At 69.3% G+C, this 56728-nt stretch carries 55 protein-coding genes, 3 tRNA genes and 2 pseudogenes (2 of these 60 cut by a window edge); 27 read left to right on the top strand and 33 right to left on the bottom strand.

Annotated features, from left to right (window positions below):
- From ABCR83_RS03950 to ABCR83_RS03940, 3 genes are all read right to left on the bottom strand, one after another.
- Positions 1-319 carry the 5' end (the start) of a TetR/AcrR family transcriptional regulator gene (locus ABCR83_RS03950; RefSeq protein ID WP_462693345.1) on the bottom strand. Its footprint begins 323 nt before the window's first position, so the window shows 319 of its 642 coding nt (coding positions 1-319); its start codon is at positions 317-319; its stop codon lies off the left edge, out of view.
- Positions 320-407: 88 nt separating this feature from the next.
- On the bottom strand, positions 408-1604 hold the full coding sequence (locus ABCR83_RS03945; protein WP_462693344.1) for an HTTM domain-containing protein: 1197 nt from the start codon (positions 1602-1604) through the stop codon (positions 408-410).
- Positions 1601-2281 (bottom strand): DUF5819 family protein, encoded by a 681-nt coding sequence (locus tag ABCR83_RS03940; RefSeq protein ID WP_462693343.1) that lies wholly within the window; start codon positions 2279-2281, stop codon positions 1601-1603. The genes ABCR83_RS03945 and ABCR83_RS03940 overlap by 4 nt, the downstream gene beginning before the upstream one ends.
- Positions 2282-2440: 159 nt before the next feature.
- On the opposite strand from ABCR83_RS03940, the gene paaA reads away from it, so the two are divergent.
- The 6 genes from paaA to ABCR83_RS03910 are packed head-to-tail and all read left to right on the top strand — an operon-like array spanning position 2441 to position 7185.
- Positions 2441-3421: a 1,2-phenylacetyl-CoA epoxidase subunit PaaA gene (gene paaA / locus ABCR83_RS03935; protein ID WP_462693342.1), complete on the top strand. Its 981-nt coding sequence runs from the start codon at positions 2441-2443 to the stop codon at positions 3419-3421.
- A complete protein-coding gene (gene paaB / locus ABCR83_RS03930) occupies positions 3418-3705 on the top strand; it encodes a 1,2-phenylacetyl-CoA epoxidase subunit PaaB (protein WP_336410259.1) in 288 nt (95 codons plus the stop codon). The genes paaA and paaB overlap by 4 nt, the downstream gene beginning before the upstream one ends.
- Positions 3702-4427 (top strand): 1,2-phenylacetyl-CoA epoxidase subunit PaaC, encoded by a 726-nt coding sequence (gene paaC, locus ABCR83_RS03925; RefSeq protein ID WP_462693341.1) that lies wholly within the window; start codon positions 3702-3704, stop codon positions 4425-4427. The genes paaB and paaC overlap by 4 nt, the downstream gene beginning before the upstream one ends.
- Positions 4421-4918 (top strand): 1,2-phenylacetyl-CoA epoxidase subunit PaaD, encoded by a 498-nt coding sequence (paaD, locus tag ABCR83_RS03920; protein WP_462693340.1) that lies wholly within the window; start codon positions 4421-4423, stop codon positions 4916-4918. Before paaC ends, paaD begins: the two co-directional genes overlap by 7 nt.
- Entirely contained in the window at positions 4918-6012 is a 1095-nt protein-coding gene (locus ABCR83_RS03915; RefSeq protein WP_462693339.1) for a 2Fe-2S iron-sulfur cluster-binding protein, read from the top strand. The genes paaD and ABCR83_RS03915 overlap by 1 nt, the downstream gene beginning before the upstream one ends.
- A gap of 45 nt (positions 6013-6057) precedes the next feature.
- Positions 6058-7185, top strand: a complete 1128-nt coding sequence (locus ABCR83_RS03910) for an acyl-CoA dehydrogenase family protein (RefSeq protein WP_462693338.1) — start codon at positions 6058-6060, stop codon at positions 7183-7185.
- Between the two features lie 52 nt (positions 7186-7237).
- On the opposite strand, the gene ABCR83_RS03905 is transcribed toward ABCR83_RS03910, so the two are convergent.
- Complete coding sequence (locus tag ABCR83_RS03905; protein WP_462693337.1) at positions 7238-7585, bottom strand: rhodanese-like domain-containing protein; 348 nt, start codon at positions 7583-7585, stop codon at positions 7238-7240.
- Between the two features lie 10 nt (positions 7586-7595).
- Positions 7596-8384: a hypothetical protein gene (locus tag ABCR83_RS03900; RefSeq protein ID WP_462693371.1), complete on the bottom strand. Its 789-nt coding sequence runs from the start codon at positions 8382-8384 to the stop codon at positions 7596-7598.
- A 94-nt stretch (positions 8385-8478) separates the two neighbouring features.
- On the opposite strand from ABCR83_RS03900, the gene ABCR83_RS03895 reads away from it, so the two are divergent.
- A complete protein-coding gene (locus ABCR83_RS03895; protein WP_462693336.1) occupies positions 8479-8922 on the top strand; it encodes a MarR family winged helix-turn-helix transcriptional regulator in 444 nt (147 codons plus the stop codon).
- 238 nt (positions 8923-9160) lie between these two features.
- Here ABCR83_RS03895 and ABCR83_RS03890 read toward each other — a convergent pair whose 3' ends face one another.
- Positions 9161-10009 carry a helix-turn-helix transcriptional regulator gene (locus ABCR83_RS03890; protein ID WP_462693335.1) on the bottom strand — a complete coding sequence of 283 codons (849 nt, stop codon included), beginning with the start codon at positions 10007-10009 and terminating at the stop codon, positions 9161-9163.
- A 139-nt stretch (positions 10010-10148) separates the two neighbouring features.
- Here ABCR83_RS03890 and ABCR83_RS03885 point away from each other — a divergent pair, with 139 nt between their 5' ends.
- Positions 10149-10928 carry an NAD(P)H-dependent oxidoreductase gene (locus ABCR83_RS03885; protein ID WP_462693334.1) on the top strand — a complete coding sequence of 260 codons (780 nt, stop codon included), beginning with the start codon at positions 10149-10151 and terminating at the stop codon, positions 10926-10928.
- Positions 10929-11090: 162 nt separating this feature from the next.
- On the opposite strand, the gene ABCR83_RS03880 is transcribed toward ABCR83_RS03885, so the two are convergent.
- Positions 11091-11177: transfer RNA gene (locus ABCR83_RS03880), tRNA-Leu, on the bottom strand.
- A 343-nt stretch (positions 11178-11520) separates the two neighbouring features.
- Here ABCR83_RS03880 and ABCR83_RS03875 point away from each other — a divergent pair.
- The 6 genes from ABCR83_RS03875 to pknB all read left to right on the top strand — a co-directional run bounded on the left by ABCR83_RS03875 (position 11521) and on the right by pknB (position 19554).
- Entirely contained in the window at positions 11521-12369 is an 849-nt protein-coding gene (locus ABCR83_RS03875; protein ID WP_462693333.1) for an FhaA domain-containing protein, read from the top strand.
- Positions 12370-12379: 10 nt separating this feature from the next.
- Positions 12380-12922, top strand: a complete 543-nt coding sequence (locus tag ABCR83_RS03870; protein ID WP_462693332.1) for an FHA domain-containing protein FhaB/FipA — start codon at positions 12380-12382, stop codon at positions 12920-12922.
- A 75-nt stretch (positions 12923-12997) separates the two neighbouring features.
- Positions 12998-14485, top strand: coding sequence for a PP2C family protein-serine/threonine phosphatase (locus ABCR83_RS03865; protein WP_462693331.1), 1488 nt, complete (start codon positions 12998-13000; stop codon positions 14483-14485).
- A gap of 21 nt (positions 14486-14506) precedes the next feature.
- Positions 14507-15922, top strand: coding sequence for an FtsW/RodA/SpoVE family cell cycle protein (locus tag ABCR83_RS03860; RefSeq protein ID WP_462693330.1), 1416 nt, complete (start codon positions 14507-14509; stop codon positions 15920-15922).
- Positions 15919-17379, top strand: coding sequence for a peptidoglycan D,D-transpeptidase FtsI family protein (locus ABCR83_RS03855; protein WP_462693329.1), 1461 nt, complete (start codon positions 15919-15921; stop codon positions 17377-17379). The genes ABCR83_RS03860 and ABCR83_RS03855 overlap by 4 nt, the downstream gene beginning before the upstream one ends.
- Positions 17380-17523: 144 nt before the next feature.
- Positions 17524-19554 carry a Stk1 family PASTA domain-containing Ser/Thr kinase gene (gene pknB / locus ABCR83_RS03850; protein WP_462693328.1) on the top strand — a complete coding sequence of 677 codons (2031 nt, stop codon included), beginning with the start codon at positions 17524-17526 and terminating at the stop codon, positions 19552-19554.
- A gap of 58 nt (positions 19555-19612) precedes the next feature.
- Here pknB and ABCR83_RS03845 read toward each other — a convergent pair whose 3' ends face one another.
- The 6 genes and pseudogenes from ABCR83_RS03845 to ABCR83_RS03820 form a co-directional block, all read right to left on the bottom strand.
- Positions 19613-20320 (bottom strand): class E sortase, encoded by a 708-nt coding sequence (locus tag ABCR83_RS03845; protein ID WP_462693327.1) that lies wholly within the window; start codon positions 20318-20320, stop codon positions 19613-19615.
- A gap of 31 nt (positions 20321-20351) precedes the next feature.
- Positions 20352-21218: pseudogene (locus ABCR83_RS03840) on the bottom strand (class E sortase); the annotation flags it as partial.
- Entirely contained in the window at positions 21200-21856 is a 657-nt protein-coding gene (locus ABCR83_RS03835) for an aminodeoxychorismate/anthranilate synthase component II (RefSeq protein ID WP_462693326.1), read from the bottom strand. The pseudogene ABCR83_RS03840 and the gene ABCR83_RS03835, both read right to left, overlap by 19 nt.
- Entirely contained in the window at positions 21853-22044 is a 192-nt protein-coding gene (locus tag ABCR83_RS03830; RefSeq protein WP_462693325.1) for a hypothetical protein, read from the bottom strand. The genes ABCR83_RS03835 and ABCR83_RS03830 overlap by 4 nt, the downstream gene beginning before the upstream one ends.
- 69 nt (positions 22045-22113) lie before the next feature.
- Positions 22114-22830 carry a class E sortase gene (locus tag ABCR83_RS03825; protein ID WP_462693370.1) on the bottom strand — a complete coding sequence of 239 codons (717 nt, stop codon included), beginning with the start codon at positions 22828-22830 and terminating at the stop codon, positions 22114-22116.
- Between the two features lie 75 nt (positions 22831-22905).
- Complete coding sequence (locus ABCR83_RS03820; protein ID WP_462693324.1) at positions 22906-23670, bottom strand: DUF881 domain-containing protein; 765 nt, start codon at positions 23668-23670, stop codon at positions 22906-22908.
- 106 nt (positions 23671-23776) lie between these two features.
- Between ABCR83_RS03820 and crgA the strand changes: the two genes are divergently transcribed.
- Positions 23777-24031: a cell division protein CrgA gene (gene crgA / locus ABCR83_RS03815; RefSeq protein WP_462693323.1), complete on the top strand. Its 255-nt coding sequence runs from the start codon at positions 23777-23779 to the stop codon at positions 24029-24031.
- 240 nt (positions 24032-24271) lie between these two features.
- On the opposite strand, the gene ABCR83_RS03810 is transcribed toward crgA, so the two are convergent.
- Both ABCR83_RS03810 and ABCR83_RS03805 read right to left on the bottom strand, forming a co-directional pair.
- Positions 24272-25132, bottom strand: coding sequence for a rhomboid family intramembrane serine protease (locus tag ABCR83_RS03810; RefSeq protein ID WP_462693322.1), 861 nt, complete (start codon positions 25130-25132; stop codon positions 24272-24274).
- 121 nt (positions 25133-25253) lie between these two features.
- Positions 25254-25778: a peptidylprolyl isomerase gene (locus tag ABCR83_RS03805; protein ID WP_462693320.1), complete on the bottom strand. Its 525-nt coding sequence runs from the start codon at positions 25776-25778 to the stop codon at positions 25254-25256.
- 226 nt (positions 25779-26004) lie between these two features.
- On the opposite strand from ABCR83_RS03805, the gene ABCR83_RS03800 reads away from it, so the two are divergent.
- Entirely contained in the window at positions 26005-26634 is a 630-nt protein-coding gene (locus ABCR83_RS03800) for a DUF5324 family protein (protein WP_462693318.1), read from the top strand.
- Between the two features lie 135 nt (positions 26635-26769).
- Here the strand turns inward: ABCR83_RS03800 and ABCR83_RS03795 are convergent.
- A tRNA-Ala gene (locus ABCR83_RS03795) sits at positions 26770-26842 on the bottom strand.
- 117 nt (positions 26843-26959) lie between these two features.
- Here ABCR83_RS03795 and ABCR83_RS03790 point away from each other — a divergent pair.
- Positions 26960-27505 (top strand): helix-turn-helix domain-containing protein, encoded by a 546-nt coding sequence (locus ABCR83_RS03790; RefSeq protein ID WP_462693316.1) that lies wholly within the window; start codon positions 26960-26962, stop codon positions 27503-27505.
- A gap of 28 nt (positions 27506-27533) precedes the next feature.
- Positions 27534-28649, top strand: a complete 1116-nt coding sequence (locus ABCR83_RS03785; RefSeq protein ID WP_462693314.1) for a serine/threonine-protein kinase — start codon at positions 27534-27536, stop codon at positions 28647-28649.
- 115 nt (positions 28650-28764) lie between these two features.
- On the opposite strand, the gene ABCR83_RS03780 is transcribed toward ABCR83_RS03785, so the two are convergent.
- The 10 genes from ABCR83_RS03780 to dnaA form a co-directional block, all read right to left on the bottom strand.
- Positions 28765-28899, bottom strand: a complete 135-nt coding sequence (locus tag ABCR83_RS03780) for a DLW-39 family protein (protein ID WP_003958712.1) — start codon at positions 28897-28899, stop codon at positions 28765-28767.
- Between the two features lie 190 nt (positions 28900-29089).
- Positions 29090-29163: transfer RNA gene (locus tag ABCR83_RS03775), tRNA-Ile, on the bottom strand.
- Between the two features lie 57 nt (positions 29164-29220).
- Complete coding sequence (locus ABCR83_RS03770; protein ID WP_462693312.1) at positions 29221-29916, bottom strand: DUF3566 domain-containing protein; 696 nt, start codon at positions 29914-29916, stop codon at positions 29221-29223.
- A 3-nt stretch (positions 29917-29919) separates the two neighbouring features.
- Positions 29920-32532: a DNA gyrase subunit A gene (gene gyrA, locus ABCR83_RS03765; protein WP_462693310.1), complete on the bottom strand. Its 2613-nt coding sequence runs from the start codon at positions 32530-32532 to the stop codon at positions 29920-29922.
- A 46-nt stretch (positions 32533-32578) separates the two neighbouring features.
- The gene (gyrB, locus tag ABCR83_RS03760; RefSeq protein ID WP_462693308.1) at positions 32579-34624 is read right to left on the bottom strand and encodes a DNA topoisomerase (ATP-hydrolyzing) subunit B; all 2046 of its coding nucleotides are present in this window, start codon (positions 34622-34624) and stop codon (positions 32579-32581) included.
- Between the two features lie 299 nt (positions 34625-34923).
- Positions 34924-35472 carry a DciA family protein gene (locus ABCR83_RS03755; RefSeq protein ID WP_462693306.1) on the bottom strand — a complete coding sequence of 183 codons (549 nt, stop codon included), beginning with the start codon at positions 35470-35472 and terminating at the stop codon, positions 34924-34926.
- Positions 35469-36593 (bottom strand): DNA replication/repair protein RecF, encoded by a 1125-nt coding sequence (gene recF, locus ABCR83_RS03750; protein ID WP_462693304.1) that lies wholly within the window; start codon positions 36591-36593, stop codon positions 35469-35471. Before recF ends, ABCR83_RS03755 begins: the two co-directional genes overlap by 4 nt.
- Before the next feature lie 27 nt (positions 36594-36620).
- Positions 36621-37496, bottom strand: coding sequence for a phosphogluconate dehydrogenase (NAD(+)-dependent, decarboxylating) (gene gnd / locus ABCR83_RS03745; RefSeq protein WP_462693302.1), 876 nt, complete (start codon positions 37494-37496; stop codon positions 36621-36623).
- Positions 37497-37601: 105 nt separating this feature from the next.
- A complete protein-coding gene (gene dnaN, locus ABCR83_RS03740) occupies positions 37602-38732 on the bottom strand; it encodes a DNA polymerase III subunit beta (RefSeq protein ID WP_462693300.1) in 1131 nt (376 codons plus the stop codon).
- A gap of 906 nt (positions 38733-39638) precedes the next feature.
- Positions 39639-41504: a chromosomal replication initiator protein DnaA gene (gene dnaA, locus ABCR83_RS03735; RefSeq protein WP_462693298.1), complete on the bottom strand. Its 1866-nt coding sequence runs from the start codon at positions 41502-41504 to the stop codon at positions 39639-39641.
- Positions 41505-41946: 442 nt separating this feature from the next.
- On the opposite strand from dnaA, the gene rpmH reads away from it, so the two are divergent.
- The 9 genes and pseudogenes from rpmH to ABCR83_RS03690 all read left to right on the top strand — a co-directional run bounded on the left by rpmH (position 41947) and on the right by ABCR83_RS03690 (position 48715).
- The gene (gene rpmH, locus ABCR83_RS03730; RefSeq protein WP_003949374.1) at positions 41947-42084 is read left to right on the top strand and encodes a 50S ribosomal protein L34; all 138 of its coding nucleotides are present in this window, start codon (positions 41947-41949) and stop codon (positions 42082-42084) included.
- A gap of 25 nt (positions 42085-42109) precedes the next feature.
- Positions 42110-42469: pseudogene (rnpA, locus tag ABCR83_RS03725) on the top strand (ribonuclease P protein component); the annotation flags it as partial.
- Positions 42470-42543: 74 nt separating this feature from the next.
- Positions 42544-42861 carry a membrane protein insertion efficiency factor YidD gene (yidD, locus tag ABCR83_RS03720; RefSeq protein ID WP_462693296.1) on the top strand — a complete coding sequence of 106 codons (318 nt, stop codon included), beginning with the start codon at positions 42544-42546 and terminating at the stop codon, positions 42859-42861.
- Between the two features lie 3 nt (positions 42862-42864).
- Positions 42865-43965, top strand: coding sequence for a membrane protein insertase YidC (gene yidC / locus ABCR83_RS03715; protein WP_462693294.1), 1101 nt, complete (start codon positions 42865-42867; stop codon positions 43963-43965).
- A gap of 13 nt (positions 43966-43978) precedes the next feature.
- Positions 43979-44500 carry a Jag family protein gene (locus ABCR83_RS03710; RefSeq protein ID WP_462693292.1) on the top strand — a complete coding sequence of 174 codons (522 nt, stop codon included), beginning with the start codon at positions 43979-43981 and terminating at the stop codon, positions 44498-44500.
- Positions 44501-44627: 127 nt separating this feature from the next.
- Positions 44628-45344, top strand: coding sequence for a 16S rRNA (guanine(527)-N(7))-methyltransferase RsmG (rsmG, locus tag ABCR83_RS03705; protein ID WP_462693290.1), 717 nt, complete (start codon positions 44628-44630; stop codon positions 45342-45344).
- A gap of 230 nt (positions 45345-45574) precedes the next feature.
- Complete coding sequence (locus ABCR83_RS03700; RefSeq protein ID WP_462693288.1) at positions 45575-46624, top strand: ParA family protein; 1050 nt, start codon at positions 45575-45577, stop codon at positions 46622-46624.
- Positions 46621-47775, top strand: a complete 1155-nt coding sequence (locus ABCR83_RS03695; RefSeq protein ID WP_462693286.1) for a ParB/RepB/Spo0J family partition protein — start codon at positions 46621-46623, stop codon at positions 47773-47775. The genes ABCR83_RS03700 and ABCR83_RS03695 overlap by 4 nt, the downstream gene beginning before the upstream one ends.
- 322 nt (positions 47776-48097) lie before the next feature.
- Positions 48098-48715 (top strand): GNAT family N-acetyltransferase, encoded by a 618-nt coding sequence (locus ABCR83_RS03690; RefSeq protein WP_462693284.1) that lies wholly within the window; start codon positions 48098-48100, stop codon positions 48713-48715.
- Positions 48716-48772: 57 nt separating this feature from the next.
- Here the strand turns inward: ABCR83_RS03690 and trxA are convergent, their stop codons facing one another.
- The 7 genes from trxA to ABCR83_RS03655 form a co-directional block, all read right to left on the bottom strand.
- Positions 48773-49099, bottom strand: coding sequence for a thioredoxin (trxA, locus tag ABCR83_RS03685; protein ID WP_462693282.1), 327 nt, complete (start codon positions 49097-49099; stop codon positions 48773-48775).
- 45 nt (positions 49100-49144) lie between these two features.
- The gene (gene trxB, locus ABCR83_RS03680; RefSeq protein WP_462693280.1) at positions 49145-50113 is read right to left on the bottom strand and encodes a thioredoxin-disulfide reductase; all 969 of its coding nucleotides are present in this window, start codon (positions 50111-50113) and stop codon (positions 49145-49147) included.
- A 118-nt stretch (positions 50114-50231) separates the two neighbouring features.
- Positions 50232-51125: an anti-sigma factor gene (locus ABCR83_RS03675; protein WP_462693278.1), complete on the bottom strand. Its 894-nt coding sequence runs from the start codon at positions 51123-51125 to the stop codon at positions 50232-50234.
- Positions 51122-51811 (bottom strand): RNA polymerase sigma factor SigM, encoded by a 690-nt coding sequence (gene sigM, locus ABCR83_RS03670; protein WP_462693276.1) that lies wholly within the window; start codon positions 51809-51811, stop codon positions 51122-51124. The genes ABCR83_RS03675 and sigM overlap by 4 nt, the downstream gene beginning before the upstream one ends.
- A 110-nt stretch (positions 51812-51921) precedes the next feature.
- On the bottom strand, positions 51922-53577 hold the full coding sequence (locus tag ABCR83_RS03665; RefSeq protein WP_462693274.1) for a protein kinase family protein: 1656 nt from the start codon (positions 53575-53577) through the stop codon (positions 51922-51924).
- A 112-nt stretch (positions 53578-53689) separates the two neighbouring features.
- Entirely contained in the window at positions 53690-55870 is a 2181-nt protein-coding gene (gene murJ / locus ABCR83_RS03660; RefSeq protein ID WP_462693272.1) for a murein biosynthesis integral membrane protein MurJ, read from the bottom strand.
- A gap of 45 nt (positions 55871-55915) precedes the next feature.
- Positions 55916-56728, bottom strand: partial view of a DUF6049 family protein gene (locus ABCR83_RS03655; RefSeq protein ID WP_462693270.1) — the 3' end only. Its footprint extends 1515 nt past the window's final position; the window shows 813 of its 2328 coding nt (coding positions 1516-2328); its start codon lies off the right edge, out of view; its stop codon occupies positions 55916-55918.

Below are 56728 nucleotides of genomic sequence, written 5' to 3'. Positions count from 1 at the left end.
GCAGCATATGGCCGGCCCGCGCCTCCAGGCAGGCGGCCAGGAAGCGTTCCAGGGCGCGGGTGCCGTCCGGTTCTTCGGCCAGTGCCTGCCGCGCCTGCTCGGTGATGAAGGACATGCCTGCCAGCCGGACCGCGGTGACGAGATCGTTCTTGCTCGGGTAGAGCCGGTAGATCGCGCTCATCCCCATGCCCGCCCGGCGGGCGATCTCCGCCATCGACACGTCGTAACCCATGTCGGTAAAGGCGGCACCGGCCGCACTGATGATGCGTTCCTCGGACGATGTCCGGCCGCCTTGGCGCCTGCTTTCCCCAGTTGCCATGCCTCGACTCTAACAGAACGGAATATTCCGTTCCGGCTGGAGGCCGTGCGGGACGCGGTATGCGGGACGCGATGTGCGGGGCGGTCGCTCACCCCGCCCGGACAGGCCCCGGCGCCGGTTCCACCGGCTGTCCGCCGCGCGGGGCGGGAACGCCCCCGCGCACCCCGCGCACCCGCCCCACCCCAGCCCCCACCTTCCGCAGGAAGGAGGTCGGCAGGAACACCGCGTCGGCGGCCAGCATTGCCAGGGAGAAGAAGGGCAGCCCGAGAACTACCGCGATCCCCAGGTGCTCGGCCATCATCAGCACCAACAGCACGTTCTTCACCCGCCGGTTGATCAGGGTGAAGGGGAAGGCCACCTGCATGGCCACCGTCGCATAGCTGAGCACCAGCACCACCACCCCGCTCCCTGCCAGCGCATGCGACAAGGTGGGCCAGGGGCCGAAGTAGTCCAGGTGCAGGGGGTAGTAGAGCGCGGTGCCGTCCTGCCAGAGCGAGCCCTGGACCTTGTACCAGCCGGCCGTGGCATAGATCAGGCACACCTCGCCCATGATCACCAGCAGGGCCGCGTTGTGCAGCAGGTTGGCGAACATGCCAAGTACGGTGCGGGGTTCGCCGGGTGCGTACTGCTGGGCCAGCCACCAGGCACCATGCACCAGCCAGAGTCCCCACAGGGCCATCGACCAGCCGATGCCGGGCAGCGGGCCATGGTCCGTCCACTGCATGCGGGTATCGCCAAGGGCCTGGGCGAGGGCGAGGGACAGGGCGCTGAGCATCCACAGGACGGGGCCGGCGAGGGCACTGCCCGGCTGCCGTTCGGCCCGCCGGGCATCGAGGGACCAGACCTGGCCGCAGCGGGTCAACACCAGGTAGAGCGCCATGAGATGGATGACATTGTCGCCGCCGTCGCTGACGAAGACGCTGCGGTTCTGCAGGGACAGCACCGTGATCATGGAGAAGACGGATACCGCCCGGGTGTGCCAGCCCAGCATCAGCAGCAGGGCGAAGACGATGGCGAGGGTGTAGACCGTCTCGAACCACCAGTTGGCGTCGGTCCACATCAGGGCGGTGAAGGCGTGGTTGTCCGCGGTGAGTTGACGGGCCAGGGACCAGCTCCACGGCCCGTCGGGGCCATAGAGCTCATGGCGGTGGGGCCATTCGCGCAGCAGGAAGAACAGCCAGGTGAAGGAGAGGCCGATCCGGATCACGGCCGTCTGGTACGGGCCGAGGGAGGATTCGGTGGCGCGTGCGAGGCCATTGCCGAGCGGCTGGCGCAGGGTGGTCATCGGCTCACCCCCGCCAGATCCATACCGGTGACAGGCCACCAGGCCAGCTCCCGGTACACCGGCTCGCTCGGGGAGCGTTGATCGCTCCACGGGGGCGCTCCGATCGCCGAGGTGACCGTGCGCACCTGCAGTTGATCCACCTGCCCCCGTCCGGCGTCCAGCCGGGACAGGGCGATGCGGCGGAGGTAGGCCTCGGAGAGGCGGCCGCGCATTCCGGTGGGCTGTTCGCGCTCGTCGTGCGTGCCGGCGTAGAAGTCCCAGGCGCGGCGGAGCTCGTTCTGCCGGGTGTGGGAGGGCAGCGGGTTGTGCCGTATGGCGGCGCCGTCCTGGGCGGTGAGGTCGGTCCAGGGGGTGGCCGTGGTCCGGCCGTCGGGGCCGCGCAGCCGGAGGCGGGCCTGGACGGCGATGTTCTGCTGCAGGGGGTTGGGGGCGAAGAGCTTCCAGTTCTGCTCGAACTCCGGCAGGACGTACTCGCTGATGGCGGCGGCGTGCTGTCTGCTGACCGTGTTCGCGGGGGCCACATGCAGAAACACCATTGTCAGGTGCACCACGGTGGCCATCGCCACGACCAGCGCGCCGCAGACCACGACCAGCCGGGCCGGACCGGACAGCCCCGCCCAGCCCGGAGCTCCGCCGGCTGCTCCCGCCCGGTCGTGGTGGTCGTCGTCCGTCGCCATGTCCGCCCCGATTCCTGTGCGCCGCCCGGTCACCGACGCGACCGCATCCCGAACCGTACCGACGCCGTCACCGCTTGACACCTCCCGAGCGACCGCCCCACCATTGAACCGAACGATCGGTCGGTAGGCAGCTCCACCAGCAGAGAGCGAGACACTCGGATGACGACGACGCTGCCGGACGCGAGGACACCCCAAGCCGCATTCGATGCCGCAGTGGCAGCAGACGAGCGCATCGAGCCACGGGACTGGATGCCGGACGCCTATCGCGCCACCCTGGTGCGCCAGATAGCGCAGCACGCCCACTCCGAGATCATCGGGATGCAGCCCGAGGCCAACTGGATCACCCGGGCGCCCTCGCTGCGGCGCAAGGCGATCCTGATGGCCAAGGTGCAGGACGAGGCGGGCCACGGGCTCTACCTCTACAGCGCCGCCGAAACCCTGGGCGTCTCCCGCGATGAGCTGCTCGACAAGCTGCACTCCGGCCGCCAGCGCTATTCCTCGATCTTCAACTACCCCACGCTCACCTGGGCCGATGTCGGCGCCATCGGCTGGCTGGTGGACGGCGCGGCGATCACCAACCAGGTCCCGCTCTGCCGCTGTTCCTACGGGCCCTACGCCCGGGCCATGGTCCGGGTCTGCAAGGAGGAGTCCTTCCACCAGCGCCAGGGCTATGAGCTGTTGCTCGCCCTGAGCCGGGGCACCGAGGCCCAGCACGCCATGGCACAGGACGCGGTGGACCGCTGGTGGTGGCCGTCCCTGATGATGTTCGGCCCGCCGGACACGGAGTCCGCGCACTCCGCCCAGTCCACGGCCTGGAAGATCAAGCGGCACTCCAATGACGAGCTGCGTCAGCGCTTTGTGGACATCTGCGTGCCCCAGGCCGAATCGCTGGGACTGACCCTCCCCGACCCCGGGCTGCGCTGGGACGAGGAGCGCGGCCACCATGACTTCGGCCCCATCGACTGGGACGAGTTCAACGAGGTGCTGCGCGGCAACGGCCCGTGCAACGAGGAGCGTCTGGGCCGGCGCAGGCAGGCCCATGAGGACGGCGCCTGGGTACGCGAGGCGGCGAGCGCATACGCGGAGAAGCAGGGGCAGCAGGGGCAGCAGGGGCAGCACATGAAGGGGGCGACGGCATGACCGGCACCGACTGGCCACTGTGGGAGGTGTTCGTACGCAGCAGGCGCGGCCTGTCGCACACCCACGCGGGCAGCCTGCACGCGCCGGACGCGGAGATGGCCCTGCGCAACGCACGCGATCTCTACACCCGCCGCTCGGAGGGCGTCTCCATCTGGGTGGTGCCCTCGGCCGCGATCACCGCCTCCTCACCGGACGAGAAGGACCCGTTCTTCGAGCCCGCCGCCGACAAGCCGTACCGGCATCCGACCTTCTACGAGATCCCGGAAGGGGTGCGGCACCTATGAACCGCGCACCCATTCCCATGACGGCAGCGGCCCTGGCACTCGGCGACGACGCCCTGGTGCTCTCCCACCGGCTGGGGGAGTGGGCCGGGTACGCGCCGGTGCTGGAGGAGGAGGTCGCGCTGGCCAATATCGCGCTGGACCTGCTCGGCCAGGCCCGGGTTCTGCTGTCCCTGGCGGGCGACGAGGACGAGCTGGCCTACCTCCGCGAGGAGCGCGCCTTCCGCAATGTGCAGCTGGTCGAGCAGCCCAATGGCGACTTCGCCCACACCATCGCCCGGCAGCTGTACTTCTCCGCCTACCAACAGCTGCTCTACACCCAACTTGCCGCCGGGACCGGCCCGTTCGCACCGCTGGCCGCCAAGGCGGTCAAGGAGACCGCCTACCACCGGGACCACGCCGAGCACTGGACGCTGCGCCTGGGTGACGGCACCGAGGAGAGCCATCACCGCATGCAGCGCGCCCTGGACGCCCTGTGGCGGTACACGGGCGAGCTGTTCGAGCCGGTCGAAGGGGTGGACGCCGACTGGGAGCTGCTGGGCCGCGAGTGGCCGGCCCTGGTCGGCGCGACCGTCATGGACGCCGGCCTGACCATGCCCACCGGGCCCCGGGCCGGGGCGTGGACGGCGGGGGCCGGACGCCAGGGCATCCACACCGAGCCGTTCGGCCGACTGCTCGCCGAGATGCAGCACCTGCACCGCAGCCACCCGGGGGCGTCATGGTGACCACGCCCACCCCCCTCGAAGCGGAGCTCCAGGCCCTGGCCGGAGCGGTCCCCGACCCCGAGCTGCCCGTGCTCACCCTGGCCGAACTGGGCGTGCTGCGCAGCCTGCACCTCACCGGGCCGGGCCGGGCGGAGGTCGAGCTGACCCCCACCTACACCGGCTGCCCGGCGATCGAGGCGATGTCGGCGGACATCGAGCGGGTGCTGCACGAGCACGGCGTCCCGGAGGTCACGGTGCGCACGGTGCTCTCCCCGGCGTGGTCCACGGACGACATCTCCGCCGAAGGAAGGCGCAAACTGGCCGAGTTCGGGATCGCGCCGCCGCGCCCCGGAGGGCCGGGCGGCCCGGTGGCCGTATCACTCGCCATCCGCTGCCCCCACTGCGGTTCCACCGACACCACCCTGCTCAGCCGCTTCTCCTCCACCGCCTGCAAGGCCCTGCGCCGCTGTGAGGTGTGCCGCGAACCATTCGACCACTTCAAGGAGTTGTGATGACGGCTCGAGGAGTTCTGACGGCAGCGGCCCGCCATGGCGCCTTCCACGCTCTTCGGGTGACGGCCGTCGAACCGCTCACCGACGACTCGGTCACCGTGACCCTCGCCGTGCCCGAGGAGCTGCGCCCCGCCTTCCGGCACGCACCGGGCCAGCATCTGGCGCTGCGCAGATTTGTGGACGGCACCGAGATCCGCCGCACCTATTCCATCTGCGGCCCGGCGCCCGGACCGGACGGACCGGCCGCCCTGCGGGTGGGCGTACGGCTGGTTGACGGGGGCGCCTTCTCCACCTATGCGCTCAAGGAGCTGGCCGCCGGGGACACGGTGGAGGTGATGGCCCCCGCCGGACGCTTCGTACTCCGGCCGCGCCCGGGGCACTTCGCCGCCATCGTCGGCGGCAGCGGGATCACTCCGGTGCTGTGCATCATGACGACCCTGCTCACCCGCGAGCCGGACGCCCGCTTCACCCTGATCCGCAGCGACCGCACCAGCGCCTCCACGATGTTCCTGGACGAGGTCGCCGACCTCAAGGACCGCTTCCCGGACCGCTTCCAGCTGGTCCAGACCCTCTCCCGCGAGGAACGGCAGGCCGGGCCGGTGTCCGGGCGGCTGGACGAGCGGCGGCTGACCCGGCTGCTGCCCGCGCTGCTGCCGGTGGAGAGCGTGGCGGGCTGGTACCTCTGCGGCCCGTACGGCCTGGTCCAGGGCGCCGAACGGGCGCTGCACACCCTTGAGGTGCCCCGGGAGCGGATCCACCAGGAGATCTTCCATGTGGCGGCCGGCCCCACCGCCGAACGGACCGTTCCGTCCCCCGCCCACAGCACGGTGACCGCGCGCCTGGACGGACGCAGCGGCAACTGGCCGGTGCGGGACGGGGAATCGCTGCTGGAGACGGTGCTGCGCAACCGCCCCGACGCGCCCTACGCCTGCAAGGGCGGGGTGTGCGGGACCTGCCGGGCGTTCCTGGTGTCCGGCGAGGTGCGGATGGACCGCAACTTCGCGCTGGAGCAGGACGAGCTGGACGCGGGCTATGTGCTGGCCTGCCAGTCACATCCGGCCACCGAGTCGGTGGAGCTGGACTTCGACCGCTGAGCCCCCTACCTTACTGACGCTTCGTCAGATAGGAGGGGCCGGGCCATGGACTTCACCTTCACCGAGGAGCAGCAGGCCGCCGCCGAGGCGGCGCGGGCGGTCTTCGCCCCGGTCGCCCCCGATGGCGTGCCCAGCCCGGCCCTGGTCCCGGGCGCGGTCGCCGAGGACATCGACCGCGCGCTGTGGCAACGCCTCGCCGCCGCCGACCTGCTGGGCCTGCCGGTACCGGCCGAGCACGGCGGCTCCGGACTGGGGCCCATCGCCCTGTGCCTGGTGCTGCGCGAGGCCGGGCGGGTACTGGCCCGGGTCCCGCTGCTGGAGACCGGCGCGGCCGCCCTCGCCCTGCGGGCGGACGCCCGCCCCGGGACGGCCGCCCGGTTGCTGCCGCCCATCGGCCGCGGCGAGCTGGTGGTCACCGTGGCCGGCCACGGCCGCACCGGCCATGATTCGGCCGAACTGGCGGTCACCGCACATCCGTTGGGCGTGGACGAGTGGCTGCTGGACGGGGTGCAGACCGCCGTGCCCTGGGCCCACAACGCCGATCTGGTGCTGCTGCCCGCGCACACCCCCGAGGGCCACGCCCTGCTCGCGCTGGTCACCCGCGACCACCCCGGGCTCACCCTCGCCGACCAGGTCTCCACCCATGGCGAGCGGCTCGCCCGGCTGCGGCTGGACTCGGTGCACATCGACCGCGAGGAGGCCATCACCGCCGACGGCGCCTGGGAGCGGCTGCGCGAGCTGCTGGCCACCGGCACCTGTGCGCTGGCGCTCGGCCTGGGCACGGCGGTGTCCCGGATGACCGCCGAATACACCGGAAAACGCGAGCAGTTCGGCCACCCGCTGGCCACCTTCCAGGCCGTCGCCATGCAGGCGGCGGACCGCTATATCGACCTGCTGGCGATGGAGAGCACCCTCTGGCAGGCGGCCTGGCGGCTGGAGTCGGGGACCGCGGGGGAGCTGCCGGTCGCCGCGGATGTGGCGGTCGCCAAGGTGTGGGCCTCGGAGGGCGTGCGCCGCGTCGTCCAGACCGCGCAGCACCTGCACGGCGGCTTCGGCGCGGACACCGACTATCCCCTGCACCGCTACCACGCCTGGGCGAAGCAGCTCGAGCTGTCGCTCGGGCCGGCGGCGATGCACGAGGAGGCGCTGGGCACCCTGCTGGCCGGCCTCTGACCGGCCCTCGGCGCCAGTGCCGCGTCAGCCAAGGTTCGCCCCGTCGGCCGCGCTAGATCACCGCGCCCGGCGCACCGTCCGCGGCCACCACCGGACGGCCCGCGGCCTCCCAGGCCTGCATTCCGCCGTCGACATTCACCGCATCCAGCCCCTGCTGCACCAGATACGCCGTGACCTGTGCCGAGCGCCCACCGGACCGGCAGATGACATTGATCCGGCCGCCATCCGGCACCCGCTCCGTCAACTCCCCGAACCGCGCGGTGAATTCGCTCATCGGAAGGTGCAGCGCACCCTCCGCGTGTCCCGCCTGCCACTCGTCGTCCTCGCGCACGTCCAGCAGGAAGTCGGCGGCGGCCAGGGAGTCGACGCCCACCGCGGGAATTCCGGATCCAAATCTCATGCGTTCGACGCTACCCGACCAGCCCGGCCAGCCGGGCCTCGCGCTCGGCGATCTGGGCCAGCAGCCCCTGGGAGACCTCCTCCAGCAGGCCGTCCGGATCGTCCGGCGCCATCTTGATCATCGAGCCGATCGCGGACGACTCCAGTTCGGCGGCCAGTTCCGCCAGCAGTTCCTTGCGCCGGGCCAGCCACTCCAGCCGGGCGTACAGCTCCTCGCCGCGGCTCGGCCGCCGCTGCGCCGGCAGCGGCCCGGCCGCCCACTCCCCGGCCAGCTCGCGCAGCAGTGCCTCGTCCCCCGCGGCGTAGGCGGCATTGACCCGCACGATGAATGCCTCCCGCCGCTCCCGGTCCGCCTCGTCCGGCGCCAGGTCGGGATGCGCCTTGCGGACCAGCTCGCGGAAGGCCTTGCGGGCCTCGTCGCCGGGCCGCACCCGCTTGGGCGGCTGCACGGGCTGTTCGGTCAGCATCGCCGAGGCCTCGGGCGGCAGCCCGTCGGAGTCCAGCCAGTCGCCGAACAGCTCCTGCACGCCGGGCAGCGGCTGCACCAGCGCCCGCGCCTCCTGGGCCCGCCGCAGATCCTCGGCGTCGCCGGTGCGGGCCGCCACGGCCTCCGCGATCAGCGCGTCCAGCTCCTCGAGCCGCGCATACAGCGGCCCCAGCCGCTGATGGTGCAGCCGGGAGAAGTTCTCGACCTCCACCCGGAAGGTCTCGACCGCGATCTCGAACTCGATCAGTGCCTGCTCGGCCGCCCGCACGGCCTGTTCCAGCCGCTGGGTGCCCGGTTCGGCTTCCGGATTCATCACGCGCCCACCCTACGGCCCTTGCACACCCCAGAAGCTTGCATGTACAAGTAATATAACAGCAGTCACCAGAGGAGATCCACGGAGGAAACCCATGGGCACGCCGACCACCACCCGCACCGACGCACAGATGTGGAATCGCGTCCTCGCTCTCCACGCCCGCATCGAGGCCCGCCTGGCCACCGCCCTCCAGCGCCAGCACGGCCTGGGCCTGTCCGAGTACCGCGCCCTGGGCCACCTCGCCGAGGCCCCCGACAGCGAACTGCGGATGCAGGATCTGGCCGACCGGCTCGGCCTCAACCAGAGCTCTGTGACCCGCCTCGTCGCCCGCCTGCACGCGGCCGACTTCACCTACCGCGATGTCTGCCCGGACGACAAGCGCGGCGTCTACACCGTCATCAAGGAGACCGGCCGCACCCGCCACCAACAGGCCCGCGACACCTATGAGCACACCCTTGGCATGGCCCTGGACGAGGCCGCCGAAGCCGACCCCCGGATCGCCACCGCGATCGCCGCCCTCCGCACCGCCCTCGCCTGACGATCAGGAGAGATGGAACACAACGAAGAGCCCCTGCCCCGGGCCTCCCCGGGACAGGGGCCCGCGCGGAGTGAACCCTGGCTGACGCGGCACTGGGCAACCAGGGTGCCGATGAGGGCGGTCACCACGACGATGACGCCGATCCAGCCCAGAGTGGTGACGTCGGTGCCCGAACCCAGGAAGCGCGAACCGGACCAGGAGCCCAGGGCGTTGCCTGCGGTGGATGGGCGTCGCCGAGTTACTCACGGACCTGAGCCTCCATTGCGGGATGCGCGTCACCGTTGTCCGCGCCCAGGCCCGCGAGCAGGCGCAGCCCGTCCTCGGCGGGGCTGCCGGGGGCCGCGGACAGCACCAGCAGCTCCATGCCCGATTCGTCCGGCGGTGCGAAGTTTTCCTGGTGCAGTTCCAGCAGCCCGACCAGCGGGTGCCGGTACGCCTTGCGTCCATGTGTGCGGGCGCGCACGTCCGCGCGGGCCCAGAGGCGGCGGAAGCGCTCGCTGCCCATCGCCAGCTCGCCGATGAGCGAGGCCAGGCGGGGGTCCTCGGGGTATTTGCCGGCGGCCAGGCGCAGGTGCCCGACCACGTCGAGGGTGCATTTCTCCCAGTCCGCGTAAAGGCCGCGCTCGGCCTCCTCGAGGAAGATGTGCCGGGCGGTGTTCAGTCCCGGCATCGGCCGGCCGTAGAGGAGCCCGGCGAGGCGGTTCCCGGCGAGTACGTCCAGGCGGTGGTCAATGATCAGCGCGGGTGCGTCGGCGACCAGGTCGAGGACGCGCAGCAGCTCCGGCCGGACCCGCCCGCCCGGCGCCTTCGCGCGGCGGCGGCGCTGCCGGGCGAGCCGGTAGAGGTGCTCGAGTTCGGTCCCGTCGAGGCCGAGGACGCGGGCGAGCGCGTCGAGGACCTGCTCGGAGGGCTGGGTCGCGCGGCCCTGTTCCAGGCGCACGTAGTAGTCGACGCTCACGCCGGACAGGTGCGCGACCTCTTCGCGGCGCAGCCCTTCGACCCGGCGGCGGCTGTCGGTGGGGATGCCGGCGTCCGCCGGGTCCACCCGGGAGCGACGGGTGCGCAGAAAGCTCGCGAGATCATCCATACGCCCAAGTATGGCTTCGCCGGAGCTGGTGAAAGTAGCCCTGCCAATACCAGGAAGTCCCGTCCGACGGAAGCGGCGCCCCTGAACGCCGAGCGCCGCAGCGTCCAGGATCGAAAGCACCCGATCCGAAGGAGTTCCCATGAAGACGCTGATCGTCCACGCCCACCCGGAGCCGAAGTCGCTCAACAGCTCGCTGAAGGACCTCGCGGTGTCCACATTGGAGACTGCCGGGCACGAGGTACGGGTGAGCGATCTGTACGCGATGAACTGGAAGGCGGTCGTGGACGCCGCGGACTACGGCCCCCACGCCTCAAGCCCGCTGAAGGTCGCCCGGGACTCGGGCCGGGCCTTCAACGCCGGGACGCTCACCCCGGACGTCCTCGCCGAGCAGGAGAAGCTGCTGTGGGCCGACACGATCATCTTCCAGTTCCCGCTGTGGTGGTACACGATGCCCGCGATCCTCAAGGGCTGGGTGGACCGGGTGTTCACCTACCGCTTCGCGTACGGCGTCGGCGAGCACAGCGATACCAAGTACGGCGAGCGCTTCGGCGAAGGCACCCTCGCGGGCAAGCGGGCCCTGCTGTCGGTGACCGCCGGCGGCCCGGAGCCGCATTACGCCGCTCGCGGGATCAACGGCCCCATCGACGATCTGCTGTTCCCGATACACCACGGCATCCTCTACTACCCGGGCATCGAGGTGCTGCCGCCGTTCGTGCTGTACGGCGCCGACAAGCTCACCGGCGGCGACTTCGAGGACGCCGCGAAGGCGTGGCAGGAGCGGCTGCTGTCGCTGGAGACGACCGAGCCGATCGCGTTCCGGCGCCAGAACTTCGGTGACTACGAGATCCCGTCACTGCAGTTGAAGGAGGGCCTGGAAGTGCCGGGCCGCAAGGGTTTCGGCCTGCATGTGCGCGGTTAGCCGCCGGCGAGGTACCGGACGAGCCGGGGCGCGAGCCCGAGGGTCGGCCCGAGGACGGCGGCCCGGCGTGGACGGTGACTTCGCGAACAGTCCGGCAAGCCCACAACACAGCAAAACGGTCGTCACCGTGATCACGGTGACGACCGTTTCGTCGCTGCTCCATGGTGCGCGAGGGGGGAGTTGAACCCCCACGCCCTTGCGGGCACTGGAACCTGAATCCAGCGCGTCTGCCTATTCCGCCACCCGCGCATTGGGTGTTGCCTTCCGGCTGCCGCGCTCCCCGGTCCTTTCGGTCCGGCTCGCGGTGTGACCGCCTTCCGACATCCAGAACACTAGCACGCTCCGAAGGGTGCCCTCACACCCGTTTACGGTGGCCCGCGGCCGACGGGGACCCTGCCGGTTGCGGGACACTGGCTCATGGCCGCCTCTACGATCCCTAGGGGAGAAGCGCGGGAACGGCCCGAGGGCGACACTCGTCACTCCTGGCGCCGAAGGGGAACCAGCCGTTTTCCCGAGGCGTGGATACGATCAGTAAGCAGTATCAGGAACGGCACCGAGCATCACAGGCGTCACCGAGGGAAGGAGGTGCCCCGTGGGAGTACTGAAGCGCTTCGAGCAGCGACTCGAGGGTCTCGTGAACGGCACCTTTGCCAAGGTGTTCAAGTCCGAGGTGCAGCCTGTCGAGATCGCGGGCGCACTCCAGCGGGAGTGCGACAACAACGCCACCATCTGGAACCGCGACCGCACGGTCGTTCCCAACGACTTCATCGTCGAACTGAGCGGCCCGGACTTCGAGCGGCTCAGCCCGTATTCCGGACAGCTCGGCGACGAGCTGTCCGGCATGGTCCGCGACTACGCCCAGCAGCAGCGGTACACCTTCATGGGGACGATCAAGGTCCATCTGGAGAAGGCGGACGACCTCGACACCGGCCTGTACCGGGTGCGCAGCCGCACCCTCGCCTCCAGCGAGTCCCAAGAATCGCACGGACAACACGGTCAACACGGACAACACCCGCCCGCACCCCGCCACACCAGCAGCGCGGTCACCCATGGCGCCGGCTATGCGGCGCAGCCCGCCGGGGCGCCGCCCATGCCCTCGTCCCCGCCGACCGGCGCGGGCCGCCCCCTGCCCCGCACGGGCGGCCCGGGAGCCGGAGCCACCACCCGCCGCTGGATCGAGATCAACGGCACCCGCCACCAGATCTCCCGGCCCACCCTGGTGCTGGGCCGCAGCACCGAGGCGGACGTACGGATCGACGACCCCGGCGTCTCCCGCAAGCACTGCGAGATCCGGGTCGGCACTCCCGCGACGATCCAGGACCTGGGATCGACCAACGGCATTGTCGTGGACGGGCAGCACACGACCCGCGCTACGCTCCGCGACGGCTCGCGCATCGTCGTGGGCAGCACCACCATCGTTTACCGGCAAGCCGAAGGGTGAAGCGGGGCACATGTCAGAGCTGACCCTCACGGTCATGCGGTTGGGGTTCCTCGCCGTACTGTGGCTGTTCGTCATCGTGGCCGTACAGGTCATCCGCAGTGACCTGTTCGGCACCCGGGTGACCGCGCGCGGCTCGCGCCGCGGCGGCGCCGAGCGGCAGACCCAGCGCCAGCAGCAGGCCACCCCCCCGCCGCAGCGCCAGCAGCAGACCGGCGGGCGACGCGGCGACCGCGGCCGGGAGGGCCGCGGGCGGCGCGGCGCACCCACCAAGCTGGTGGTCTCCGAGGGCACCCTGACCGGCACCACCGTGGCCCTGCAGGGGCAGACCATCACCCTGGGCCGCGCCCATGACTCCACGATCGTGCTGGATGACGACTACGCGTCCAGCAGGCATGCCAGGATCTATCCGGACCGCGACGGCCAGTGGATCGTCGAAGACCTGAGTTCGACCAATGGCACCTATCTCGACCGGACCCGGCTGACCACCCCGACCCCGATCCCGCTCGGCTCACCGATCCGGATCGGCAAAACCGTCATCGAGCTGCGGAAGTAGTAGGACCATGACGACCGGAGGGTGGGCATCGAGGTGGGCAAGGGGCGGTACCCGGAGCCGACTGGCGAGGTGCGCATGAGTCTGTCACTGCGTTTCGCCGCCGGATCCCACAAGGGCATGATCCGGGAGGGCAACGAGGACTCCGGTTACGCCGGCCCCCGGCTGCTGGCCATCGCCGACGGCATGGGCGGCCAGGCCGCGGGCGAGGTCGCCAGCTCCGAGGTGATCTCCGCCCTGGTGTCGCTGGACGACGACGTCCCGGGCTCCGACCTCCTCACCTCCCTCGGCACCGCCGTCCACCGCGCCAATGAACAGCTGCGCGTCATGGTCGAGGAGGACCCCCAGCTCGAGGGCATGGGCACCACCCTGACCGCCCTGCTGTGGACGGGCCAGCGGCTCGGCCTGGTGCACGTCGGCGACTCCCGCGCCTATCTGCTGCGCGACGGCGTCCTCACCCAGATCACCCAGGACCACACCTGGGTGCAGCGGCTGGTGGACGAGGGCCGGATCACCGAGGAAGAGGCCACCACCCACCCGCAGCGCTCGCTGCTGATGCGCGCCCTGGGCAGCGGCGACCATGTGGAGCCCGACCTGTCGATCCGCGAGGTGCGTGCCGGGGACCGCTATCTGATCTGCTCGGACGGCCTCTCCGGGGTGGTCAGCCATCAGACGATGGAGGAGACCCTCGCCAGCTACCAGGGCCCGCACGAGACCGTGCAGGAGCTGATCCAGCTGGCCCTGCGCGGCGGCGGCCCCGACAATGTCACCGTCATCATCGCCGACGTCCTCGACGTGGACGGCGGGGACACCCTCGCCGAGCAGTTCAGCGACACCCCCGTGGTCGTCGGGGCGGTGGCCGAGAACCAGTTCCAGGCGGCCGACAACGGTGCCATGCAGACCCCGGCGGGCCGTGCGTCCGAGCTGGGGCGCACCCCGCAGGAGGGGCCGGGCGGCGCCTTCGGCCCGCCCGGCGGCGGCGAGGCGGCAGGCGGCACCCCGGAGGGCTCGTTCGGCTCCTTCGTGGACGAGTACGACTTCGCCGAGGAGGGCGCACGCCCCCGGCGCGGCAAGTGGCTCAAGCGCTCGCTGATCGTCGCCGTGGTGCTCGGTGTCCTCGGCGGCGGGCTCTACGGCGGCTACCAGTGGACCCAGACCCAGTACTTCGTGGCCGCCAAGGACAACAACCATGTCGCCCTCTACCAGGGCATCAACCAGGACCTCGCCTGGATCAGCCTGAGCAAGCTGTACCAGGACCACCCCGAGATCGAACTCAAGTACCTCCCCGTCGACCAACGCGGCCGGGTCGAGGACACCATCGCGGTCGGCAACCGGGACGACGCCCTGAAGAAGGTCCAGACCCTCGGCGCCCTGGCCGGCATCTGCAAGAAGAAGGAGGAGCTGGACAAGGCCGAGCGGCAGCAGCGGGAGGCCCAGAAGAAGAACAAGCCCACCGCCACCGCCAAGGACCCCTCGAAGGCCGTCCAGATGACTCCCGCACCGAACCCGGGCCCCACCCTCAGCGACGACGAGCGGAAGCTGGGCGAGCAGTGCAGCGCGTCGTAAAGCCGTAAGGGGCCACCAAGCATGTCAGCCATCTCGCCCATGCCGGGCGCCACGCCCGGCACCACGACGATCAGCACGGTGGGCCAGCCGAGCAGGCGCAACACCGAGCTCGTCCTGCTCGCCTTCGCGGTTGTCATCCCCTGCTTCGCCTACGCCAATGTGGGCCTCGCCCTCGACGGCCGGATGCCCTCCGGCATGCTCGGCTATGGCATCGGCCTGGGGCTGCTGGCCGGAGCCGGCCATCTCGCGGTGCGGCGGTTCGCCAAGCACGCCGACCCGCTGCTGCTGCCGCTGGCCACCCTGCTCAACGGGCTCGGCCTGGTCATCATCTGGCGGCTCGACCAGTCGCCGAGGCTGCAGGCGGCCAAGAACTTCGCCCCCGCCGCCACCAACCAGCTGCTGTTCTCGGCGCTCGGCATCGGACTGTTCGTCGCGGTGCTGCTGATGCTCAAGGACCACCGCATCCTGCAGCGCTACACCTACATCTCGATGGCCGTCTCGCTGGCCCTGCTGATCGCGCCGATGTTCTTCCCGGCGGTATACGGCGCGCGCATCTGGATCACCATCCCCGGGCTGGGGACGCTCCAGCCCGGCGAGTTCGCCAAGATCGTCCTGGCGGTCTTCTTCGCCGGCTATCTGATGGTCAAGCGCGATGCCCTGGCCCTGGCCAGCCGCCGCGTCATGGGCCTGTACCTGCCGCGCGGCCGGGACCTGGGCCCGATCCTCGCGGTCTGGGCGGTGAGCATCCTCATCCTGGTCTTCGAGACCGACCTGGGCACCTCGCTGCTGTTCTTCGGCATGTTCGTGGTGATGCTCTATGTCGCGACCGAGCGCACCAGCTGGATCGTCTTCGGCCTGCTGATGTCCGCGGCCGGTGCGGTGGGCGTGGCCTCCTTTGAGCAGCATGTGCAGGCCCGGGTGACCGCCTGGCTGGACCCCTTCGCGGGCTGGGGCGAGTCCCAGGCCGGCGAGCAGATCGCCAAGGCGCTGATGACCTTCGGCTCCGGCGGGGTCTCCGGCTCCGGCTGGGGCCAGGGCAACTCCGACCTCATCGGCTTCGCCGCCAACTCCGACTTCATCCTCGCCACCGTGGGCGAGGAGCTGGGCCTGGCCGGCGTCATGGCGCTGCTGCTGGTCTACGCACTGGTGGTGGAGCGCGGCGTGCGGACCGCACTGGCCGCCCGCGACCCATTCGGCAAGCTGCTCGCCATCGGCCTGTCCGGTGCCTTCGCCATCCAGGTCTTCGTCGTCGCCGGCGGCGTGATGGGCCTGATCCCGCTGACCGGCATGACCATGCCGTTCATGGCGCAGGGCGGCTCCTCGGTGCTCGCCAACTGGGCGCTGATCGCCATCCTGATCAGAATCAGCGACACCGCGCGCCGCCCCGCCCCCACCCCCTCCCCCGACGCCGAGATGACCCAGGTGGTCCGACCGTGAACAAGCCCGTGCGCCGGATCGCGATCTTCTGTGGACTCCTCGTCCTCGCGCTGATGATCCGCGACAACTGGCTCCAGTTCGTCCAGGCCGACGAGCTCAAGAACAACAAGCACAACACCCGGGTGGATATCGCCCGTTACAGCCAGCCACGCGGCAACATCATCGTCGACGGTGACGCCATCACCGGGTCGCAGGAAGTCAACGGCATCAACTACAAGTACAAGCGGACCTACAAGAACGGCCCCATGTGGGCGCCGGTCACCGGCTACAGCTCGCAGGTCTTCGACTCCAGCCAGCTGGAGAAGCTGGAGGACAAGGTCCTGACCGGTGACGACGACCGGCTGTTCTTCAACCGGACGATCGACATGATCACCGGAAAGGGCAAGAAGGGCGGCGACGTGATCACCACCCTCAATGCCAAGGCGCAGGAGGCCGCCTTCAAGGGCCTGGGCGGCAAGAAGGGCGCGGTCGCCGCCCTCGACCCGCGCACCGGCAAGATCCTCGCGCTCGTTTCCACGCCGTCGTACGACCCCGGGAAGATCGCCGGTGCCAATGACGACAAGGCGTGGGCGGAACTGCTGAAGGACAAGAACGAGCCGATGAAGAACCGGGCGCTGCGGGAGACCTATCCGCCCGGTTCCACCTTCAAGCTCGTCACCGCCGCCGCGGCGCTGGAGAACGGCCGCTACAAGGACGTCGACCAGAAGACGGACTCGCCGAAGGGCTGGACCCTGCCGGACACCACGGGTATGAAGCTGCCGAACGAGACCGACATGCCCTGCGACAACGTGTCGATAAGGGCCGCCCTGCAGTGGTCCTGCAACAGCGTCTTCGGCAAGATGAGCGCCGATCTCGGCAACCGGACGATGATCGACGAGGCCAACAAGTTCGGCTTCAACAACAAGACCATCGACACCCCCGTCCGCCTCTCGCAGAGCGTCTACCCCAAGGACAACCGCCCGCAGAACGCAATGGCGGGCATCGGCCAGGCCTCCAACCGCGCCACCCCGATCCAGATGGCCATGGTCGCTTCCGCGATCGCCAACAACGGCAAGCTGATGCAGCCGTACATGGTGGACAAGCTGCGCGCCCCCAACCTCAATGTCATCGAGACCACCCAGCCCAAGCAGCTGAGCCAGCCGCTCACCCCCGAGCACGCGCAGCAGATGCAGAGCGCCATGGAGACGGTCGTCAACGAGGGCACCGGAACCGAGGCCAAGATCGACGGCGTCAAGGTCGGCGGCAAGACCGGCACCGCCCAGCACGGCGTCGACAACAGCGGCAACCCGTATGCGTGGTTCGTCTCCTACGCGAAGTCCGGTGACGGCTCGCCGGTCGCCGTCGCGGTGGTGGTCGAGGACGACTCCAAGACGGCCCGCAACGACATCGCGGGCGGCAAGCTCGCGGCCCCGATCGCCAGGAGCGTCATGGAGGCGGTGCTCAAGACCTCGAAGTGACCCCGGCCACGCCGGGGCGGTACCAGTCGCGTATCGGGTACCCGTCACGCCCGGAAGCCACCCGGCACGCCGGGTACCGTATCCGCGAACAGCACACCGCCGGACCCACGCCGGTGCGGTCGGGAAAACGGAAGGGCTGGAGCTATGGAAGAGCCGCGTCGCCTCGGCGGCCGGTATGAGCTGGGCTCGGTGCTCGGCCGCGGTGGCATGGCCGAGGTCTACCTCGCCCATGACACCCGGCTCGGCCGTACCGTCGCCGTGAAGACGCTGCGGGTGGACCTCGCCCGCGACCCGTCCTTCCAGGCCCGGTTCCGCCGTGAGGCCCAGTCGGCGGCCTCGCTCAACCACCCGTCGATCGTCGCCGTCTACGACACCGGCGAGGACTATGTCGACGGCGTCTCGATCCCGTACATCGTCATGGAGTACGTGGACGGCTCCACCCTGCGCGAGCTGCTGCACTCCGGGCGCAAGCTGCTGCCCGAGCGCTCGCTGGAGATGACGATCGGCGTCCTGCAGGCGCTGGAGTACTCCCACCGCGCCGGGATCGTGCACCGCGACATCAAGCCCGCCAACGTCATGCTGACCCGCACCGGCCAGGTCAAGGTCATGGACTTCGGCATCGCCCGCGCCATGGGTGACGCCGGGATGACCATGACGCAGACCGCGGCCGTGATCGGCACCGCCCAGTACCTCTCCCCCGAGCAGGCCAAGGGCGAGCAGGTCGACGCGCGTTCCGACCTCTACTCCACCGGCTGTCTGCTCTATGAACTGCTGACCGTGCGGCCCCCGTTCGTGGGCGACTCCCCGGTGGCCGTCGCCTATCAGCACGTACGGGAGGAGCCCAACCCGCCGAGCGTCTTCGACCCCGAGCTCACCCCCGAGATGGACGCCATCGTCCTCAAGGCGCTGGTCAAGGACCCGGACTACCGCTACCAGTCGGCCGATGAGATGCGCGCCGACATCGAGGCGGCCCTGGAGGGCAGGCCGGTGGCCGCCGCGGCGGCCCTGGGCTCCGTCGGCTACGGCGGGGGCTACGGCGGCGAGGACCAGCCGACCGCCATGCTCCGGCCGCACGACCCCAACGCCGCGGGCCACACCTCGATGCTGCCGCCGGTGCGCGACGGCGGGGGCTACGGCGGTTACGACGACGGCGGTGGCGGACACCGCTCCGGCGGGAACGGCCGCAAGAGCAGGCTCTCGACCGTCCTGCTGGTGATCGCGGGCATCCTGGTGCTGGTCGGTGCGATCTTCATCGGCAAGTCGCTCACCGAGCACGGTGGCAGCGGCGACGTCTCGGCACCGCCCCTGGTCGGCGAGACCCTGGCCTCCGCCAAGAAGCTCGGCGACAACGTCGAGCTGAAGGTGGAGCAGAGCGGGACAACCAACTGCAACCAGGACAAGGGCAAGATCTGCACGCAGGACCCCAAGGCCGGGGTCAAGGTGAAGAAGAACAGCACGATCAAGGTCGTGGTGTCGGACGGCCCCGCGAAGATCGACGTGCCCAATGTCCGCGGCGAGCCCTACGACGACGCCAGGTCGTCGCTCGAGGACCAGGGCTTCCAGGTCACCAAGAAGACCCAGGAGTCCACCGAGACGGCCCCCGACACCGTCATGGACCAGGACCCCGCGGGCGGCAGCAAGGCCGACAAGGGCGCGAAGATCACGCTCACCGTGGCCATCGCCCAGCGGAAGACCGCGCTGCCGGATGTCACCGGGCAGGACTACAAGAGCGCCAAGAAGCAGCTCACCGACCTCGGCTTCAAGGTGTCCAAGCAGGAAGAGGACTCCGACCAGCCGGCGGGCCAGGTCACCCGGCAGGACCCGGCGGGCAACTCCCAGGTCGGCCCGGGCACTTCGGTCACGCTGTATGTCTCCAAGGGCCCCCAGAAGGTCACGGTGCCCGCGGTGATCGGCCAGAAGCTCAAGGACGCCAAGAAGACGCTGACCGACGCCGGGCTCAAGGTCGGCAACATCGGGCCCGCACAGGACGACAACGCCACCGTGATGATGACCAACCCGGCGGCCGGCACCCAGGTCGACCGGAACACGCCCATCGGCATCAGCACGATTCCCGGCGGTCTCCCGGGAGACAACAACGGCAACAACGGCCGCAGCGGCGGCAATGGCAGTGACGACGGTGGCTCCTTCGGCGGCATCTTCGGCCGCCGCAACTGACCGGCGCACCATGCACAAAGCCCGGCTCCCGTGGGGGAGCCGGGCTTTATGCGTGTCTTCAGCGCAGTTCCCCGGGCGGGGTGCGCTTGGCATCCACCTTCTCGGTGCGCTCCAGCTCGGCCCAGACGATATAGCGGTAGTCGGAGGTGTAGACGGGGGTGCAGGTCGTCAGGGTGAGGTAGCGGCCCGGCCCGGTCTTCCCGGACTCCTTGGGGACGGGGTCCAGCACACTGACGTCGAACCGCGAGGTCTCCTTCAACTCCTTGAAGACCTTGTAGACATACCAGACATCGCGCGTCTCGAAGACGACCGGATCACCGGTCTTGATCTTGTGGATGTTGTGGAACTTGGCACCATGCCCGTCCCGGTGCGCGGCCAGCGTGAAGTTGCCCTGCTTGTCCCAGGGCATCGCGGCATTGACCGGCTTGCGGTAGAACCCGGCGACGCCCTCGTTGAGCACCTTGCCGCCGGTGCCGGGCTTGACCAGCACCTCGCCGTTGTTCATCGCCGGTACATGCAGAAAGCCGATGCCGTCCTTGGTGTCCAGCGCGCCCGGGCCCTTGGCCCAGCCGTCCCGGACGTGGTTGCCCTGCCGCTTGGCCTCGCGATCGGCGAGGACGTTCGTCCACCACAGCGAGTAGACGACGAACAGCGCCATCAACACCCCTGCCGTGATGAGCAGTTCGCCGATGACGCTGACGGTGGCGGCGATCCGCCCGCGCGTGCGGCCCGGCCGCCGCGGCTCGTCACCCTCGGTTGGTGCCACCGCGTTCGTACCCCGTTTCAGTCCCGTACGGTCACTCGACGAGCGCGTCCGGCTTGCCCTTGCTCCGCGGCCGCTCGTCCACCATCTTGCCCCACACGATCATGCGGTACGTACTGGTGAATTCCGGGGTACAGGTCGTCAGCGTGATGTACCGGCCGGGCCGGGTGAAGCCCGAACCCTCGGGCACCGGCTTGATGACCCCGACGTTCGCGGGGTCGGTCTGGTCCAGCCGGCTCGTCATCTCATAGGTGTAGAAGGCGCTTTTGGTCTCCACCACGATCTTGTCACCGGGCTTCAGCCGGTTGACATAGCGGAACGGTTCGCCATGGGTGTTGCGATGCCCGGCCAGCGCGAAGTTGCCCTGCTTGTCCCAGGGCATCGCGGTCCTGAGCGGTGCCCTGGAGTAGTGGCCGGCCATGCCCCGGTCCAGCACCTTGTGCTTGCCGACGCCCTCGGCAATCGGGGCCTTCACGTCCAACGCGGGGATGTAGATGATCGCGAAGCCCTCGCCCGGGGAGAACGCCCCCGCGTCACGGTCCCTGCCACCGCCCTTGTCCCAGGCGTGCTGCAGGTTGCTGGCCGCACCGCCCGCCTGCCGGTGCGCGATGATGTTCGTCCACCACAGCTGATAGGCGACAAACAGCAGCATCACCACGCCCAGCGTGATGAACAGTTCGCCCAGCAGCCGGCTGGCGATCACCGCCGGGCCGCCCCGGCGCGCCCGGCGTGCCCGCTCCGCCGCCCTGCGCCGCTCGGCGCGCCCCCCGACGGCCACCGGCGGCGCGGGCTGCACCCTGCGCAACGGCATCGTGGCCTGGTCCTCGGGCGGCAGCGGTTGGGAGACCAGTGCCCAGGAGTCCTGCTCGGGACGGAGCTCGGTCACTCTCCGGCCTTGCCCACCACCGGGGCAAGCCCGGCCGACCGTTCCACCGCCCCCGTGTCACCGCAGGCGACCAGCCAGTTGGCGAGCATCCGGTGCCCCCACTCGGTGAGCACCGACTCGGGGTGGAACTGCACGCCCTCGACCGGCAGATCACGGTGCCGCAGGCCCATGGCGATGCCACTCCTCGCATCGGAGGGGCCGGTCCAGGCGGTGATCTCCAGCTCGTCCGGCCAGTGCTTGTCCCGGTCGATCGCCAGCGAGTGGTAGCGGGTGGCGGTGAACGGCGACGGCAGGCCCTGGAAGACGCCCGCGCCCTCGTGCGTCACCAGCGAGGTCTTGCCGTGCAGCAGCTCGGGCGCCCGGCCCACCACCCCGCCGTAGGCGACCGCCATCGACTGCATGCCCAGGCACACACCGAAGACCGGCACTCCGGTGTCCGCGCAGTGCCGCACCATATCGACGCAGACACCGGCCTGTTCGGGCGTGCCCGGGCCGGGCGAGAGCAGCACTCCGTCGAAGCCGTCCTGGGCGTGCCCCGGTGCCACCTCGTCATTGCGGCGGACCTCGCACTCGGCGCCCAGCTGGTAGAGGTACTGGACGAGGTTGAAGACAAAGCTGTCGTAGTTGTCCACGACGAGAATGCGCGCGCTCATCGCGTCACCGCCCCATGGGTGAGAGCACTGCCGTTGTCCACCGTCACATCGTTGAACGGCAGCAGCGGCTCCGCCCACGGGAAGACGTACTGGAAGAGCACATAGACGACCGCCAGCACGAGTACCAGCGAGATCAGCGCCCTCACCCATGCGTTGCCCGGCAGATGACGCCAGATCCAGACGTACATGCTGTCCCTACTTGCCGATCGTTGGGGAATTGCAGCACCAGCCTAAGGGGAGGCACCGTACGGCGGGGCTCAGCCGGGCAAAGCGTTGGGCCTGCCCTCATCCACCGGCCGGGTGGCGTCGAGGTGTCCCCAGACGATCAGCCGGTGGCTGTGTCCCCACTCCGGTTCACAGGTGGTGAGCGTCAGATAGCGGCCGGGCCCGCGGTAGCCGGACCCCGCGGGGACCGGGTCGATGACCCCGGTGTCGTCGGGCACGGTCCGGTACGGCCTGGCATCCACCCGGTAGGTGAACCAGGTGGTCCCGTCGGTCAGCAGCACGGCGTCGCCGGGCCGCAGGCCGGGGAGGTCCTTGAAGGGGTCGCCATGGGTGCGCCGGTGCCCGGCGACCGCGAAGTTGCCCACCTCGCCCAGGCGCGCGGTCCGTTCGTAGTGGCCCAGGCCCTTCTTCAGCAGTTCGGTGCCGGTTCCCTGGAGGACGGGCTTGGCCCAGCCGGCGCCCAGCCGGGGGATGTACATCACCGCGAAGGGGGCACCGGCCCGGTACGGGCGCTGGGGCGAGGCCGGCCGGCCGGCTCTGGCGGCCGGTCCGGCGGACCGCTGCTCCCGGCGGCGCTCCGGGCGTTCTCGGCCTTGCTCGCCCACCTGGCCTTCCCGGCCCTCCTGGTGCTGCTGCTGCCGCTGCTCCTGCCACTGCTCCTGGAGGCGGCCGATCTCGCTGTCCATGGCCCGGTCCGCCCGGACCCCGGTCCAGTACAGCAGGTACACCACAAAGAGGACGGTCAACATCCCCACGGTGACGCAGAGTTCACTGAGTGTGCGGACGACGGAGCGCACCCTCACCGGCAGCCGCCCCCTCCCGGGTCACTCCACGGGCTTGGCGTAGTGGAGGTCCACTGTGCCCGAGTAACCCGGGAGAGTCACCGTGTCGCGCTGGTCGACTTTCCAGCCGAGGCCGTACGCGGCCACGTACTGGAGGTAGTTCCGCACCGCGGGCGAGGTGTCCAGCGCCTTGCGCAGTTCGCCGCGGTCACCGACGGCCGTCACCTTGTAGGGCGGAGAGTAGACGCGGCCCTGGAGGATCAGGGTGTTGCCGACGCAGCGGACCGCGCTGGTGGAGATCAGCCGCTGGTCCATCACCTCGATCCCCCGGGCCCCGCCCTGCCACAGGGCATTGACCACGGCCTGCAGATCCTGCTGGTGGATGACCAGGTCATTGGGCTGCGGCTGGGGAACGCCGGGGATCTTGGCGGTGGCGTTCGGCGGCGCGTCGGTGAGGGTGACGGTCAGGCCGGTACCGCTGAGCTGCTGGGTGCCCACGGCCTGCGCCAGCTCGGTGAGCCGCTTGTCCCGGGCGGCGTTGTTTCCGGTGTCGCGCCGGGCGAGGGCGTCGACCTGGGAGCGCAGGGCGGCGGCACTGCTCTCCAGCTCGCCATTGCCCCGGCTGCGCTCCTGGATGAGGTCGGACAGCCGCAGCATGGAGGCGTCGGTGCGGATGTTGGTGCCCTTGGCGGTGTTGAAACTCATCCAGAAGATGAGGCCCGCGAGGGCGAAGACGGCGGCGGTCAACAACCGTACCGGGCGGAATCGCCGGGAAGGCCTGCTGGTGGTGTCGGCGGAATTGCTCAACGTACCCTTGTCCTCTCCGACTCCGCGGAAGCACTACGCTAACGGACGCCCGACAGCCCTTGTATTCCCAGCGCGGTCACGCAGCGCATCGACAGGAGAGTTCCTCGTGCCGAAGTCACGGATCCGCAAGAAAGACGAGTTCACCCCGCCGCCCGTGAAGCAGCAGAGCATCAAGCTGACCAGTGGGCGGGGCTGGGTGGCGCCGCTGATGCTGGCGATGTTCCTGATCGGGCTGGCCTGGATCGTGGTCTTCTATGTGACGGGCAGCGACATGCCGATCGCCTCGCTGCACAACTGGAACATCGTGATCGGCTTTGGATTCATCGCCGCGGGGTTCGTGGTCTCCACCCAGTGGAAGTAGCCGGGTTATCCACACCTTCGTCCACAGTGGGGAAAACTCAGAAGATCTGTGGATAACTTCCTTGATGTTGACGCCGGTGTGACTGATCGTAAACGGCGCCCCTGCCCGGTCACACCGGCGTCTTCCAGCGAAAACGCCAGCCGCCTGCCCCTCCTTCCCGGGTCCGCACACGATTCGGTGGGTCTTGTGGACAACCTGTGCACCCACCTGTGTGAGTGACAGACGCCCCGCACCCCCCGGCTAGCCGATCTGCAGCGTCCGCACGACCACCACCGCGACGATCGCCAGCAGCGCCGCCCCGCAGGTGAGGCCCTGCACCAGGGTGCGCCTGGCGCGCGGCGCATGCACCATCCCATAGGCCACCAGCACGCCCACCACCAGCCCGCCGATGTGCGCCTGCCAGGCGATGTTGTGCCAGGTGAAGGTGAAGATCAGGTTGAGCACCAGCAGGGCGACGACCGGGCGCATGTCGTACTTCAGCCGGCGCATCACCACGGCGGTGGCACCCAGCAGCCCGAAGATCGCGCCGGAAGCACCCAGCGAAGCACTGTTCCCGGGGACGATGAGGTAGGTCAGCGCACTGCCGCCCAGGGCGGACAGCAGATAGAGCGCCAGATAGCGGACCCGCCCGAAGGCGGCCTCCAGCGAGGGGCCCAGCCACCAGAGCGAGAGCATGTTGAAGCCGATGTGCGCCGGGGACTGGTGCAGGAACGCCGCTGTCAGCAGCCGGTACCACTGGCCCTCGGCGACGCCCTCCAGGGGGGCACCGCCATGCTGCTGCGCCCTGCCGAACAGCTCGAGCGCGAAGACGAGATCGTCGCCGACCGCCAGCACGGCGATCCACACCGCGACATTGATCCCCAGCAGGATCTTGGTCACCAGATAGGGGTCGGCGGCCCGGGTGCCGCCGGCGACCGTGCGCGGCGCGGCATCCCGCCGGCCGTGACCCGCACCGGGACCACCGCTCACACACTCCGGGCACTGGAAGCCGACCGAGGCACTGACCATGCAGTCGGGGCAGATCGGCCGCTCACAGCGGGTGCAGCGGATCCCGGTCTCCCGATCCGGGTGCCGATAGCAGCAAACGGCCTGGTCGTTCATGCTTTCCCCGATCCCATCCCCGCGTGCGCGGGGCCGACGCCGCGGGCTGACAGCAACACACGGCCCCGCCCGTCATACGGACGGGCGGGGCACCGGGTTCCCGGAAAGCGTGCGATACGCCCTACCGGGTCTCGATCACCACGGAGTCGATGACGACGTCCTGGACGGGACGGTCGTTGCGCGCGGTCTTGGTGCCGGCAATGGCGTCCACGACCTTCTTGCCGGCCTCGCTGGTGACCTCGCCGAAGATGGTGTGCTTGCCGGTCAGCCACGCGGTGGGGGACACGGTGATGAAGAACTGCGAGCCATTGGTGCCCGGGCCGGCGTTGGCCATGGCCAGCAGATACGGCTTGTTGAAGGCCAGGTCCGGGTGGAACTCGTCCTTGAACTCGTATCCGGGACCGCCGGTGCCGTTGCCCAGGGGGTCACCGCCCTGGATCATAAAACCGCTGATGACACGGTGGAAGACCGTGCCGTCGTACAGCCGGTCGGTGGACTTCTTGCCCGTCGCCGGGTGGGTCCACTCACGCTCGCCCTTCGCGAGCTCGACGAAGTTCTTGACCGTCGTGGGGGCGTGGTCCGGCAGCAGCCGGATCTCGATGTCCCCTTGGTTGGTCTTCAGGGTGGCGTAGAGCTGCTCGGCCACGATCTACCTTCCATAGTCTGCAGTGACAGCAACCGATCCTCGCACGGACGGCTGTCGGGCGAGTAACGCCCAAAGCCCCGCGCGCGGCGGCGAACCATGGCATTGTCGAGCGAAGCCCCCTGTGACCCGGATGCCCGCCCGCACATGCCGGACCGCCCATCGGCAGGCATGATTTTCCACTGGGTGGAAAGGCGACAAACCATACGCCACCGAGGAGGAGGATCCCGTGACCCGCAAGGACAGCGTGCGCGCCGCGACCTGCACCGCCAAGGACAGCGTGCGCCACGCCGCGGAAGTGGTGGCGCCCTACGCCGGCACGGCCAGGGACACCGCCGTGCACTATGCGCACGAGGCCCGGGTACGACTCGCGCCCAAGGTCGTCGAGGCCGCGCACCAGGCCCGCTCGCAGTACGACACGCATCTTCAGCCCCGGCTCGAACACGCCCGCGGCACCCTGCCTCCCAAGGTCAGCCAGGCCGCCGCGGCGGCCCGCGCCGCCGCCGAGCCGGTGCGTGACGAGGCGCTCTCCCGGGGCGCCGTAGCCCTGGCCGCGCTGCGCGGCCAGGTGTCGGCGGCGGATGTCGAGAAGGTGCTGAAGAAGCAGCGGCGGCGCTGCCGCGCGGGCCGGGCGGCCAAGGGGCTCGCCGTGCTCGCCGTGGTCGTGGGCGGTGCGGTGGCCGCCTGGAAGTGGTGGGACAAGCAGGCCAACCCCGACTGGCTGATCGAGCCCCCGGCGCCCACCGAGGTCGCCGACCGGGCACCGCTGTCCTCCGTCGACGGCAACGGGGGCCGTACGGTCCTCGACCCGGAGGTCCAGGCCAAGCAGGCCGACGCCGAGGACGACGACCGTCCCTGACCGGCGCGGCACCGCCCCCGACCGGCGTCCCCGCGGGTCGGGGGCGGTGTGCCGTGCGGACGCCCCCGGTCCCCCCGCAGCACGGAAAAGACCCCTCCGGCCAGCGTTTCCGCAGGCCGGAGGGGTCTGATCAAGTGGAGCCTAGGGGAGTCGAACCCCTGACATCTGCCATGCAAAGACAGCGCTCTACCAACTGAGCTAAGGCCCCGTCGCACAACAGATTACCCGGTGTCGGAGCGGTTCCCGACCGGGTATCGCCCGCACCCACCACTCTCCGTAGGATGCAGCGCAAGATTCGCGGCAGCGAAGCGAAGGGGAGAGCGAGATGGACGCAGCACAGCAGGAAGCCACCGCCCGCGCACGAGAGCTTCAGCGGAGCTGGTACGGGGAGCCGCTGGGTGCGCTCTTCCGCCGTCTCATCGACGACCTCGGCCTCAACCAGGCCCGTCTCGCCTCCGTCCTCGGCCTGTCGGCGCCCATGCTCTCGCAGTTGATGAGTGGTCAGCGGGCGAAGATCGGCAACCCCGCGGTGGTACAGCGGGTGCAGGCGCTGCAAGAGCTCTCCCGCCAGGTCGCGGACGGCAGCGTCAGCGCCGCCGAGGCCGCCGAGCGGATGGAGGAGGTCAAGCGGAGTTCGGGCGGCTCCGTCCTCAACTCCACCCAGACCACGGCCAGCAGTGGCGCGCCGACCGTCAAGCGGGTCGTCCGGGAGATCCAGTCGCTGCTGCGCTCGGTGGCCGGTGCCGGGGACATCATCGACGCCGCCGAGACGCTCGCCCCGGTCCACCCCGAACTGGCCGAGTTCCTCCGGGTGTACGGCGCGGGACGGACCGCCGAGGCCGTCGCGCACTATGAGGCGCACCAGAACTGACGGCACCGGGTGAGGCCGAGGCGGCACGATGGGTGAGGTCTTCGCCGGGCGGTACGAGCTCGTCGACCCGGTCGGACGCGGCGGCGCGGGGGCCGTGTGGCGTGCCTGGGACCATCGGCGGCGGCGCTATGTGGCGGCGAAGGTGCTCCGGCAGAGCGACGCCCACACCCTGCTGAGGTTCGTCCGGGAACAGGCGCTGCGCATCGACCACCCCCATGTGCTGGCACCGCTCAGCTGGGCGGCGGACGACGACAAGGTGCTGTTCACCATGGACGTGGTGCGCGGCGGTTCGGTCGCCCATCTCATCGGGGACTACGGGCCGTTGCCGCCGCGGTTTGTGTGCGTGCTCCTCGACCAGCTGCTCGCCGGGCTGGCGGCGGTGCATCTGGAGGGCGTGGTGCACCGCGACATCAAGCCCGCCAATCTCCTTTTGGAAGCGACCGGAACCGGGCGTCCGCATTTGCGTCTCTCCGATTTCGGAGTGGCCATGCGCAAGGGCGAGCCACGACTCACCGAGAGCAACTATGTTATGGGCACGCCCGGTTACTTCGCGCCCGAGCAAATGGCGGGCGAGGAACCGGACTTCCCCGCGGATCTCTTCGCCGTCGGCCTGGTGGCGCTGTATCTGCTCACCGGCCGGAAACCCGATGCCGAAGCCCTGGTGCGGAGATTTCTCGAGCAGGGCGTGCCGAACGCGCCGGAAGAGGTGCCCGGTCCGCTCTGGGACGTCATCGCGAATCTGCTGCAGCCGGATCCGCAGGTGCGCTTCCGTACCGCCACGGGCGTCCGGAAGGCCCTTGCCTCGGCCGTGGAGCTGCTGCCGGAACCCGCCGCGGACGAGGAGCGCATCGAGGTCTTCGACCAGGTCGGCCCGCTGCCGCCGGGGTTCGGTCGCAACGGGCCCGAACCGGCCGCCCGCACGGTGCCGCCGCCCGTCCCGCCGCCGCCCGCGTACCCGCCGGACAGCGGCTCCCAACCGGTGTCCCGGACCCTGTCCCGGCCCACGCCCGTGACGTTGCCGCTGCCCGCCGCCGTGCCCGCGCCGGCCGGCCGGTCCGGGCCGCCCGCGCGGCTGGCGATCCCGGTGGTCGTGGTGGCGCTGGTCTGCCTGCTGGCCGGGGTCTGGGCGCTGGCCGTCGGCTGACCGGCGGTTCACCGCTGACCCGCCGGTTCACCTTCGCAATCAATTCATTTGCTTTAGTAAAAAACCGGGCCCCGACCGCCGAAGCGGCCGGGGCCCGGGCACAGGGCTCTTTGTCTCACACACCCGAACCTGCGGGCACGGAGTCGGTCGCCTCCGTCCACAGATCCTGCTCGGCGCGATCCGCCTGGATCTGGCGGTACACGAGGAGCCCGCCGATGGCGGCCAGTGCGACCAGGAGCAGCTTCTTCACCGCGCGACCTCGTCTTTCCTTGACGTAAGGGGACTCTGGTGGCCGATGATACACACCGCCCGATACCGGTCGGTGACCTGTATCCGGACCTTTACCCGCCGAAGCCATGACCCCGGCCACCGCTCAACTCCCGTTGCAGAAAGCCGATCGGCTCGGGCGGAGAAATCTCCGCCCGAGCCGATCGCGCCAGTGGGGCTAACAGGACTTGAACCTGTGGCCTCTTCCTTATCAGGGAAGCGCTCTAACCGTCTGAGCTATAGCCCCGCGCTGCACCGAAAGATTAGCGCACTTGGGGCCCAGTCCCAAAATCGCCCGCCGGGGCTACTCGTCCTCCGCAAGCGTCAGCTCCACGCCGCCCACAAAGGAGGCGGAGAGGTTGTAGACAAAGGCCGCCAGCGTCGCCAGCGCGGTGGCGAGCACCACCTCGATCACCGCGATGACCGTGGTGAACATGAGCACCCGCGGCAGCGACAGGAACGACTGCAGATCAAAGCCGCCGCCCTCGCCGGAGGTCGCATCGCTGATGGTGCCGCCCACGGACGCAAAGACGCCCATGGCGTCCAGCACGAGCCACAGCACCGCCATCGCCACGATGGTGCAGATCCCCAGCGCCAGCGACAGCAGAAAGCTGACCTTCATCACCGACCACGGGTCGGCCCTGGCCACCCGCAGCCGTGCCGAGCGCGTACGCGGCCCCATGGCGGCCGCCGGGGGCGCCGGGCGCGCGGGAGCCGCCTGCGTGGCCCCCGCGGCCTGCCTGGGCCTGCCCCCGCCCTTGCCGGCCCCGCCCTTCGCGGCCCCGGCCGGCGGGTCGTACGCCTTCGGCGGGTGGTAAGGCTGTGGACCTCGGGTGTCCGTCATGGTCTTCCCCCTGCTCGCGGTTCCGGTGCCCCCGTCCCGGGAGTCTGCCCCGTCCCCGCCGGGGCCACGGGCGCCGACCGAATCGGTTGCGGCGCCCGCGGAATCCCGCCGCCCCGCACCCGTACCGCTTGCCGCGGCGCCCGTGGCTCGACTCACGACTTACTCCTCGGTGTCCTCGGCCGCCCCGGCCGCGTCCGCCGACGCGCCCTCCGCGGCCTCTTCGACCTCTTCGGCCTCACGGCCGGCCTCGGCATTGCGGGCGATGCCGACGACGGCATCCCGCTTGCCCAGGTTGATCAGTTGGACGCCCATGGTGTCACGGCCGGTTTCCCTGACCTCGTCCACCCGGGTACGGATGACACCGCCGCCGAGCGTGATGGCGAGGATCTCATCGCTCTCCTCGACCACCAGCGCACCGACCAGCGAACCCCGGTCCTCCACGATCTTGGCGGCCTTGATGCCGAGGCCGCCACGGCCCTGGACGCGGTACTCGTCGACGTTCGTCCGCTTGGCATAGCCGCCGTCGGTGGCGGTGAAGACGAAGGTGCCCGGCCGGACCACGTTCATCGACAGCAGCTCGTCACCCTCGCGGAAGCTCATGCCCTTGACGCCCGAGGTGGCACGCCCCATCGGGCGGAGCGACTCGTCCGTGGCCGTGAACCGGATCGACTGCGCCTTCTTGCTGATCAGCAGCAGGTCGTCGGCGGCCGAGACCAGCTCGGCACCGATCAACTCGTCCTCGCGGCCGTCCTCCGTCTCCCGGAGGTTGATCGCGATGACACCGCCGGACCGCGGCGAGTCATAATCCTTGAGCGAAGTCTTCTTCACCAGGCCGGACTTGGTGGCGAGCACCAGATAGGGCGCCGCCTCGTAGTCGCGGACGGCGAGGATCTGGGCGATCTTCTCGTCCGGCTGGAAGGCGAGCAGATTGGCCACATGCTGACCGCGCGCGTCCCGGCCGGCGTCCGGCAGCTCATACGCCTTGGCCCGGTAGACCCGGCCCTTGTTGGTGAAGAACAGCAGCCAGTGGTGCGTCGTCGAGACGAAGAAGTGGTCGACGATGTCGTCCTGCTTGAGCTTGGTGCCCCGCACGCCCTTGCCGCCGCGCTTCTGCGAGCGGTAGTCCTCGGTCTTGGTGCGCTTGACGTAACCGCCGTTGGTGATGGTGACGACGATGTCCTCCTCGGCGATCAGGTCCTCGATGGACATGTCACCGTCGAAGGGCACCAGCGCGGAGCGCCGGTCCTCGCCGAACTTGTCGACGATCGCGGCCAGTTCGTCGCTGACGATGCCGCGCTGGCGCTCCGGCGAGGCGAGGATCGCGTTGTACTCGTTGATCTTCGCCTGGAGCTCGTCGTGCTCGGCGACGATCTTCTGCCGCTCGAGAGCCGCCAGCCGGCGCAGCTGCATCTCCAGGATCGCGTTCGCCTGGATCTCGTCGATCCGCAGCAGGCCCATCAGGCCCTCACGGGCGATGTCGACGGTCTCGCTGCGCCGGATCAGCGCGATGACCTCGTCGATGGCGTCCAGTGCCTTCAGCAGACCGCGCAGGATGTGGGCGCGCTCCTCGGCCTTGCGCAGCCGGAAGCGGGTGCGCCGGACGATGACCTCGATCTGGTGCATCACCCAGTTGCGGATGAAGGCGTCCAGCGACAGGGTGCGCGGCACGCCGTCCACCAGCGCCAGCATGTTGGCGCCGAAGTTGGTCTGCAGATCGGTGTGCTTGTAGAGGTTGTTGAGGACGACCTTGGCGACCGCGTCCCGCTTGAGGACGATCACCAGGCGCTGGCCGGTGCGGGAGGAGGTCTCGTCGCGGACGTCGGCGATGCCGCCGACCCTCCCGTCCTTCACCAGGTCGGCGATCTTCTGCGCGAGGTTGTCCGGGTTGACCTGGTAGGGCAGCTCGGTGACCACCAGGCACTGGCGGTTCTGGATCTCCTCGACCTCGACCACCGCGCGCATGGTGATCGAGCCGCGCCCGGTGCGGTACGCATCCTCGATGCCCTTGCGGCCCACCACCAGCGCACCGGTGGGGAAGTCCGGGCCCTTGATCCGCTCGACGAGCGCGTCCAGCAGCTCCTCGGGGGCCGCCTGGGGGTTGGCCAGGAACCACTGGGCGCCCTCGGCGACCTCGCGCAGGTTGTGCGGCGGGATGTTGGTGGCCATGCCGACCGCGATGCCGGCGCTGCCGTTCACCAGCAGGTTGGGGAAGCGCGCCGGCAGTACCGTCGGCTCCTGGTTGCGGCCGTCGTAGTTGTCCTGGAAGTCGACGGTCTCCTCGTCGATGTCCCGGACCATCTCCATCGACAGCGGCGCCATCTTGCATTCGGTGTACCGCATGGCGGCCGCCGGGTCGTTGCCCGGGGAGCCGAAGTTGCCGTTGGAGTCCACCAGCGGCATGCGCATCGACCAGGGCTGGGCCAGCCGGACCAGGGCGTCGTAGATCGAGGCGTCACCGTGCGGGTGGTACGTACCCATGACGTCACCGACGACGCGGGCGCACTTGTAGAAGCCCTTCTCGGGCCGGTAGCCGCCGTCGTACATCGCATAGAGCACCCGGCGGTGCACCGGCTTGAGGCCGTCGCGCACATCGGGCAGCGCACGCGAGACGATCACGCTCATCGCGTAGTCGAGGTACGAGCGCTGCATCTCGGTCTCGAGCCCGACGGGCTCGACGCGCATGCCCACGCCCTCGATGGTGGCGGGCTGGCCCTCGGGGGTGGTGCCGTCCGGGGTCGCGGGCACCTCTTGGGTGGAATTCTCGTCGGCCATTGCTGTTCAAAGTCCTTTCGAGCTGCGGCTGTCGGTCAGGCCGAACTCAGATGTCGAGGAACCGGACGTCCTTGGCGTTGCGCTGGATGAAGGAGCGCCGCGCCTCGACGTCCTCGCCCATGAGCACCGAGAACAGGTCGTCCGCCTGTGCCGCGTCGTCCAGGGTGACCTGGCCCAGCACCCGGTGGTCGATGTCCATGGTGGTGACGCGCAGCTCCTCGGCGTTCATCTCGCCGAGGCCCTTGAAGCGCTGGACCGAGTCGTCCCGGACCCGCTTGCCGTTCTCCCGGCCGAGCTGGATCAGCGCATCGCGCTCGCGGTCCGAGTAGGCGTACTCGAAGTCCTCGCGGCCCCACTTGATCTTGTAGAGCGGGGGGCGGGAGAGATACACATGCCCGGCCTCGACCAGCGGCCGCATAAAGCGGAAGAGGAAGGTGAGCAGCAGGGTGTTGATGTGCTGGCCGTCGACGTCGGCGTCCGCCATCAGAATGATCTTGTGGTAGCGGAGCTTGGAGATGTCGAAGTCCTCGTGCACCCCGGTGCCGAAGGCCGAGATCAGCGCCTGGATCTCCTGGTTCTGCAGGATCTTGTCGACGCGCGCCTTCTCGACGTTGAGGATCTTGCCGCGGATCGGGAGGATCGCCTGGTACTGCGGGTTGCGGCCGGACTTGGCCGAGCCGCCGGCGGAGTCGCCCTCGACGATGAAGATCTCGCACTTGGTGGGGTCGTTGGACTGGCAGTCGCTGAGCTTGCCCGGCAGCGAGGCCGTCTCCAGCAGGCCCTTGCGGCGGGTGAGGTCCCGCGCCTTGCGGGCCGCCACCCGCGCGGTGGCCGCCTGGATGCTCTTGCGGATGATGTCCGCGGCCTCGTTGGGATTGCGGTCCAGCCAGTCGTTGAGGTGCTCGTAGACCGCCTTCTGCACAAAGGTCTTCGCCTCGGTGTTGCCCAGCTTGGTCTTGGTCTGGCCCTCGAACTGCGGCTCGCTCAGCTTGACCGAGATGATCGCGGTCAGGCCCTCGCGGATGTCGTCACCGGTGAGGTTGTCGTCCTTCTCGCGCAGCAGCTTCTTGTCGCGTGCGTACTTGTTGATCAGCGAGGTCAGCGCGGCGCGGAAGCCCTCCTCGTGGGTACCGCCCTCATGGGTGTGGATGATGTTGGCGAAGGAGTAGACCCCCTCGCTGTACTGGGTGTTCCACTGCATCGCGACCTCGAGGGAGAGCATCCGCTCCTTGTCCTCGGCCTCGAAGTCGATCACCGTGGGGTGGACCAGCTCGCCCTTGCGCGAGTTGAGGTAGCGGACGAAGTCCGAGATGCCGCCCTCGTAGTGGTAGCGGACGGCGAGGGCCTTGCCCTCCTCGTCCACATGGTCCGGGCGCTCGTCCGTCAGCGCGATGGTCAGGCCCTTGTTGAGGAAGGCCATCTCCTGGAAGCGCCTGGAGAGCGTCTCGAAGGAGTACTCGGTGGTCTCGAAGATGTCCCCGTCGGCCCAGAAGGTGACCGAGGTACCGGTCTCCTCGGTGGGCTCGCCCTTCTGCAGCGGCGCCGTGGGAACGCCCAGCTTGTAGTCCTGGGTCCAGCGGAAGCCGTCCGTCCTGACCTCGACGGCCACCCGCGTCGACAGCGCGTTGACCACCGAGACGCCGACGCCGTGCAGACCACCGGAGACGGCATAGCCGCCGCCGCCGAACTTGCCGCCCGCGTGCAGCACGGTCAGCACGACCTCGACGGCGGGCTTCCCCTCGGAGGGGACGATGCCCACCGGGATGCCGCGGCCGTTGTCCACCACGCGCACCCCGCCGTCCGGCAGGATCGTCACGTCAATGGTGTCCGCATGGCCCGCCAGGGCCTCGTCCACGGAGTTGTCGACCACCTCTTGGACGAGGTGGTGCAGACCACGCTCGCCGGTGGAGCCGATGTACATGCCCGGCCGCTTGCGGACCGCGTCCAGGCCCTCCAGCACGGTGATCGCGCTGGCGTCGTACGACGTCTCGCCGCCGGGGGCGCCGGATGCGGCGCCCGCCGTCTGGGAAGGGGTGGTGTTCTCGTTGGGGTTGCCGGAATCGGCCACGAAGCGCCCTTTCTGGCACAGCACAGCCCTTCCCTTGCCTGCGACGGGGCTGGCCCGGGGTGGATGACCAGGCGGGCAGGCGAGAGCGGCTGCGTCGTTCGACTTGGTTCCGCGGATAGGCGGCGGATTGCCACCAGTCTACCGGTAGCGCCGACATGAATGGGGGTTTGGCGGTGTCTGAGTCCTCATGTGCCGCCCTGAACCGGCATCAGCCGACTCCCTATATGCAGCCCGGGCCTTCAAGAGGCTCACAGCGGCACTCAGCGCTTCCGGCTGTCAACCACCCGCAATCGTGAGCGGAGTCTCAGCCCGTCCCGCCCGCCTCACCCGTAGGTGTCCCCCGGCCCGGTGCTCCCCGGGGCACGCAGCGATCCGTACCGACGGCCGGGGCCGCCCGGCCCCAGCACCTTGATCAGGCGCACCGTGCCCTGGCCCAGGTCCTCGTTGAGCCTGGCCACCAAGGTCGGTGCAAGCAGCCGCAGTTGGGTTGCCCAGGTCGTCGAATCGCACTGCACCGTCAGCACCCGGGCGTCCTCGTCGTACCTCTGCGGCTCACAGTGCAGCGCCACATCCTGGCCCACCAGCTGCGGCCAGCGCCCCATCACCCCGCCCACCGCGGCGGGCGTCTCCCAGCCGCGCTCGGTGATCAGCCGGTTGATGGCCGCGCCCAGCGGCAGCGGATCCCGGCCGTCGGCCCGCGCGCCGGACCGCAGACCGCCGCGCCGGGCCTGCTTCTTCTGCTGCACCGCGTTGCCGCGCGCCCGCGCCTGCTCCTTGGCGGCGCGCAGCGCGACGCGCGCGAGGTCCACGCCGGTGGGCGGCTCCCGGTCGGAGGCCGGGGAAGGCTCGGGGGGCTTCGGCTGCTCGGTCATGCGCGCTCCACCACGCCCTGGGACACCGCGTACCGCGCGCCGGCCAGCACTGCGGGCACATCCTCCGGCACCGCGGCCGTCACCAGCACCTGCTCGCCGGGGGCCACCAGCTCCGCCAGCCGCTCCCTTCGCCGGGCATCGAGCTCGGCGAAGACGTCGTCGAGCACCAGGACCGGCTCATTGCCCTCCGTGCGCAGCAACTCATACGAGGCCAGGCGCAGCGCCAGGGCGTACGACCAGGACTCGCCGTGGCTCGCGTATCCCTTGGCGGGCAGCTCGCCCAGCCGCAGCACCAGGTCGTCGCGGTGCGGTCCGACGAGCGTCACACCGCGCTCGAGCTCCTGTTTGCGGGCCTCGCCGAGGGCGGTGATCAGCACCTGGTGGAGCTCCTCGCGGGTGCCGGCGTCCTCGGTGCCCAGCGGGCCCTTGTAGTCGAAGGCGACCGGGCCGCCACCGGGTGCCAGCCGCTCATGGGCCTTGTCGGCCAGCGGCAGCAGGGTGGTGATCAGGTCGAGCCGGTGGGCCAGCAGCTCCGCACCGGCCCGGGCCAGGTGCTGGTCCCAGATGTCGAGTGTCGACATGTCCATGGAACGCCCGCCATGGCGGCGGGCCATGGCGGCGGACTTCAGCAGGGTGTTGCGCTGCTTGAGGACGCGCTCGTAGTCGGAGCGCACGCCCGCCAGGCGCGGGGAGCGGGCGGTGACCAGCTCGTCGAGGAAGCGGCGGCGCTCCGACGGGTCGCCCTTGACCAGCGCCAGGTCCTCGGGGGCGAACAGGACGGTGCGCACGATGCCGAGCACATCGCGGGGTCTGACCTGGGAGGAGCGGTTGATCCGGGCCCGGTTGGCCCGGCCCGGGTTGAGCTCCAGTTCGACCAGCTGCTGCCGCTCGTCCTGGACGACCGAGGCACGGACGACCGCCCGGTCGGCGCCGAGGCGCACCAGGGGGGCGTCGGAGGAGACGCGGTGGCTGCCGAGGGTCGCCAGATAGCCGACCGCCTCGACGAGGTTGGTCTTGCCCTGGCCGTTGGGGCCCACAAAAGCCGTGGTGCCCGGGTCGAGCGGAACCTCGACCCGGGCGTACGAGCGGAAGTCGGCCAGCGACAGATGCGAAACGTGCATGGGTGTGCGCCGGCCCTTCTGGTGGGGTTACTTGCTCTCGACCGCGTGACCGCCGAACTGGTTGCGCAGCGCGGCGATCATCTTCATCTGCGGCGAGTCGTCCTGGCGGGACGCGAAGCGGGCGAAGAGCGACGCGGTGATCGCGGGCAGCGGCACGGCGTTGTCGATGGCGGCCTCGACCGTCCAGCGCCCCTCGCCGGAGTCGGCGGCGTAGCCGCGCAGCTTGTCCAGGTGCTCGTCCTGGTCGAGGGCGTTGACGGCCAGGTCGAGCAGCCAGGAGCGGATGACGGTGCCCTCCTGCCAGGAGCGGAAGACCTCGCGGACATCGGTGACCGAGTGGACCTTCTCCAGCAGCTCCCAGCCCTCGGCGTAGGCCTGCATCATGGCGTACTCGATGCCGTTGTGGACCATCTTGGCGAAGTGGCCCGCGCCGACCTTGCCCGCGTGCACGGAGCCGAAGTCGCCCTCGGGCTTGAGCGCGTCGAAGACCGGCTGGACCCGGGCGACATGCTCGGCGTCGCCGCCGTACATCAGCGCATAGCCGTTCTCCAGGCCCCAGACGCCGCCGGAGACACCGCAGTCGACGAAGCCGATGCCCTTGGCGGCGAGCTCCTCGGCGTGCTTCTCGTCGTCGGTCCAGCGGGAGTTGCCGCCGTCGACGACGATGTCTCCGGGGGAGAGCAGCTCGGCGAGCTCGTCGATGGTCGACTGGGTCGCGGCCCCGGCCGGGACCATGATCCACACCACCCGTGGGCCCTGGAGGGAATCCACCAGCTCCTTGAGGCTGTGGACATCCGCCAGATCCGGGTTGCGGTCGTATCCGATGACGGTGTGGCCTGCGCGGCGGATGCGCTCGCGCATATTGCCGCCCATCTTGCCGAGACCGACGAGACCGAGCTCCATCAGTGATCCTCTATGCCGTAGTCGTTGCGGTTTGTGCCCCGTCCCGAGCCTACGCCCGAGGGTCTGTGCACACCTGTCGGGACGGAGCGCTCAAACGCTCCGGCCTCAGCCCGACAGCCGCACGGGCATGATCAGGTACTTGTACGCCTCGTCCGCCTCCGCGTCGACGGCCGGCTTGCCGCTGAGCAGTGCGGGCTTGGTGGAGGTGGTGAAGGAGAGCTGGGCGACCGGGGAGTCGATCGCGGAGAGGCCCTCCAGCAGGAAACCCGGGTTGAAGGCGATGGAGATGTCGTCGCCCTCGAGCTTGGCGTCGACCCTTTCCACAGCCTGTGCGTCATCGCTGGAACCGGCCTCCAGGATCAGCACGCCCTGCTCGAAGCTGAGCCGCACCGGGGTGTTGCGCTCGGCGACCAGGGCCACCCGCTTGACGGCCTCGACGAACGGCGCGGTCTCGATCACGGCGACCGAGTTGAACTCGGTGGGGAAGAGCGTGCGGTACTTGGGCAGGTCGCCCTCGAGCAGCCGGGTGGTGGTGCGCCGCCCGGCGCCCTCGAAACCGATCAGGCCCTCGCCCGCGCCGGAGCCGGAGAGCGCCAGCGACACGGTGTCACCGCTGCTGAGCGACTTGGCGGTGTCCAGCAGGGTCTTGGCGGGCACCAGGGCGACCGCGGAGACGTCCGGGGTCTCGGGCTTCCACATGAAGTCGCGGACGGCGAAGCGGTAGCGGTCGGTGGAGGCCAGGGTGACGGTGTCGCCCTCGATCTCGATCCGCACACCGGTGAGCACCGGGAGCGTGTCGTCACGGCCGGCTGCGATGGCGACCTGGGCGGCGGCGGAGGCGAAGACCTCGGCCGGGACGGTGCCCGTGGCGGTCGGCATCTGGGGCAGCGCCGGGTATTCCTCCACAGGCAGGGTGTGGAGTGTGAATCGCGAGGAGCCGCAGACGACGGTGGCCCGCACTCCGTCGGTGGAGATCTCCACAGGCCTGTTGGGAAGCGAGCGGCAGATGTCGGCGAGGAGGCGGCCGGAGACCAGGACGGTGCCGTCCTCCTCCACATCCGCCTCGACGGAGACGCGGGCCGACACCTCGTAGTCGAAGCCGGAGAGGCTCAGGGCGCCCTCCTCCGCCTTCAGCAGCAGGCCCGCGAGGACGGGCACCGGCGGACGGGCCGGGAGGCTGCGGGCCGCCCAGGCCACTGCCTCCGCGAGTACATCGCGCTCCACCCGGATCTTCACCGGAACCGCCTCCTGCTTGTTGCTGGCTCGCCTTGCTGGCTTCGTCGTCGGCTCAGTTGCCGGAGACCAGTCTGACGCACACCGCTGACAGTCGGCGCTGCTCGGGGTCAAGTCGGCCCGGGTGGCGTGTGGCGGCCCGAGGCCGAGTTGTGCACAGGGCCCACTTCGAAACGAGTTCTCCGCTTGACCTCTGTGGTCGTAGTAGTAGGGCCTGTGGAAACCGTGGAAAACTTCCTTTTCCCAGGTCAAGCCCACTTTTTTGTCCACCGGCCCTGTGGGCGGCGACGGTGGAAAAACGGGGTGCGCTGTGGAGAACGGAAAGTTCTGCACAGGCGGTGCACAGGCGAGGCCCACTTCTCCCCAGGGCCGTCCCCAGTTTTACCCGCGTTCCCCACAGGGCAACCCGGCAACCTGGTGTGACGCCTTTCACTCGGCGCGGTGATCCCGGGCGTTTCCTTGCCGAACAGTGGATGGCGATGTGGAAAGGCTGTGCACAACAGCAATCTTCCTGTGGGTTGCCGGTGGACAACCGGCGGGCCCGCCGTGGGCGAGCCGGTCATCCACAAGCTGTGGATTTCCGTTTGCCACAAATCCACACCCCCCTGACCTCCCCTGATGGCCTATCAACAGGCTGCGCTGTGGACATCATCTGGATAACTTCCCGGTCCCCAGGGTGTGGACGGTGGTTCCGGGCGGATTCTGTGGAGAACCGGTGTCCGGGGACCCGTATTCGAACAGGCCGTCCGCTCCCCACCCGGCCGCGGAACGCCGAAGGGCGCCTCGGGCGGTGCCTTCCCGGGGGCAACCCCCGGACCCCCGGCCGATCCCGGCCGCCCCGGTCGGAGACGTTGAAGGGCGCCTCGGGAACCGTCCCGAGGCGCCCTTCGGAGCGTTCTCGTGCGTGTGTCAGCCGTTCTTGATGCGGTTGGTCAGCTCCGTCACCTGGTTGTAGATGGACCGCCGCTCGGCCATCAGCGCCCGGATCTTGCGGTCCGCGTGCATCACGGTGGTGTGGTCGCGGCCGCCGAACTGCGCGCCGATCTTCGGCAGCGAGAGGTCGGTGAGCTCCCGGCAGAGGTACATGGCGATCTGCCGGGCCGTCACCAGCACCCGGCTGCGCGAGGCCCCGCACAGGTCCTCCACCGTGTGCCCGAAGTAGTCGGCGGTCGCGGCCATGATCGCGGGAGCCGTGATCTCCGGTGAGGCGTCCTCGCCGCCCGGGATCAGGTCCTTGAGGACGATCTCGGTGAGGCCGAGGTCCACCGGCTGCCGGTTGAGGCTGGCGAAGGCCGTGACCCGGATCAGCGCGCCCTCCAGCTCGCGGATGTTGCGCGAGATCCGGGAAGCGATGAACTCCAGCACCTCCGGCGGGGCGTTGAGCTGCTCCTGCACCGCCTTCTTGCGGAGGATCGCGATCCGCGTCTCCAGCTCCGGCGGCTGCACATCCGTGATCAGGCCCCATTCGAAGCGATTGCGGAGCCGGTCCTCCAGGGTCACCAGCTGCTTGGGCGGCCGGTCCGAGGACAGCACGATCTGCTTGTTGGCGTTGTGCAGGGTGTTGAAGGTGTGGAAGAACTCCTCTTGCGTGGACTCCTTGCTCGCGAGGAACTGGATGTCGTCGACCAGCAGGATGTCCATGTCGCGGTAGCGCTTGCGGAACGCGTCCGCCTTGCCGTCGCGGATGGAGTTGATGAACTCGTTGGTGAACTCCTCGGAGCTCACATAGCGCACCCGGGTGCCCGGATAGAGGTTGCGCGCGTAGTGCCCGATGGCATGCAGCAGATGGGTCTTGCCGAGCCCCGACTCCCCGTAGATGAACAGGGGGTTGTACGCCTTGGCCGGTGCCTCGGCCACCGCCACCGCCGCCGCATGGGCGAACCGGTTGGAGGCGCCGATGACAAAGGTGTCGAAGAGGTACTTCGGGTTCAGCCGGGCCGTCGGCTCGCCGGGCCCGGTGGCGCCCGTCGGCCGGTCACCGCTTCCGCCGCCCGGGCCCGGCCGCTCGGCTCCCGGCCCCTCGGCCTGGCCGGTGCGGCGCACGGGGGGCTCGGGCAGCTCGCGTCGCTGCTGCGCATACGGCCCGGACGATGGAGCCGGCCCGGACGACGGAGCCGCGGACCGGTAGTCCGGCTGCTGCTCGTACCCGGACGCGCCGTGCTGCGAGGCGTACGGGTCGCGCTCCCCCTCCGGGAAGCCGCCCAGGCGCGGCTGCTGCCAGCCGTAGTCGCCCCGGTCCACCGGGGACGGACCCGGGCGGCGCGGCCAGGAACCGGAGTCGGCGCGGGGCTGCTGGTAGTCGGGGTAGGCGGGACGCACGGCCGGCAGGTCATCGGCGGCAGACTGCCGGCCGTAGCCCTCGCGGCCGTCATAGCCGTCGTACGCGTCGCGCCCCGGACCGCCCGCCGGGGGGGCCTCGAAGCGCTGCACCCGCTCGTCGTGCGCGGGCTGCCGGGGGGCGGGCGGCTCGCCGGCGGAGTTGTCGACGGTGATCGCGATCCGGATCGGCCGGCCGCACTCGCGGCTGAGGGTCTCGCTGACGATCGGGGCCAGCCGGCCCTCGAGGACGCCCTTGGCGAACTCGTTCGGCACCGCGAGCAGCGCGGTGTCGGCGACCAGGGCGAGCGGCTGGCACCGCTTGATCCAGTGCTCGTCCTTGCTTTCGACGCTCTGGCCGCTCTGGCCGCCCGGGCCGCCCTGGCCTCGGCCCTCGCCCAGGAGCTGCTCGAGCACGCGCGGCCACACTGCGGCAAGATCGGCAGGCAGGTCAGCCACAAGGCACGCTCTCTCGGTCAGCTTGGGACGCCCCCAGGTCCCACAAAGGTGTGGTTCTCGGGACGGGCGGGAAGGATTCGGAGTTCCGCCACGGTAGTCAGGCCGCGGGGCGCGGTTCAAGTCGTTGTCCACAGGGTGTGCACAACTGTGCCATGCGCCCGCCACCCCACCGCGCCCGGGCCCGGCACACCACGGACGGGCACCCGGGGAGCTACGGTGTTCCCTGGTGCGCTCCCGGTTTGACCGGATGGCGTAACCGCGCGTACCGTGACCAGGTCGAGTTGTCGATGGCTGCTGCCGCCTGCCTCCGATGGGCAAGGGTCGCACTCCCAGGAGTGTGATCGTGAAGCGGTGCACTTGCGTATTGCGAGCCTCCTCGTGGGCGCACGGTGACAGCCAGGCGATGTCCCGCCATCACACGATTCATTTCTGGAGCCCCCGAGTGAGCAAGCGCACCTTCCAGCCGAACAACCGCCGCCGCGCGAAGACCCACGGCTTCCGGCTGCGTATGCGTACCCGTGCCGGCCGCGCGATCCTCGCGTCCCGCCGTGGCAAGGGTCGCGCCCGCCTGTCGGCCTGACCAGGCCGGACACCAAGGTCCTGATGTGCTGCCTACCGAGTCTCGGCTGAGGCGGCGCGAGGACTTCGCGACCGCGGTTCGCCGAGGACGCAGGGCCGGGCGCCCGCTCCTCGTCGTCCACCTACGCAGCGGTACAACGGACCCGCACACACCTGGGGAGAGTGCTCCTCCGGTGCGTGCGGGTTTCGTCGTGAGCAAGGCCGTCGGCGGTGCCGTGGTCCGCAATCTGGTCAAGCGCAGGCTGCGCCACCTCCTGCGTGACCGGCTGGATCTGCTGCCCGCCGGTAGCCTGGTGGTCGTCCGTGCCCTGCCGGGCGCGGGCGAGGCGGACCACGGCCAACTGGCCCGCGATCTCGACACCGCGCTGCAGCGGCTGTTGGGAGGAGCGCCGCCGCGAAGCTGCAATCCCCCGGAGGGTGACGTCCGGAATCCCGGTCGGCACCCGGGAGGGAACGCACGGTGAAGTATCCGCTGCTGTGGTTGATCAAGCTGTACCAGTGGACCATCAGCCCCCTGCTGGGCCCGGTCTGCAAGTACTACCCGTCGTGCTCGCACTATGGCTACACGGCCATCAAGGTGCATGGCGCGCTCAAAGGAACGGCGCTGACGGCCTGGCGCATCCTGCGCTGTAACCCGTGGTCGCTCGGTGGCGTCGACCACGTACCTCCCCGGAAGCGTCCGGTCTGGCACCAGCGGCTGAGGAGCCGACTGGGTGGACACCCCGCCACAGGGCCCACCGCACAGCCCGAGACTCAGCCCAACGCCCAAGGAGCCTGATTCGTGGACACGATCCTCGGTCCTCTCTATTACGTAGTTTCCTGGATCATCGTCCAGTTCCACTCGTTCTTCAGCTTGATCTTCGACAAGAACAGTGGCTGGGCGTGGGGTCTGTCCATCGTCTCGCTGGTGGTCCTGATCCGTATCTGCCTGATCCCGCTCTTTGTCAAGCAGATCAAAGCGACGCGGAACATGCAGGCGCTCCAGCCGAAGATGAAGGCGATCCAGGAGCGCTACAAGAGCGACCGGCAGCGTCAGTCCGAAGAGATGATGAAGCTCTACAAGGAGACGGGGACCAACCCGCTCTCGAGCTGTCTCCCGATCATCGCCCAGTCGCCCTTCTTCCTCTCGCTGTACCAGGTCCTGAACCACATCGCGCAGAACAAGACGGTCGCGTTCATCGACAAGGACCTGCTGGCGAGCGCGCAGAAGGCGCATATCTTCGGTGCCCCGCTGTCCGTCAAGTTCCTGGACAGCGCGACCAAGATCGAGCGCCTTGGCTCCACCGTGACCGACGTGCGGATCGTCACGGTCGTCATGATCGTCCTGATGTCGCTGTCGCAGTTCTACACGCAGCGTCAGCTGATGACGAAGAACGTCGACCTCACGGTGAAGACGCCGTTCATGCAGCAGCAGAAGATGCTGATGTACGTCTTCCCGGTCATGTTCGCCGTCTTCGGCATCAACTTCCCCGTCGGTGTTCTTGTGTACTGGCTGACCACCAACGTGTGGACGATGGGTCAGCAGATGTACGTCATCCGCCGCAACCCCACTCCGGGCAGCCTCGCCTACACCCAGCGCCAGGAGCGTCTGCGGGCCAGTGGCAAGCTCAAGGAAGACCCGGCGGAGGTCGAGGCCAAGGAGGCTGCCGAGGCAGCGCGCGCCGCCCGCCAGCAGCCCAAGCGGCAGACGAAGGCGAAGCGGCAGACCGGCGGTCCCTCCGACCAGCCCCAGGCCCGTACCAGGGCATCCTCCGCTGCCAAGACCGAGCAGCCCGAGGACGCCAAGCCCAAGCAGGGCGGCGGTTCTTCGGGCCGTGGCGGCAAGTCCGGGCAGCGCAAGGGCGGCCCGCAGCGGCCCAAGCACCCGTCGTCCAAGAAGTAAGGAGGAGTCCACCGTGACGGACACCCAGCACGAGACCAGTGCGATCGCCGCCGAGGGCACCGACACCCTGTCCCGCCTGGAGCAGGAAGGCGAGATCGCGGCCGACTACCTCGAGGGTCTGCTCGACATCGCCGACCTCGACGGCGACATCGACATGGATGTCGAGGCCGACCGTGCCTCGGTCTCGATCATCAGCGACTCCACCAGCCGTGATCTGCAGAAGCTGGTGGGCCGTGACGGCGAGGTGCTGGAGGCGCTCCAGGAGCTGACCCGGCTCGCGGTGAACCGGGAGACCGGTGACCGCAGCCGCCTGATGCTCGACATCGCCGGCTTCCGAGCCCGCAAGCGCGAGGAGCTCGCCAGGCTGGGTGCCAAGGCCGTCGAGGAAGCCAGGAGCACCGGCCAGCCGGTCAAGCTCGACCCGATGACTCCCTTTGAGCGCAAGGTCGTCCATGACGCGGTGGCGGCGGCGGGCCTGAGCAGCGAGTCCGAGGGCGAGGAGCCGCAGCGCCGCGTGGTCGTGCTGCCGGCCTGACCCGAGCGCCCTTCCAGGTAGCCACGGCCCCGTCTGCTCGCAGACGGGGCCGATCCTTGTCAGCCTGATAGTCAGACTCTGTGGTGTGGACTCGCACAGACAACCTTGTACGGAAGGACGGTTCACCGTGGAAGAGGCAGCGGAGCTACCCCCGGCGCCCCCGGAGGCACGGGCGGTTTTCGGTGACCGCTTTCCGGATGCCGTTCGCTATGCGGAGTTGCTCGCCGACGTGGGCGTCAAGCGCGGACTGATCGGCCCCCGAGAGGTCCCCCGGCTGTGGGAGCGGCATCTGCTGAACTGCGCGGTGCTCTCCGAGGCCGTACCCCAGAGCGTTTCGGTGTGCGATGTGGGCTCGGGGGCGGGGCTGCCTGGCATCCCGCTGGCGCTGGTCCGTTCCGATCTCCAGATCACGCTGCTGGAGCCGCTGCTCCGCCGTACGACGTTCCTCTCGGAGGTCGTGGAGCTGCTCGGCCTGGACCATGTCACGGTGGTCCGTGGCCGGGCCGAGGAGATGCTGGGCAAGGTGCCGCCGGTGCATGTGGTGACGGCACGGGCCGTGGCACCGCTGGACCGGCTGGCAGGCTGGGGGGTGCCGCTGCTGCGTCCCTACGGCGAGATGCTGGCCCTCAAGGGGGATACGGCCGAGGAGGAACTCAAGGGCGCGCGGGCCGCGTTGAGCAAGCTCGGGGTGGTGCGGACCTCGGTGCTCCAGGTCGGCGCGGGCGTGGTCGACCCGCCGTCCACCCTGGTGCGGGTCGAGGTCGGGGAGAGCCCCGGTGGGGTGCGCTTCGCCGCCAAGCGGGCGAAGGCCGCCCGAGTCGGCCGGGCCCGCCGTCGGCGCTGACATTGCTCCATACAAGCTGTCAAAACTACACATAGCGGAGTGTCGTGACGGGGCGGCCTTGCGTCACGCTCATCGTGTTCCACGTGAAACATCGCTCTTTGCTCCAGGGAATCATCAGTCGTGGTCGCGCGGCCGCCGCGCGCGTGGGTTCACCCACCGAGGGTTCATCCACAGGAGAAGTGGATTCATCCACAGGAGAGCGGGCCTCGCTGGTTCACGGCCCCGAAAGCATGGCAGGCTCTGCTCATCGCGAGCCTGATGTCGAGGAGAGTGAATCCTTGCGGTCCGACGCCAATATCGCGGGGCCGATGGCCGATCCGGTCCCCGGCCCCCGCCCCGCCGACTCCGAACCGGTGCCCAATCCCGCCCCCAGGGCGGCTGGGGAGGTGGTTTCACGTGAAACGCCGCCCCCGATGCCCAGACCGGACCACACCCGGGTGATGGTGGTCGCCAACCAGAAGGGCGGGGTCGGCAAGACCACGACCACCGTGAATCTGGCGGCCTCGCTGGCACTGCACGGCAACCGGGTGCTGGTGGTCGATCTCGATCCGCAGGGCAATGCCTCCACGGCACTGGGAATCGATCACCACGCCGAGGTGCCGTCCATCTATGACGTCCTGGTGGACCAGAAGAAGCTGTCCGAAGTGGTCCAGCCGGTACGGGATGTGGAGGGCCTCTTCTGTGCGCCCGCCACCATCGATCTGGCGGGCGCCGAGATCGAACTCGTCTCACTGGTGGCCCGGGAGAGTCGGCTGGACCGGGCGATCAAGGCCTATGAACAGCCGCTGGACTACATCCTCATCGACTGCCCGCCCTCGCTCGGCCTGTTGACGGTCAATGCGCTGGTCGCCGGAGTGGAGGTGCTGATCCCCATCCAGTGCGAGTACTACGCGCTGGAAGGCCTGGGACAGCTGCTGCGCAATGTCGAGCTGGTGCGAGGACACCTCAACCCCAAGCTGCATGTGTCGACGATCCTGCTGACCATGTACGACGGACGGACCAGGCTGGCTTCGCAGGTGGCCGACGAGGTGCGCAGCCACTTCGGCCAGGAGGTGCTCCGGACCAGCATCCCGCGCTCCGTACGCATCTCCGAGGCGCCCAGCTACGGCCAGACGGTTCTCACCTACGACCCGGGCTCCAGCGGCGCGCTGTCGTATCTGGAGGCGGCCCGTGAGATGGCCCTTCGGGGGCTCGGCATGCATGACGACGGCGGCAGGGCCCATACCGTGGGCCGTCAGCAACAGCAAGACCAGCACAGCATGTCGGAGGGGCTGCAGTGAGTGAGCGACGTAGAGGACTGGGCCGTGGGCTCGGTGCGCTGATCCCGGCGGCGCCGAAGGGGTCGGACGGTGGTGCACCGGCGGTGGGGCCCGGGGCGACGTCCCCCGCCGCGGTACCGGTGCTGACGGCGGACCGAGGGGCCGCGGTGCAGATGGCCACGCTGGTCGTCGGTGATGTCGCCGCAGCGGATGAGGCCGTTTCGGGTGATGGCGTTTCACGCGACGGTTCTTCGCATGGCGGTGTTTCGCATGGCGGTGTTTCACATGAAACTGCGCCGGAAGCGACCGTGGAGATGGTGGCGGGAGCGCATTTCGCCGAGCTTCCGCTCGACTCCATCACGCCCAACCCGCGCCAGCCCCGTGTGGTATTCGACGACGAGGCCCTCGATGAGCTGGTGACCTCCATCCGAGAGGTGGGCCTCCTGCAGCCGGTGGTCGTCCGGCAGTCAGCGCCGGAGCGCTATGAGCTCATCATGGGCGAGCGCCGCTGGCGAGCTTGCCGGCAGGCCGGGCTGGAGACGATCCCCGCCATCGTCCGGGCAACCGATGACGAGAAGCTGCTCCTTGACGCACTGCTGGAGAACCTGCACCGCGCCCAGCTGAATCCTCTTGAAGAGGCCGCGGCCTACGACCAGTTGCTCAAGGATTTCAACTGCACACATGACGAGCTGGCCGACCGGATCGGACGATCACGCCCGCAAGTCTCCAATATGCTGCGGCTGCTGAAGCTGACCCCGGCCGTGCAAAAGCGGCTTGCCTCGGGGGTACTGTCCGCAGGGCACGGCCGGGCGTTGCTGCCGGTCGACGACTCGGAGGAACAGGACAAGCTCGCCCGGCGCATTGTGGCCGAAGGGCTCTCGGTGCGGTCGGTCGAGGAGATCGTGCATCTGATGGGCTCCCGGTCGAATGGCCCCGCGAAGGTCAAGGGACCCCGAGCCGGAACCCGGGTCTCGCCGGCGCTGACCGGTTTGGCCTCGCGGTTGTCGGACCGCTTTGAGACCAGGGTGAAGGTGGACCTCGGTCAGAAGAAGGGCAAGATCGTCGTCGAGTTCGCCTCGATCGAGGATCTGGAGCGGATTCTGAGCACGCTCGCTCCGGGCGAAGGCGGAGTGCTGGACCACAAGCTCTCCGATGAGGACTCGGCCGAATAAGGGCTGCCTGGCGATCGCTTCGGGGCGGGTCGTGTTTCACGTGGAACATTGGCGTGGAACGCGACCCGCCCCTTTGCCTTGGCTGACTATCGACTCAATCGACGTGCGGATACGATGCGTTGAGGTATGGCACAACCACTGGGACACATCGATGCGGTTCGCGGAGGGGCGAGGCCATGCGAACGGTGAGCCGGACCGGACTGGTGGCGACGGGCTTGGGCCTGGGGGCGGTCGGCGGGTTCGTCGGCAGCCTGCTCCGGGAGTGCAGCGTGCTGAGTGCCACCCGGGGCGTGGCACGTGATGGAAGTGAGGAACTGGCTCCATGGGGCGTCGGCTCGTACCGCTCACGCTGGACAATCTCCCGGACCTCCCCAAGCGCTGCCGCGCCTGTGTCTTCTGGGAGCTGGACCCCGTCAGCGGCGAAGCGGCGCTGAGGGCCGGGCGTCCGGAGCTGGAGAAGGAAGCTTGGATCTCGGCCGTGCTGCTGGAGTGGGGCTCCTGCGGTCGTGTGGTGTATATCGATGAGGTGCCGGTCGGCTTTGTGCTTTATGCCCCACCGGCCTATGTGCCTCGTTCAACGGCCTTTCCCACCAGCCCTGTTGCGGCGGATGCCGTGCAGTTGACGACCGCCTGGCTGATGCCGCGCTATCAGGGGCAGGGGCTGGGCCGGGTGATGGTGCAGACCGTCGCGAAGGATGTGCTGCGGCGGGGTTTCAAGGCGATCGAGGCCTTTGGCGATGCGCGCTGGAAGGAACCGGCGTGTGTGCTGCCCGCCGACCATCTGCTGGCGGTGGGCTTTAAAACCGTACGGCCCCATCCTCGATATCCGCGGCTGCGGCTGGAGTTGCGGTCGGCGCTCTCCTGGAAGGAGGACGTCGAGCTGGCGTTGGACCGGCTGCTGGGGGCGGTGCAAAAGGAACCGGCCCTGAGGCCGTTGTGACAACGGGCCCGCCCCTCGATGGAAGGGCGGGCCCGTTTCACGTGAAACGCCGTCTGCTCACTCGCTGATGAAGGCGTCCAAGTCGCGCTCGAGGGCGGCCTTGGGCTTGGCGCCGACGATGGTCTTGACGACCTCGCCGCCCTGGTAGACGTTCATCGTCGGAATCGACATCACACTGTACTTGGCGGCGGTGGTCGGGTTCTGGTCGATGTTCAGCTTGACGATCTCGAGCTTGTCGCCGTGCTCGGCGGCGATGGCTTCGAGCGAGGGCGCGATCTGGCGGCAGGGGCCGCACCACTCGGCCCAGAAGTCCACCAGTACGGGCTTGTCGCTCTTCAGGACGTCCTCGTCGAAGGATGCGTCGGTCACGGCCTTGAGAGCCATGGGGGGTCTCCTTGGGTTTCTCTGTAGGGGGGGTGGGGCGGATGGTCAGGCGGTCAGCTCGGGCTCACGGCGGTTCGCACCATCGGCGAGGGCCGCGAGAAAGCGCTCCGCGTCCAGCGCGGCGGAGCAGCCGGTACCGGCGGCGGTGATCGCCTGGCGGTAGGTGTGGTCCACGACGTCACCGGCGGCGAACACACCGGTGAGGTTGGTGCGGGTCGAGGGGGCGTCGACCTTGAGATAGCCCTCGTCGTCCAGCTCCAGCTGGCCCTTGAACAGCTCGGTGCGCGGGTCGTGGCCGATGGCGATGAACAGGCCCGTCACGGGCAGGGCGGAGGTCTCACCGGTCTTGACATTGCGCAGGGTAAGGCCGGAGAGCTTGTTGTCACCGTGGATCTCGGCGACCTCGCTGTCCCACACAAAGGAGATCTTCGGGTCGGCGAAGGCACGCTCCTGCATGGCCTTGCTCGCGCGCAGGGTGTCGCGGCGGTGGACCACGGTGACGGACTTGGCGAACCTCGACAGGAAGGTGGCCTCTTCCATCGCGGTGTCGCCACCGCCGATGACGGCGATGTCCTGGTCCTTGAAGAAGAACCCGTCGCAGGTGGCACACCAGGAGACACCGCGGCCGGAGAGCTCGTCCTCGCGCGGCAGGCCCAGCTTGCGGTGCTGGGAGCCGGTGGTCACGATCACTGCCTTGGCGCGGTGGACGGTGCCGGCGGAGTCCGTGACCGTCTTGATCTCGTCGCTGAGGTCGACGGCGACGATGTCGTCCGGGATCAGCTCGGCGCCGAAGCGCTCGGCCTGGGCCCGCATGTTGTCCATGAGGTCGGGGCCCATGATGCCGTCCCGGAAGCCGGGGAAGTTCTCCACGTCGGTGGTGTTCATCAGCGCACCGCCGGCGGTCACGGAACCCTCGAAAACCAGCGGCTTCAGGGAGGCGCGGGCGGTGTAGAGCGCAGCGGTGTAGCCCGCGGGCCCGGAGCCGATGATGATCACGTTGCGGACGTCGCTCACGGGTGTCTTCCTTCTCTGCCGACTGCTGGCTGGGGTTCCTTGCGGGGTCTCACCCCACCCAACGGATCCTACGGGGCGAGCATTCCCTCAGGAGCACGACAGCGGCGGTGGCAACGGCTCAGGAACGCGCCATCGTCCGGTTCACCAGGATCTTTCCCGGCCTCGGTGGCGAGAGGGAAGCGCAGGTGGAATCGACGACAAAGACATCGACGAGCGACTCGTCGTCGGGGTGCGGAAGGATGACGAGATAAGCGTCCTTGCCGGAATACTTCTCCGCATGTGTGGCGAGGAACGGGTCCGGGCGTCCGATGCCCTGACGCACACAGACCGGGACGGTGGTGCCGGAGTCACGCAGGGTTTCGGAGGAGTCCTGGACGCCCAAGCCTCGTGTCTCGGTGGACTTGCGGGACCTGAGGAGATCGTGGACCCGAGCGCTGAGATCGCCGACGGGAAAGGTCCGGGGCGTTGATGCGTTCGGTGTTACCCCTTGTGCTTGGGTGCCGTCCCCGTCGGACTGCAGGAACAGGGCGCCCACACCGATGACGGCGGCAGCGCAGGCGGCGCCGAGCAGTGTCATGGGCCAATGCCGGAGGGCGGGTCGGCTGCGGCGCCCGGGGCCGGTGGGTGCATGCGGACGGCCTGCGGGGCGGTCAATGGTTTCACGTGAAACGCGCTTGGTGCCGGCCGGGGCCGTTTCACGTGAAACAGTGCCGGGCGTGCTTGCCGTCGTTTCACGTGAAACGACGCTCGGGGCAGTCGCGTCGAGGAGTGCTTCGGCTGCGAGCGCGGCGTCGATTCTCCCCGCGATGTCTGCGGGCATCCGCATGGGCCCGGGAAGCGTGCCGAGTGCGCCACGGATCTCGTTCAGCGAGCTGTGCACGTCCTCGCAGAGTTCACAGGCGGCCAGGTGCTCCCGCAGATCGGTGGTCCGAGCAGGAGAGAGGACACCTTCGGTGAATGCGGAGATCTCCGCGACCTCCGGGTGCCCGTCCGCGCCGGTCGTCGAGGTCACGCTCGCCCACCTCCGCCCTTCACTGGATCCGCGTCGCTCTGTGCTGCCGGTGGTGGGACGGACGTCCCCTGCGACCGGTTCCTTTCCCTGTCGGCGGGAGGGCTACCCCTGCCACCGGGCCGCAGATGGGTGAGCATCGGCAACAGCCGGGCCCGGCCTCTTGCGCAGCGGCTCTTCACGGTGCCGACGGGGACGTCCAGCACGGCGGCCGCCTCGGCCACCGGATAGCCCTGCATATCGACGAGAACGAGCGCGGCTCGCTGATCAGGGGGCAATGTGGCCAGTGCTTGGAGCAGTTCACGGTGCAGGTCGTCGCGCTCCGCGGGTTCGGCCGCGGACTCATGGGGCTCGAGGAGTTGCTCGAGCCGCTCGGTCTCGGCGAGCGGTGCGGTGCGTCGTGCGGCGGCCTTGCGGGCCCGGTCCAGACAGGCGTTGACGGTGATGCGGTGCAGCCAGGTGGTGACGGCTGACTGCCCGCGAAAGGTGTGGGCGGCCCGATAGGCGGAGACCAACGCGTCCTGGACGGCGTCCGCGGCCTCCTCCCGGTCCCCGAGGGTACGGAGCGCCACGGCCCAGAGCCGGTCGCGGTGGCGTCGTACGATCTCGCCGAAGGCATCGGGGTCACCGGCGACATGACGGGCGAGCAGCTCGCTGTCGCTGCTTCCATCTCTGGTGATTGCCCTCACCCCGTCCCCGAGAGCGCTTATCGCGCATGCACGGCCTGATGCCAAGACCAACTTAGAGAGGACGGGTTTGGCTGGGTAGGGGCAGAGGGCCATCGATCGCCGGTATGCCGTCAGCCGCGGAATTCCACCTCGTTGATGGCCTGTTTGTAGCCGGCGCCGCTGTAGTTGGCGGTATCCGAGTAGGGCACGGCGCTGATCCACAGCAGAACGTACCGGGCCGGTTTCTTCAGGGTGAACTCGGCCTTGGTGCCCTTCACCGTGCGAGCTGCCAGCTTCTCCATCCCCTTGACGGACGTGGAGGGCGACAGGCCGTCAGCCGCGTAGAGCGTCAGGGTGGTGTGGTCTCCGCCGTAGACCAGATGCACCGTCGCACTCGACAGGGGGCGCTTGGACCCGAGGTCGTAGACGATCCCGAAGCCTTCCTTGAAAGAACCCGGGGCCAGCTGGTCGGTGTATGACTTGGAGCGCCAAAAAGTCTTGCCGTCCCCGTCGTAGGTCAGCTTCACCTCGTCGCTGTGCTGTGGTTTGCCGTCAGGGGCGTATTCCCTGGCCCCCTTGATGGAGATCTTCTTGGCTCCGGCCTTCTTCGTCGTGTCGTCACCGCCCGTGGTCTGCGAGTGATCGGTCTTGTCCTCCTCGCCGTGTTTCAGCAGAGTGTCCGCGAGCTGCCAACTGCCCAGCCCCAGCGCGGCGATGAGCAGCGAGGAGACGATCCACTTGATGGCCGTGCCGGTACGGCTCTGCAGTGGGGGCGGTGGGGAGACGGGCGCGGGCTGCACCGACCTCGGCCCATAGGCACCCTGCTGGTAGTTCGGGCGGCCATAGGTCGGGGTGCTGGTGAAGGAGGACTCCGGCGGCCGGATGCGCGGCATCGCGGCGACCGCCTTGGCCAGTTCTTCCGGGGTGGTGCACGGCTGTTCCTGCCGTGAGGCGGTGGCGCCGTTGTTGACGAGCGCGCGCATCGCGAGTTGGGACAGGCCGCGATGCACCCCGGCGCGGACCTGGTCGGGGGCGATGAGGCCGACGCCCTTGGGCAGCCCGGACAGCCCATGGGCATTGCCCTCGTACGGCCAGCGCTGGGTGAGCGCGGCATACAGGAGCGCGCCGATGGCCTCGGTGTCGGTGCGCTGGGGGTGGTCGGAGGTGATGCCCCGGAGCGAGGCCATGACGGCCAGGCCGCGGATGCGGTACTGGCCGGTGTCGGTGCGCAGCACGGAACTCGGGCCGAGGCGCAGGTGGGAGAGGCCTTCGCGGTGGGCGGCGGCCATGGCCTGGGAGACCTGGCTGACGAGCTGGTATGCCTCGTGCGGTTCCAGCGGGCCGGAGGTGAGGAGTGGGGTGAGCTCGGTGGCGTCGGGCAGCCACTCATGGACGACATAAACCAGGTCGTTCTCCTCGACGGCGTCGAGGACCTGGATGAAGCGCGGGTCGCCGAGGAGGGCGGCCGAGCGGGCCGCGGCCAGCACCGAGCGGGCCCGCGGGTGGTCGGCGGGCAGCAGGTGGACCCCGACGGCCCGGCGCAGCTTCTCGTCGACCGCACGCCAGCTGCTGAATCCCTCCAGACGGGTGACGCACTCCTCCAAGCGGTACCTTCTGGCGAGCTTGTGACCGCTGTGCAGCTCGGACCGCTGCGCGTCACGCGCGGGGCCCCGGTCGTTCTTCTCTGCCTCCGCCCCGTCGGCCGTGGCTTTGCCCGCCTTGGCGGTCAGCGGCTGCTTGCCGCTGTTGTCTGCCACGTCGACGGCAGCCGTGCTCTGTTCCGCCACCGCCGTTCCTGCCTCCCCATCCGTTGCACCGTGTCCACAGCCACGACAATTGTGCCCACAGTCAGACGCTATGCACGACACGCGAAAGCGGGCGAAGGTTGTGCTCGGCGGCTCAGCGCCCCAGCCGTCCCCGGACCATTCCGACCATGGCGGTGAGCTCCTCGATGCGCATGCGCTTCGCGGCGATGTAGAAGACGGCGATCAGCATCAGTCCGCCACCGGCCAGAGCGGCGAGCGAGCCTGCCACGCCGCCGCCCAGCACCTGGCCGATGCCGTAGGCGATGGCTCCGCTGATCAGGGCCGCGGGGATACACGCACCGGCCAGGCGGGCGTAGGTACGCATCACCCGCGCACCGTCCAGGTCGCCGCCGAGCCGGTTGCGCAGCCGCTTCCAGGCGACGCCGACGCCGACCGCGTAGCCGAGCCCGTAGGAGGCGGCCATGCCCGCCACCGCCCACTGGGCGGGCAGTAGGAGGTAACTCAGGCCCGAGGCGGCCGCGTTCACGGCGGCGACGATGACGGTGTTGTAGAAGGGCGTGCGAGTGTCCTCGTAGGCATAGAAGGCACGTAGGACGACGTACTGCACAGAGAACGGGATCAGGCCGAGGCCGAAGGCCATCAGGACGTGGCCCATGGAGCGGGCGCCTTCGATGCCGGATGAGCCGAAGAGCAGAGTGCAGATCGGGACGCCGAGGGCGACGAAGCCGAAGGCGACGGGCACGATGGCCACGGCGGAGGTGCGCAGCCCCTGGGAGATGTCGTCCCGGACCGCGGCTGCGTCTCCCTCGAGCGCGGAGCGCGATAGACGCGGCAGCATGGCGGCCATGATCGAGACGGTGAGGATGGCCTGGGGCATGTTCCAGATGAGCTGGGACTGCGAGTAGGCGGTCAGGCCGGAACCGTCCTTGCCCGCCGCAGATTGGGCCGCAGTGGCCAGCCAGGTGACCACCAGGTTGCCGGCCTGATTGGCGAGCACGAACAGCATCGTCCACTTGGCCAGCTTGGCCGCCTTGCCCAGGCCGTGGCCGCGCCAGTCGAACCGGGGCCGGATCCTGAAGTCGGCTGCCCGTAGATACGGGATCATCGCCAGGGCCTGCACCACAAGCCCCAGCAAGGTGCCGACCCCCAGCAGCCGCAGACCCTCGGGTGGAATCGAGCCGACATCCATGCCGGATTCACCGTAGGTGCCGTAGACCCCGATGAACAGTCCAAAAGCGGCGATGACCACGACATTGTTGAGGACCGGGGTCCACATCATGGCTCCGAAGCGGCCGCGCGCATTGAGGATCTGCCCCATCACCACATGGATCCCCATGAAGAAGATGGTGGGCATGCAATAGCGGATGAAGGCGATGGTGACCGAATTCTTCGCAGGATCGTCGGCGAAGGTGGGCGACATCAGGCGGACCAGGAGTGGCGCACCGAGGACGGTGATCAGCACCAGAGCACCGAGGATCACGGCGACCAGTGTCAGCAGCCGGTTGGCGTAGGCCTCTCCACCGTCGTCGTCCTCCTTCATGGAGCGGACAAGCTGGGGAATGAAGACCGAGTTGAGGCCGCCGCCGATAGTCAGGAAGAAGACCATCGCGGGCAGCATGGTCGCAAGGCTGTAGGTGTCTCCGAGCGCCCCGCTGCCGAGCGCGGCGACGAAAAGAGCGGACTTAACGAAGCCGGTCAGCCGGGACACCATCGTCCCCGCCGCCATCAGCGCGCTCGACTTCAGCAGGCTCGCCGCCTTGCCGCTCTTCGCCGGAGCGGCCGGGACGGGCTCCTGCTCGTCGAGGGGTTCGGCAGCTAGTGGTTCGGAGGGCGGTGGGACATACAAACCCGCCGGCGGGCCCTGCTGCCCCTGCGGAGGCTGCGTCGGCTCGTATGGCTGTGGCGGCTGCTGCTGGTCACGGAAGAGATGAGCGAACGCATCCTGCTGAGGGGGCTGTACCGGGGCCGTACCCGGGTAGCCGCCCATGTTGATCAGCTGGGTGGCGGCGTCGTCACCGTAGCCGTGCACGGGCCCCTCGGGCTGGACCACGGGCGGCCACGGCTGCTGTTGTTGGTAGCCCTGCTGCTGATAGCCGCCCGGTGGCGGGGGCGGGTACGGGGCGCCGGCCACCGGATCCTGGGCGGCCGGGTCGTGATCCGGGTACGGGTCGGAGGCGTAGGCGTCCCGCAGGTAGGGGTCCTGGGCGTACGGTTCCGGGTGCTGCGCGTCAGGGACGGGCGGGGCCGGCGGGTACTGGCCCCGCTGATCACCACCCGCGCCCTGGCCGCGGTCACCCTCGTACGGCGCGTTCATCGCTACCCCACCTCATCAGTCCGCGGCCGAGCGGCCCACGACACGTCAACGTTCCACTCTCTCACCCGAGCCGGATGGGTCACCGCTTTGCGATCCGGCTTCCATGGATCGGCCACCGGGCCGCTCGGGCTCGCCGTCACCGTTTCCGTCCTCGTGGGAACCGCCCTCGTCATCGCCCCGTGGCCCGTCCTCCCCGGCCTTCCGGCTGCCCGACCGCTTGCGCTTGAGGTAGATCCGGAGCCCGGCGAGGACCAGAAGGAGAACGCCACCGGCGATGACCAGCAGCACCATAGGGGTGATGGAGGTGACATGCACGACGAACGTCATCTCATCGCCGTACTGCTGGTTGTCGGCAGTGTAGAGCCGGGCCGTCACCTTCACGGGACCATTGGCGTAGGCCCGGGTCTCGAACTTCACGGACTGGCTGCGACTGCCGTTGATCTTGATCGGCTGTGACTTGTCGACCTTGAGGCGGTTCGGCTGCGAGGACTCCAGCTCCAGGCGCAGCCCGGTGATGGGCTGCAGCAGGCCGTTCCGCACGGTGATCGGGATCGTCGCGCTGCGTCCGGACAGGGTCGTATCGGATTTGGGCACCAGCTGCACCTGATGGGTGAGCCTGGTGAGCTGTGCCTGCACGTCGCTGCGGAATCCGGCCGCGCCCTCGGGGTTGCCCCGCCAGGAAGTGGACATCTCGCGCATGATCGCGCTGCCGAACGGGGTGACGACCCGGTCCTGGGAGGTCAGGATCACCTTGAAGCGATCGAGGGCGTCCTGGGTCTTCTGAATGTCCTGGAACGCGCTGCGGGGCAGTTCCTGCGCGCGCAGGGAGCCCGAGTACGAGCCGGAGCCGGGGAGGTG

Source organism: Streptomyces xingningensis (genome assembly GCF_054957865.1).
The sequence above is the reverse complement of the archived record's forward strand: the minus strand, read 5'-3'. Positions and strand labels throughout refer to the sequence as shown.

Coding starts and splice junctions, on each gene's coding strand:
- ABCR83_RS03785 (WP_462693314.1), top strand. CDS start 27,534: ATGGGTGAGGTCTTCGCCGGGCGGTACGAGCTCGTCGACCCGGTCGGA.
- ABCR83_RS03895 (WP_462693336.1), top strand. CDS start 8,479: ATGGGCACGCCGACCACCACCCGCACCGACGCACAGATGTGGAATCGC.
- ABCR83_RS03885 (WP_462693334.1), top strand. CDS start 10,149: ATGAAGACGCTGATCGTCCACGCCCACCCGGAGCCGAAGTCGCTCAAC.
- pknB (WP_462693328.1), top strand. CDS start 17,524: ATGGAAGAGCCGCGTCGCCTCGGCGGCCGGTATGAGCTGGGCTCGGTG.
- ABCR83_RS03870 (WP_462693332.1), top strand. CDS start 12,380: ATGTCAGAGCTGACCCTCACGGTCATGCGGTTGGGGTTCCTCGCCGTA.
- ABCR83_RS03910 (WP_462693338.1), top strand. CDS start 6,058: ATGGACTTCACCTTCACCGAGGAGCAGCAGGCCGCCGCCGAGGCGGCG.
- ABCR83_RS03790 (WP_462693316.1), top strand. CDS start 26,960: ATGGACGCAGCACAGCAGGAAGCCACCGCCCGCGCACGAGAGCTTCAG.
- recF (WP_462693304.1), bottom strand. CDS start 36,593: ATGCACGTTTCGCATCTGTCGCTGGCCGACTTCCGCTCGTACGCCCGG.
- murJ (WP_462693272.1), bottom strand. CDS start 55,870: ATGAACGCGCCGTACGAGGGTGACCGCGGCCAGGGCGCGGGTGGTGAT.
- ABCR83_RS03915 (WP_462693339.1), top strand. CDS start 4,918: ATGACGGCTCGAGGAGTTCTGACGGCAGCGGCCCGCCATGGCGCCTTC.
- ABCR83_RS03690 (WP_462693284.1), top strand. CDS start 48,098: ATGGGGCGTCGGCTCGTACCGCTCACGCTGGACAATCTCCCGGACCTC.
- ABCR83_RS03755 (WP_462693306.1), bottom strand. CDS start 35,472: ATGACCGAGCAGCCGAAGCCCCCCGAGCCTTCCCCGGCCTCCGACCGG.
- ABCR83_RS03830 (WP_462693325.1), bottom strand. CDS start 22,044: ATGTACGTCTGGATCTGGCGTCATCTGCCGGGCAACGCATGGGTGAGG.
- ABCR83_RS03890 (WP_462693335.1), bottom strand. CDS start 10,009: ATGGATGATCTCGCGAGCTTTCTGCGCACCCGTCGCTCCCGGGTGGAC.
- paaA (WP_462693342.1), top strand. CDS start 2,441: ATGACGACGACGCTGCCGGACGCGAGGACACCCCAAGCCGCATTCGAT.
- paaD (WP_462693340.1), top strand. CDS start 4,421: ATGGTGACCACGCCCACCCCCCTCGAAGCGGAGCTCCAGGCCCTGGCC.
- ABCR83_RS03810 (WP_462693322.1), bottom strand. CDS start 25,132: ATGAACGACCAGGCCGTTTGCTGCTATCGGCACCCGGATCGGGAGACC.
- ABCR83_RS03945 (WP_462693344.1), bottom strand. CDS start 1,604: ATGACCACCCTGCGCCAGCCGCTCGGCAATGGCCTCGCACGCGCCACC.
- ABCR83_RS03835 (WP_462693326.1), bottom strand. CDS start 21,856: ATGAGCGCGCGCATTCTCGTCGTGGACAACTACGACAGCTTTGTCTTC.
- ABCR83_RS03900 (WP_462693371.1), bottom strand. CDS start 8,384: ATGAATCCGGAAGCCGAACCGGGCACCCAGCGGCTGGAACAGGCCGTG.
- ABCR83_RS03860 (WP_462693330.1), top strand. CDS start 14,507: ATGTCAGCCATCTCGCCCATGCCGGGCGCCACGCCCGGCACCACGACG.
- ABCR83_RS03825 (WP_462693370.1), bottom strand. CDS start 22,830: ATGTTGACCGTCCTCTTTGTGGTGTACCTGCTGTACTGGACCGGGGTC.
- ABCR83_RS03700 (WP_462693288.1), top strand. CDS start 45,575: ATGGCAGGCTCTGCTCATCGCGAGCCTGATGTCGAGGAGAGTGAATCC.
- gyrA (WP_462693310.1), bottom strand. CDS start 32,532: ATGGCCGACGAGAATTCCACCCAAGAGGTGCCCGCGACCCCGGACGGC.
- gnd (WP_462693302.1), bottom strand. CDS start 37,496: ATGGAGCTCGGTCTCGTCGGTCTCGGCAAGATGGGCGGCAATATGCGC.
- ABCR83_RS03940 (WP_462693343.1), bottom strand. CDS start 2,281: ATGGCGACGGACGACGACCACCACGACCGGGCGGGAGCAGCCGGCGGA.
- ABCR83_RS03905 (WP_462693337.1), bottom strand. CDS start 7,585: ATGAGATTTGGATCCGGAATTCCCGCGGTGGGCGTCGACTCCCTGGCC.
- ABCR83_RS03865 (WP_462693331.1), top strand. CDS start 12,998: ATGAGTCTGTCACTGCGTTTCGCCGCCGGATCCCACAAGGGCATGATC.
- paaC (WP_462693341.1), top strand. CDS start 3,702: ATGAACCGCGCACCCATTCCCATGACGGCAGCGGCCCTGGCACTCGGC.
- paaB (WP_336410259.1), top strand. CDS start 3,418: ATGACCGGCACCGACTGGCCACTGTGGGAGGTGTTCGTACGCAGCAGG.
- trxA (WP_462693282.1), bottom strand. CDS start 49,099: ATGGCTCTCAAGGCCGTGACCGACGCATCCTTCGACGAGGACGTCCTG.